Source organism: Achromobacter sp. D7-1, from assembly GCF_059760445.1.
Genome location: NZ_JCBAMT010000007.1, coordinates 56,627 through 113,118, shown reverse-complemented (window position 1 = coordinate 113,118; position 56,492 = coordinate 56,627). Strand labels below are relative to the sequence as shown.

General features: G+C 66.2%; 52 protein-coding genes and 1 pseudogene (2 of these 53 running past the window's edge). 26 read left to right on the top strand and 27 right to left on the bottom strand.

Going from position 1 to position 56,492, the window contains the following annotated elements:
- From AC6LKD_RS05270 to nirD, 3 genes are all read left to right on the top strand, one after another.
- Positions 1–424, top strand: partial view of a LysR family transcriptional regulator gene (locus tag AC6LKD_RS05270; protein ID WP_498115444.1) — the final stretch only. Its footprint begins 464 nt before the window's first position; only the last 424 of its 888 coding nucleotides appear in the window; the start codon falls outside the window, past its left edge; the stop codon is at positions 422–424.
- Between the two features lie 329 nt (positions 425–753).
- Complete coding sequence (gene nirB / locus AC6LKD_RS05265; protein WP_498115442.1) at positions 754–3,303, top strand: nitrite reductase large subunit NirB; 2,550 nt, start codon at positions 754–756, stop codon at positions 3,301–3,303.
- Positions 3,303–3,653, top strand: a complete 351-nt coding sequence (gene nirD, locus AC6LKD_RS05260; protein ID WP_498115440.1) for a nitrite reductase small subunit NirD — start codon at positions 3,303–3,305, stop codon at positions 3,651–3,653. The genes nirB and nirD overlap by 1 nt, the downstream gene beginning before the upstream one ends.
- Positions 3,654–3,670: 17 nt before the next feature.
- Here nirD and AC6LKD_RS05255 read toward each other — a convergent pair whose 3' ends face one another.
- On the bottom strand, positions 3,671–5,731 hold the full coding sequence (locus AC6LKD_RS05255) for a transcriptional regulator (protein ID WP_498115438.1): 2,061 nt from the start codon (positions 5,729–5,731) through the stop codon (positions 3,671–3,673).
- Positions 5,732–5,856: 125 nt separating this feature from the next.
- Here AC6LKD_RS05255 and AC6LKD_RS05250 point away from each other — a divergent pair, with 125 nt between their 5' ends.
- Complete coding sequence (locus AC6LKD_RS05250; protein ID WP_013394492.1) at positions 5,857–6,705, top strand: class I SAM-dependent methyltransferase; 849 nt, start codon at positions 5,857–5,859, stop codon at positions 6,703–6,705.
- A gap of 219 nt (positions 6,706–6,924) precedes the next feature.
- Here the strand turns inward: AC6LKD_RS05250 and AC6LKD_RS05245 are convergent, their stop codons facing one another.
- The 7 genes from AC6LKD_RS05245 to AC6LKD_RS05215 all read right to left on the bottom strand — a co-directional run bounded on the left by AC6LKD_RS05245 (position 6,925) and on the right by AC6LKD_RS05215 (position 13,095).
- The gene (locus tag AC6LKD_RS05245) at positions 6,925–7,785 is read right to left on the bottom strand and encodes a D-amino acid aminotransferase (protein ID WP_498115436.1); all 861 of its coding nucleotides are present in this window, start codon (positions 7,783–7,785) and stop codon (positions 6,925–6,927) included.
- Between the two features lie 24 nt (positions 7,786–7,809).
- Positions 7,810–8,538, bottom strand: a complete 729-nt coding sequence (locus tag AC6LKD_RS05240) for an amino acid ABC transporter ATP-binding protein (protein WP_013394494.1) — start codon at positions 8,536–8,538, stop codon at positions 7,810–7,812.
- A 33-nt stretch (positions 8,539–8,571) separates the two neighbouring features.
- On the bottom strand, positions 8,572–9,255 hold the full coding sequence (locus AC6LKD_RS05235) for an amino acid ABC transporter permease (RefSeq protein WP_013394495.1): 684 nt from the start codon (positions 9,253–9,255) through the stop codon (positions 8,572–8,574).
- On the bottom strand, positions 9,252–10,007 hold the full coding sequence (locus AC6LKD_RS05230) for an amino acid ABC transporter permease (RefSeq protein WP_498115434.1): 756 nt from the start codon (positions 10,005–10,007) through the stop codon (positions 9,252–9,254). Before AC6LKD_RS05230 ends, AC6LKD_RS05235 begins: the two co-directional genes overlap by 4 nt.
- Before the next feature lie 81 nt (positions 10,008–10,088).
- Entirely contained in the window at positions 10,089–10,997 is a 909-nt protein-coding gene (locus tag AC6LKD_RS05225) for a transporter substrate-binding domain-containing protein (protein WP_492276401.1), read from the bottom strand.
- Positions 10,998–11,019: 22 nt separating this feature from the next.
- Positions 11,020–11,919, bottom strand: coding sequence for a LysR family transcriptional regulator (locus AC6LKD_RS05220; RefSeq protein ID WP_498115432.1), 900 nt, complete (start codon positions 11,917–11,919; stop codon positions 11,020–11,022).
- A gap of 114 nt (positions 11,920–12,033) precedes the next feature.
- Positions 12,034–13,095 (bottom strand): LacI family DNA-binding transcriptional regulator, encoded by a 1,062-nt coding sequence (locus AC6LKD_RS05215; protein WP_013394499.1) that lies wholly within the window; start codon positions 13,093–13,095, stop codon positions 12,034–12,036.
- A 112-nt stretch (positions 13,096–13,207) separates the two neighbouring features.
- On the opposite strand from AC6LKD_RS05215, the gene AC6LKD_RS05210 reads away from it, so the two are divergent.
- From AC6LKD_RS05210 to AC6LKD_RS05185, 6 genes are all read left to right on the top strand, one after another.
- Positions 13,208–14,227, top strand: a complete 1,020-nt coding sequence (locus AC6LKD_RS05210) for a TRAP transporter substrate-binding protein (protein WP_013394500.1) — start codon at positions 13,208–13,210, stop codon at positions 14,225–14,227.
- Positions 14,228–14,236: 9 nt separating this feature from the next.
- Positions 14,237–16,117, top strand: a complete 1,881-nt coding sequence (locus AC6LKD_RS05205) for a TRAP transporter large permease (protein WP_013394501.1) — start codon at positions 14,237–14,239, stop codon at positions 16,115–16,117.
- Positions 16,118–16,185: 68 nt separating this feature from the next.
- A complete protein-coding gene (locus tag AC6LKD_RS05200) occupies positions 16,186–16,725 on the top strand; it encodes a VOC family protein (RefSeq protein WP_013394502.1) in 540 nt (179 codons plus the stop codon).
- A 21-nt stretch (positions 16,726–16,746) separates the two neighbouring features.
- A complete protein-coding gene (locus AC6LKD_RS05195) occupies positions 16,747–18,024 on the top strand; it encodes a ribulose-bisphosphate carboxylase large subunit family protein (RefSeq protein WP_498115429.1) in 1,278 nt (425 codons plus the stop codon).
- Positions 18,021–19,394: a four-carbon acid sugar kinase family protein gene (locus AC6LKD_RS05190; RefSeq protein ID WP_498115427.1), complete on the top strand. Its 1,374-nt coding sequence runs from the start codon at positions 18,021–18,023 to the stop codon at positions 19,392–19,394. The genes AC6LKD_RS05195 and AC6LKD_RS05190 overlap by 4 nt, the downstream gene beginning before the upstream one ends.
- Before the next feature lie 75 nt (positions 19,395–19,469).
- Positions 19,470–20,369: a TonB family protein gene (locus tag AC6LKD_RS05185; protein ID WP_498115425.1), complete on the top strand. Its 900-nt coding sequence runs from the start codon at positions 19,470–19,472 to the stop codon at positions 20,367–20,369.
- Between the two features lie 77 nt (positions 20,370–20,446).
- On the opposite strand, the gene AC6LKD_RS05180 is transcribed toward AC6LKD_RS05185, so the two are convergent.
- Positions 20,447–21,169 carry a GntR family transcriptional regulator gene (locus AC6LKD_RS05180; protein WP_207464295.1) on the bottom strand — a complete coding sequence of 241 codons (723 nt, stop codon included), beginning with the start codon at positions 21,167–21,169 and terminating at the stop codon, positions 20,447–20,449.
- Between the two features lie 111 nt (positions 21,170–21,280).
- Between AC6LKD_RS05180 and AC6LKD_RS05175 the strand changes: the two genes are divergently transcribed.
- From AC6LKD_RS05175 to AC6LKD_RS05155, 5 genes are all read left to right on the top strand, one after another.
- On the top strand, positions 21,281–22,294 hold the full coding sequence (locus AC6LKD_RS05175; RefSeq protein WP_498115423.1) for an Ldh family oxidoreductase: 1,014 nt from the start codon (positions 21,281–21,283) through the stop codon (positions 22,292–22,294).
- Between the two features lie 30 nt (positions 22,295–22,324).
- Positions 22,325–23,551 (top strand): iron-containing alcohol dehydrogenase, encoded by a 1,227-nt coding sequence (locus AC6LKD_RS05170; protein ID WP_498115421.1) that lies wholly within the window; start codon positions 22,325–22,327, stop codon positions 23,549–23,551.
- Between the two features lie 31 nt (positions 23,552–23,582).
- Positions 23,583–25,031 (top strand): NAD-dependent succinate-semialdehyde dehydrogenase, encoded by a 1,449-nt coding sequence (locus AC6LKD_RS05165; protein WP_492276393.1) that lies wholly within the window; start codon positions 23,583–23,585, stop codon positions 25,029–25,031.
- A 70-nt stretch (positions 25,032–25,101) separates the two neighbouring features.
- The gene (locus AC6LKD_RS05160; RefSeq protein ID WP_492276392.1) at positions 25,102–26,190 is read left to right on the top strand and encodes an isocitrate/isopropylmalate dehydrogenase family protein; all 1,089 of its coding nucleotides are present in this window, start codon (positions 25,102–25,104) and stop codon (positions 26,188–26,190) included.
- 48 nt (positions 26,191–26,238) lie between these two features.
- Positions 26,239–27,222: a Bug family tripartite tricarboxylate transporter substrate binding protein gene (locus tag AC6LKD_RS05155; protein ID WP_492276391.1), complete on the top strand. Its 984-nt coding sequence runs from the start codon at positions 26,239–26,241 to the stop codon at positions 27,220–27,222.
- A gap of 15 nt (positions 27,223–27,237) precedes the next feature.
- On the opposite strand, the gene AC6LKD_RS05150 is transcribed toward AC6LKD_RS05155, so the two are convergent.
- The 5 genes and pseudogenes from AC6LKD_RS05150 to AC6LKD_RS05130 form a co-directional block, all read right to left on the bottom strand.
- Entirely contained in the window at positions 27,238–29,646 is a 2,409-nt protein-coding gene (locus AC6LKD_RS05150) for a DNA internalization-related competence protein ComEC/Rec2 (protein ID WP_498115419.1), read from the bottom strand.
- Positions 29,647–29,778: 132 nt separating this feature from the next.
- Positions 29,779–30,711: pseudogene (locus tag AC6LKD_RS05145) on the bottom strand (SDR family NAD(P)-dependent oxidoreductase).
- 2 nt (positions 30,712–30,713) lie between these two features.
- A complete protein-coding gene (locus tag AC6LKD_RS05140) occupies positions 30,714–32,372 on the bottom strand; it encodes an AMP-binding protein (protein WP_498115417.1) in 1,659 nt (552 codons plus the stop codon).
- A gap of 87 nt (positions 32,373–32,459) precedes the next feature.
- Positions 32,460–32,879 carry a MaoC/PaaZ C-terminal domain-containing protein gene (locus AC6LKD_RS05135; RefSeq protein WP_013394533.1) on the bottom strand — a complete coding sequence of 140 codons (420 nt, stop codon included), beginning with the start codon at positions 32,877–32,879 and terminating at the stop codon, positions 32,460–32,462.
- A gap of 11 nt (positions 32,880–32,890) precedes the next feature.
- Positions 32,891–33,337 carry a MaoC family dehydratase N-terminal domain-containing protein gene (locus AC6LKD_RS05130; RefSeq protein WP_013394534.1) on the bottom strand — a complete coding sequence of 149 codons (447 nt, stop codon included), beginning with the start codon at positions 33,335–33,337 and terminating at the stop codon, positions 32,891–32,893.
- 205 nt (positions 33,338–33,542) lie between these two features.
- On the opposite strand from AC6LKD_RS05130, the gene AC6LKD_RS05125 reads away from it, so the two are divergent.
- From AC6LKD_RS05125 to AC6LKD_RS05110, 4 genes are all read left to right on the top strand, one after another.
- On the top strand, positions 33,543–33,941 hold the full coding sequence (locus tag AC6LKD_RS05125; protein ID WP_013394535.1) for a Zn-ribbon domain-containing OB-fold protein: 399 nt from the start codon (positions 33,543–33,545) through the stop codon (positions 33,939–33,941).
- 26 nt (positions 33,942–33,967) lie between these two features.
- Positions 33,968–35,101, top strand: coding sequence for a thiolase C-terminal domain-containing protein (locus AC6LKD_RS05120; protein WP_498115415.1), 1,134 nt, complete (start codon positions 33,968–33,970; stop codon positions 35,099–35,101).
- 54 nt (positions 35,102–35,155) lie between these two features.
- Positions 35,156–35,896, top strand: coding sequence for a TetR/AcrR family transcriptional regulator (locus tag AC6LKD_RS05115; RefSeq protein WP_498115413.1), 741 nt, complete (start codon positions 35,156–35,158; stop codon positions 35,894–35,896).
- 64 nt (positions 35,897–35,960) lie between these two features.
- A complete protein-coding gene (locus AC6LKD_RS05110; protein ID WP_013394538.1) occupies positions 35,961–37,166 on the top strand; it encodes a benzoate/H(+) symporter BenE family transporter in 1,206 nt (401 codons plus the stop codon).
- Positions 37,167–37,202: 36 nt separating this feature from the next.
- Here the strand turns inward: AC6LKD_RS05110 and AC6LKD_RS05105 are convergent, their stop codons facing one another.
- The 3 genes from AC6LKD_RS05105 to AC6LKD_RS05095 are packed head-to-tail and all read right to left on the bottom strand — an operon-like array spanning position 37,203 to position 40,628.
- Complete coding sequence (locus tag AC6LKD_RS05105) at positions 37,203–38,765, bottom strand: amidohydrolase family protein (protein ID WP_492276385.1); 1,563 nt, start codon at positions 38,763–38,765, stop codon at positions 37,203–37,205.
- A 20-nt stretch (positions 38,766–38,785) separates the two neighbouring features.
- Positions 38,786–39,760, bottom strand: a complete 975-nt coding sequence (locus tag AC6LKD_RS05100) for an alkaline phosphatase D family protein (RefSeq protein WP_492276384.1) — start codon at positions 39,758–39,760, stop codon at positions 38,786–38,788.
- 10 nt (positions 39,761–39,770) lie between these two features.
- Positions 39,771–40,628 (bottom strand): DUF2272 domain-containing protein, encoded by an 858-nt coding sequence (locus AC6LKD_RS05095; protein ID WP_498115411.1) that lies wholly within the window; start codon positions 40,626–40,628, stop codon positions 39,771–39,773.
- Positions 40,629–41,109: 481 nt separating this feature from the next.
- Between AC6LKD_RS05095 and AC6LKD_RS05090 the strand changes: the two genes are divergently transcribed.
- The 5 genes from AC6LKD_RS05090 to AC6LKD_RS05070 all read left to right on the top strand — a co-directional run bounded on the left by AC6LKD_RS05090 (position 41,110) and on the right by AC6LKD_RS05070 (position 46,412).
- Positions 41,110–42,633: an amidohydrolase family protein gene (locus AC6LKD_RS05090; protein WP_498115409.1), complete on the top strand. Its 1,524-nt coding sequence runs from the start codon at positions 41,110–41,112 to the stop codon at positions 42,631–42,633.
- Positions 42,634–42,750: 117 nt separating this feature from the next.
- Positions 42,751–43,860, top strand: coding sequence for an ABC transporter substrate-binding protein (locus tag AC6LKD_RS05085; protein ID WP_498115407.1), 1,110 nt, complete (start codon positions 42,751–42,753; stop codon positions 43,858–43,860).
- Positions 43,861–43,869: 9 nt separating this feature from the next.
- A complete protein-coding gene (locus AC6LKD_RS05080) occupies positions 43,870–44,721 on the top strand; it encodes an ABC transporter permease (RefSeq protein WP_498115405.1) in 852 nt (283 codons plus the stop codon).
- A complete protein-coding gene (locus tag AC6LKD_RS05075) occupies positions 44,718–45,527 on the top strand; it encodes an ABC transporter permease (RefSeq protein ID WP_498115403.1) in 810 nt (269 codons plus the stop codon). Before AC6LKD_RS05080 ends, AC6LKD_RS05075 begins: the two co-directional genes overlap by 4 nt.
- 15 nt (positions 45,528–45,542) lie before the next feature.
- Positions 45,543–46,412 carry an ABC transporter ATP-binding protein gene (locus AC6LKD_RS05070; RefSeq protein WP_498115401.1) on the top strand — a complete coding sequence of 290 codons (870 nt, stop codon included), beginning with the start codon at positions 45,543–45,545 and terminating at the stop codon, positions 46,410–46,412.
- Between the two features lie 47 nt (positions 46,413–46,459).
- On the opposite strand, the gene AC6LKD_RS05065 is transcribed toward AC6LKD_RS05070, so the two are convergent.
- From AC6LKD_RS05065 to AC6LKD_RS05025, 9 genes are all read right to left on the bottom strand, one after another.
- Positions 46,460–47,413 carry a Bug family tripartite tricarboxylate transporter substrate binding protein gene (locus AC6LKD_RS05065; protein ID WP_013394547.1) on the bottom strand — a complete coding sequence of 318 codons (954 nt, stop codon included), beginning with the start codon at positions 47,411–47,413 and terminating at the stop codon, positions 46,460–46,462.
- Between the two features lie 138 nt (positions 47,414–47,551).
- On the bottom strand, positions 47,552–47,971 hold the full coding sequence (locus AC6LKD_RS05060) for a nuclear transport factor 2 family protein (protein WP_498115399.1): 420 nt from the start codon (positions 47,969–47,971) through the stop codon (positions 47,552–47,554).
- An 8-nt stretch (positions 47,972–47,979) separates the two neighbouring features.
- The gene (locus tag AC6LKD_RS05055; RefSeq protein WP_498115397.1) at positions 47,980–49,203 is read right to left on the bottom strand and encodes an NAD(P)/FAD-dependent oxidoreductase; all 1,224 of its coding nucleotides are present in this window, start codon (positions 49,201–49,203) and stop codon (positions 47,980–47,982) included.
- Positions 49,200–49,520, bottom strand: a complete 321-nt coding sequence (locus tag AC6LKD_RS05050; RefSeq protein ID WP_013394550.1) for a non-heme iron oxygenase ferredoxin subunit — start codon at positions 49,518–49,520, stop codon at positions 49,200–49,202. The genes AC6LKD_RS05055 and AC6LKD_RS05050 overlap by 4 nt, the downstream gene beginning before the upstream one ends.
- Positions 49,521–49,522: 2 nt before the next feature.
- A complete protein-coding gene (locus AC6LKD_RS05045) occupies positions 49,523–50,791 on the bottom strand; it encodes an aromatic ring-hydroxylating dioxygenase subunit alpha (RefSeq protein WP_013394551.1) in 1,269 nt (422 codons plus the stop codon).
- A gap of 22 nt (positions 50,792–50,813) precedes the next feature.
- Positions 50,814–51,305, bottom strand: coding sequence for an aromatic-ring-hydroxylating dioxygenase subunit beta (locus AC6LKD_RS05040; protein ID WP_013394552.1), 492 nt, complete (start codon positions 51,303–51,305; stop codon positions 50,814–50,816).
- 35 nt (positions 51,306–51,340) lie between these two features.
- The gene (locus tag AC6LKD_RS05035) at positions 51,341–52,444 is read right to left on the bottom strand and encodes a cupin domain-containing protein (protein ID WP_013394553.1); all 1,104 of its coding nucleotides are present in this window, start codon (positions 52,442–52,444) and stop codon (positions 51,341–51,343) included.
- Between the two features lie 57 nt (positions 52,445–52,501).
- Entirely contained in the window at positions 52,502–53,500 is a 999-nt protein-coding gene (locus AC6LKD_RS05030; RefSeq protein ID WP_498115396.1) for an ornithine cyclodeaminase family protein, read from the bottom strand.
- On the bottom strand, positions 53,493–54,365 hold the full coding sequence (locus AC6LKD_RS05025) for a fumarylacetoacetate hydrolase family protein (RefSeq protein WP_492276371.1): 873 nt from the start codon (positions 54,363–54,365) through the stop codon (positions 53,493–53,495). The genes AC6LKD_RS05030 and AC6LKD_RS05025 overlap by 8 nt, the downstream gene beginning before the upstream one ends.
- Before the next feature lie 216 nt (positions 54,366–54,581).
- On the opposite strand from AC6LKD_RS05025, the gene AC6LKD_RS05020 reads away from it, so the two are divergent.
- Complete coding sequence (locus AC6LKD_RS05020; protein ID WP_088141226.1) at positions 54,582–55,313, top strand: GntR family transcriptional regulator; 732 nt, start codon at positions 54,582–54,584, stop codon at positions 55,311–55,313.
- A 15-nt stretch (positions 55,314–55,328) separates the two neighbouring features.
- Positions 55,329–56,147 carry a hydroxyethylthiazole kinase gene (thiM, locus tag AC6LKD_RS05015; protein ID WP_498115394.1) on the top strand — a complete coding sequence of 273 codons (819 nt, stop codon included), beginning with the start codon at positions 55,329–55,331 and terminating at the stop codon, positions 56,145–56,147.
- A gap of 3 nt (positions 56,148–56,150) precedes the next feature.
- On the opposite strand, the gene AC6LKD_RS05010 is transcribed toward thiM, so the two are convergent.
- On the bottom strand, positions 56,151–56,492 hold the end of the coding sequence (locus tag AC6LKD_RS05010; protein ID WP_498115392.1) for a TonB-dependent receptor. 1,761 nt of this gene lie beyond the right edge of the window; the window shows 342 of its 2,103 coding nt (coding positions 1,762–2,103); its start codon lies beyond the right edge, outside the window; the stop codon is at positions 56,151–56,153.

Sequence of the window (56,492 nt, the reverse complement as noted above, 5' to 3'; positions counted from 1 at the left end):
GCCCGCCGGACTGCAGGCGCTGCCGCTCGCGTCATTCACCTATTTCGTCGTGGCTCCCAAGGGTTGGGGCGCGCAGGTGGCCGGCCGCGACTGGGCCGCGATCGCCGCCCTGCCCTGGATCTGGACGCCGCCGGACTCGGTCCATCACCGGCTGCTGTCGGAAAAATTCGACACGCTGGGCATTGCGCCCAACGCCGTGGCCGAGGTGGACCAGGAAGCTTCGATGCTGGACCTGGTGCGCTCCGGCGTGGGCCTGTCGCTGGCGCGCGACTCCATCGCGCTGCGCGAGTCCCAGGCCAGCGGGCTGGTGCTGGTCAAGGGCTTGGCCATCCAGGCCGAACTCTCCTTCATCACCCTGGCATCCCGCCGCGACGATCCGCTGGTCGCCGCCGCCTTTGCCGCTGTCCAGACAGCGTTTGCGTAGCGGCGTTTCCCTGTCCGCCCGGCTGCGCCAAACGGGTGCAGATCCGCACAGGGATATGCACCGCCTTGACGCATCGGCGCCGTGGGGCGTCCGCAGGCAGATCGCGCCGCCCGCCCCGCTCCCACTCTGTTTCCCCTATGAATCCGCGGACGGCTCCCGCTCGCGGATGCACTACGGCATCCCTGGCACGGACTTTGCTTGATGGTTCATGCGCGGGCCGCAAGGCCGGCGAGACAACTCGAGCAGCAACGGCAATGGCGCCCCGACCGCAAGGTCCAGGGCGCCTTTGCGTTTTCTGAAAACCGAATACCCAAGCCCGGGGATATCCCATGAACGTAGCGGCCTCATCCGATTCTCTGCAGACTCTCGTTGTCATCGGCAACGGCATGGTGGGCCACCATTGCGTCGAGCAACTCATCGCCCGCGGCGCGCTTGCGCGCTACCGCATCCACGTCTACGGCGAGGAAAGCCGCCGCGCCTACGACCGCGTGCACCTGTCCGAATATCTGAACGGACGCGACGCGGAATCGATGGCGCTGGGCGATGCGGCGCTGTATGAACAGGAAGGCGTGACCCTGCACCTGGGCGCGCCCGTACTGGAGATAGACCGCCGCCATCGCGCGATCGTGACCGCCAGCGGCCGCAGCGCCTACGACAAATTGATACTGGCCACGGGCTCCTACCCCTTCGTGCCGCCGATCGTGGGCGCGGAAGGCGCATCGCGCCTGGTGTACCGCACGCTCGACGACTTGGATCTGATCCGCGAGGCCGCCCACGGCGCGCGCCGCGGCGTGGTGGTGGGCGGCGGCCTGCTGGGGCTGGAAGCCGCCCACGCGCTGAAGTCGCTGAACCTGGAGGCGCACGTGGTGGAGTTCGCGCCGCGCCTGATGCCGGTGCAGCTGGACGAGCAAGGCGGCGCGGCGCTCAAGGCGCGCATCGAGGCGCTGGGCGTGGGCGTGCACCTGTCGCGCGCCACGCAGGACATCAAGCCTGGCACGCAGTACCGCTACCGCATGCGCTTTGCCGAGGGCGCGCCGCTGGAAACCGACCTGATCGTGTTCTCGGCGGGCATCCGGCCGCAAGTAACGCTGGCGCGCAAAGCCGGACTGACGCTGGCCGAACGCGGCGGCGTGGCCATCGACGACCACTGCCGCAGCAGCGACGAACACATCTACGCCATAGGCGAATGCGCGGCTTGGAATGGCAGCGTGTTCGGGCTGGTGGCACCCGGCTACCAGATGGCGCGCACGGTGGCGGCAGCGCTTTGCGACGACGCCGCGCAGGCGTTCAGCGGCGCCGACATGTCGACCAAGCTCAAGCTGCTGGGCGTGGACGTGGGCTCGATCGGCGACGCCCATGGCGCCACGCCCGGTTCGCGCAGCTACCGCTATATCGACGAAGCCGGCGCCGGCTACCGCCGCCTGGTGGTCTCGGCCGACGGCAAGCGCGTGCTGGGTGCGGTGCTGGTGGGCGACAACAGCTACTACGACACGCTGCTGCAATACGTGCAGAACGGCATCGCGCCGCCGGCGGACCCGGCCAGCCTGATCCTGCCGCAGGGCCAGGGCGCGCCGCTGCTGGGCGTGGACGCGCTGCCGGCCGGCGCCACCCTCTGTTCCTGCCACAACGTAAGCAAGGGCGCGGTATGCGCCGCGATCGACGGCGGCTGCGCGGACCTCGCCGCGGTCAAGGTCTGCACCAAGGCGGCCTCCGGCTGCGGCGGCTGCGCCAGCCTGCTCAAGCAGGTGGTCGAACACGAACTGGCCAGCCGCGGCGTGGCGGTCGACAAGAGCCTGTGCGAGCACTTCCCGCACACCCGCCAGGAGCTCTACGCCATCGTGCGCGTCAACGGCATCGAATCCTTCGAAGAGCTCCTGGCCAGCCACGGGCGCGGCCAGCAGGGTTGCGACATCTGCAAGCCCGCCGTGGGCTCCATCCTGGCCTCGTGCTGGAACCGCCCGATCCAGGACCCGCAGCTGGTGCCGCTGCAAGACACCAACGACACCTTCATGGCGAACATGCAGAAGAACGGCACCTACTCGGTGGTGCCGCGCATCCCCGCCGGCGAGATCACGCCCGACGGCCTGATCGCGATCGGCGCCGTGGCCAAGAAGTACCAGCTGTACACCAAGATCACGGGAGGCCAGCGCATCGACCTGTTCGGCGCGCAACTACATGAACTGCCGGAGATCTGGGCGGAACTGATCGCCGCCGGCTTCGAGACCGGCCACGCCTACGGCAAGTCCACCCGCACGGTGAAGTCCTGCGTGGGCAGCACCTGGTGCCGCTACGGCGTGCAGGATAGCGTCAAGATGGCGCTGGACATCGAGCACCGCTACAAGGGCCTGCGCTCGCCCCACAAATTGAAATTCGCCGTATCCGGCTGCACCCGCGAATGCGCCGAGGCGCAAAGCAAGGACATTGGCGTCATCGCCACCGAGAACGGCTGGAACCTCTACGTCTGCGGCAACGGCGGCATGCGCCCGCGCCACGCGGAACTGTTCGCCACCGACCTGGACGACGCCGCCCTCATCCGCACCATAGACCGCCTGCTGATGTTCTACATCCGCACCGCCGACAAGCTGCAGCGGACCTCGGTCTGGCGCGAATCGCTGGAGGGCGGTCTGGACTACCTGAAGCAGGTGGTGCTGGAGGACAGCCTGGGCTTGTGCGCCGAGCTGGAAGCGCAGATGCAGCTGGTGGTGGACCGCTATGAATGCGAATGGGCCAACGCGCTGAACGACCCGGAAAAGCTCAAGCGCTTCCGCACCTTCGTCAACGATCGCGGCGCCGATCCCGACATCCAGTTCGTGCAGGAACGCGGCCAGCCCCGGCCCGCTCCCGCGCGCATCATCCCCATCGCCGAGGAGATTGCCTGATGGACGCCCTGATCCGCGAACCCCAAGACTGGCTACCGGTGTGCCGCCGCCAGGACCTGGTGCCCAACTCCGGCGTGGTGGCGCTGGTGGATGGCGCCCAGATCGCCCTGTTCTACGTGCTGCAGCCCGCGGGCGGCGGCGTCTACGCCCTGGAAAACCGCGACCCCCGATCCGGCGCCAACGTCATCGGCCGCGGCCTCGTCGGCCACGTCGGCGGCGAACTCGTGGTGGCCTCGCCGCTCTACAAGCAATACTTCCGGCTGGAGGACGGCGTGTGCGTGCAGTACCCGGAACAGCGCCTGCGGACCTGGCAGGCGCGCTTGAACGGCGATGCGGTGGAGATCGCCTGAGGCGCGCCGCCGCCGGATCAGCCCAGCCCGATGCGCCGGGCGCCTTGCCGGAACAAAGCCTCGGCGTCGCCGGCCAGGCGGAATGCCCCCAGGAAATCGTCCACGCGGTACGAAGGATGTGTCTTGCGGATCGCGGCCAGCAGGCCGGACGTTTCCTCGCCCTTGCCGGCTATCGCAAGACAGCAGGCCGCGATCGCCAGGATGTGCACATGGGCATTGGGACGCGCCGCGGCCTTCAGGGCCCAGTCGGCGGCCTCCTCGAACCGGCCCAGGCGGACCAGCGCCAGCGCGCGCACGGCCAGCATGCCGAACAGCAGCGGGTCGTAGGGGCTCAGGTCGCGCGAATGGTCGGACGAGCCTATCGCGGCCTCGGCGTCGCCGGACTGGCAGTTGACGAAGCCCAGGGTGTAGTGCGCCAGGGCGAAGTTCGGGCTCAGGTCCACGGCGCGCCTCAACTCCGCCAGCGACTGGTCCTGGCCGCCACGCAGCCATAGCGCCCGGCCCATGGCCCAGTGCGCCGCCGGGTCGCGGTCATCGGCGATCAGGCCCTGCCCGGCGGCTTCGAAGGCCAGGTCGATGGCCGGAGCCGGCTCGCCCCAACGCTGGAACGCGTCCTGCCAATGGGTGAATGACAGGCCCGCGTAGGCGCGTGAAAACGTCGGATCGAGGCGCAAGGCCATCTCGAAGAAATGCCGCGCCTGCGCGTTGTCGGCCCGGTTGAAGCGGTACATATGCCACAGGCCGCGATGATGCGCCTGCCAGGCGTCCAGGGAGTTCGGCGGCCTCAGAATGGCCCGGTTGCGCTCGGCGGATTCGATCTCGATGTCCACGGCGGCCACGATCCGGTTGCCGATCTCGTCCAGGGCCAGGAATGCGTCATCCAGCTCGCGGTCGAAGACGTCCGCCCACACGATGCGGGCGGTTCGCGATTCCACCAGTTCCACGGCCACGCTTATGCGCTTTTCGCGCCGTTGCAGCGCACCGCTGACGACATAGTCCACATTGAGCGTACGGCCAGCCTCGTCCGGCCCCACATTGCGCTGGTCCAACGCAAAAACCGTGCCTTGGGCGATGACGAACAGACTACGCAGCTTGGCCAGCCGGGTGATGATGTCATAGGCCAGGCCGTCCGCCACGCCTCCCCGCACGCCGGCCTGCGCCGAACGGTCCACAAACGGCATCACCGCGATCGAAGCGCGGCCTGCGCGGTCGCTGGCGCCCGCGGCCGGGCTCTCGGTTTCCTCGCTCCGTGCCGCGTCCGGCCGTGGCGTCTGGCTGGCTCGCCCCCTGAGTTCCCGCCATGCGTCGCGCAGGGGCCGCCCGTCCAGGCCATCCGCCTCGAAGGCCCGCATGGCCGCGGCCAGATGCTCCTCGCCTTCACGCCACTGGCCACGCTGCGCCAGCAGATCCAGCAGCAGCTCGTGGGCGCGCCGGTCGAACGGGGCAAGCTGCAGCCACTTGTCCAGGCAGGCGAAGACCTCGCCGGAGCCTGCGGGCAGACCGGCCGCCAGATGCTCCAGGACCGCCGCATGGCAGGCCCTCAAGCGCCGGCGCTGCGCGGTCAGCCAGTTGTTGAAAAAGGGATTGCGATCGATCTCCAGCCCTTCGAGAAAATCGCCCGCAAACAGACCGGCCAGCGCGCGCAGCCGCTCGATGTCCAGCCGGGCGATGCCCTGCTGCATCGCGCTGCCGATCTCGATGGCGTCCACCTGGCAGTCGGCCAGGTCCAGCCTCACCGTGTCCTGCGCCGTCTCGACCCGGCGGCGGCCCGGATCGTCCAGCAGGGTTCTGGCCTTGCTGAGACACCAGCGCAGCTCGCCGCGCGGATCGTTCGGCACGTCCCATAACAACTCGCAGAGATGCGCGCGCTGCACCGGATGCGGGGCCAGCGCCAGATAGGCGATGAGCGCGCGCAGCTTGCGCGATGGCGGTAGCGCCACGGCTGCGCCCGCCCGGCTGATCGCCATGGCTCCGAGCAGCCGCAACTGGAGAGCCGCGCCGGGGACGGAACCAGCCGGCGGATCGCGGTCCGCCGAACCCTCGGCCGATTCCACGCCGGCTACCACGCCCGCCTCCATGGCCGGCTCTTAACTTGGATCTCGGGAAGCACGGTGCGCGCAAACCTGCGCGGCGCCGGTTGCGATTCCCCGGCAGGCTGGCTTCGCCCGCTGCCGCATACACAGCGCTTTAACGGAGACAGACCATGTCCATTTCCTCCCTCGCCACCAGCCCCGTGCGCGACACCGCGCAGCCCGACCTGGCCGCCTTGAAGACACGCCAGCAGGGCACCTGGGCTTCCGGGGACTATGCCGTTGTCGGCACCACGTTGCAGATCGTAGGAGAACAGCTGTGCGAATCGCTGGACGTCCGCGCCGGACAGAAGGTGCTCGATGTGGCCGCCGGCAACGGCAATGCCTCGCTGGCCGCCGCACGCCGCTGGTGCGATGTCGTCTCGACCGACTACGTGCCGGCGCTGCTGGGACGCGCCCGCGAACGCGCCGCCGCCGAACACTTGCAGATCGAGTTCCAGGAGGCCGATGCCGAAGCCCTGCCCTTCCAGGATGGGAGATTCGACGCGGTGGTCTCGACCTTCGGCGTGATGTTCACCCCCGACCAGGACCAGGCGGCAGCCGAAATGGTCCGCGTGTGCCGCTCCGGCGGCAAGATCGGCCTGGCCAATTGGACACCTGACGGCTTCATCGGCCAGGTCTTCAAGACCATCGGCAAGCATCTGCCGCCGCCCGCCGGGATCAAATCGCCCGCGCTGTGGGGCACGCGGGCGCGGATCGATGAAATGTTCGGCCCGCATGCGTCCTCGATCCAGGCCGAACCCCGCCACTTCGTGTTCCGTTACCGCTCGCCGGAGCACTGGCTGCAGGTCTTCAAGACCTACTATGGTCCGCTGCTCAAGGCCTTTGGCGCGCTGGAACCTGCGGCGCAGTCCGCGCTGACCAACGATCTCATGGTGCAGATAGACCGGTACAACCGCTCTGGCGATAGCGCGATGGTCGTACCCAGCGAATACCTGGAGATCGTGGTGACGCGCCGGTGACCGGGTCTTGATGCCAGCCTTGGCGCGGTCCGGGCCATCCACGCGGACAGCGGACAGGAAATGATCCATGGCGCAACGCCTTCACGGTCACCCGCCGATAGGCCCGGGTGACCGAGGTTGAGCAACCCTGCGATGAAGGAGGCAATGGCGTGCTGGCCATTGCCGGACGGGGTGCGAGCCCTTATCGGGAATCATACGCCCGCCGCGGCTCGCGCAGCGCTATAGCGCCGACGCCAGCACGTACTCCATATAGAGTTGCCGCAGCTCCCGGCATACCGGTCCCGGCCGTCCCGTGCCGACGGGCTGGCCGTCCAGCTCGATCACCGGCAGCACGAAGTGCAAGGCGGACATCAACACCAGTTCCGTCGCCCGCCGGCACTCGTCCAGCGTGAACTTGCGCTCCTCCACGGCCACCCCGCGTTTGGCGGCCAGCGCCAGCACGGCGGCGCGGGTGCAGCCCGGCAGTATCTCGCGCGACAAGGGCCGCACCACGATCCGCCCCTGCGCGTCGACCAGCAGCGCGCTCGACGACGCTCCTTCCGTCACCACGCCGTCGGGGTCGACCATCAGAGCCTCGAACGCGCCCGATGCCTGCGCGGCCTGCTTGGCCAGCACCTGGGCGATCAGCGACACGCTCTTGATGTCGCGCCGCTGCCAGCGCATGTCCGGCACGCTTGCCACTCGCACGCCAGATTCAGCCAGCGGATTCACCCGCAAGGACTTCTCGCTGACGTACATCATCACGGTCGGCTCGACCTCAGCCGGAAAGGCGAAATCGCGCTTGCTGTCCGCGCCGCGCGTGACCTGCACATAGACAGAGCCTTCGCGCAGGCCGTTGCGCCGCACCAGTTCGCGGCAACGCTCCAGCAGCGTGTCGCGCGGCAGCGGATTGCGGATGCCGACCTCGGTCAGGCTGCGCGCCAGGCGGGCGGCATGCCGTTCGAACTCCAGCAGCAGGCCGTCGATCACCGCGATCACTTCGTAGACGCCGTCGCCGAATAGAAACCCCCGGTCCAACGCCGGGATGACGGCCTGTTCGGCCGGAACGAGATTGCCGTTGATATGAAAAATGGAGGACATGGAAGCTTATGAAGGTGAGAGAAATCAGTGGCTGATGATGCGGGACAGGAAAGCGCGCGAGCGCGCCGAGGCGGCGTTGCCGAAGAATGCCTCGGCACTGGCGTCGTCGACGATCTCTCCGGACTCCATGAACACGACGCGGTCGGCCACGCGGCGCGCGAATCCCATCTCGTGCGTGACGACCATCATGGTCATGCCGTCGCGCGCCAGCCCCGTCATCACATCCAGCACTTCGCCGATCATTTCCGGGTCGAGCGCCGAGGTCGGCTCGTCGAACAGCATCACCACCGGGTCCATGGCCAGCGCCCGCGCAATCGCGACCCGCTGCTGCTGGCCGCCTGAAAGCTGCCCCGGGTGCTTGTCGCCATGCGCCGCCACGCCGACCCGTTCCAGCAGCGCGGCGGCCTTCTCCATCGCCTGCGCGCGGCTACGACCCAGCACGCTGACCTGTCCCAGGCAGACGTTCTCCCGCACCGTCAAATGGGGAAACAACTCGAAGTGCTGGAACACCATGCCGACGCGGGCGCGCAGCTTCGGCAGGTCCGTGCCCGGCGCGCCGACGTCGGTGCCATCCACCACAATGCGCCCGGCGTCGAACGGTTCCAGCCGATTCACGCATTTGATCAGCGTCGACTTGCCCGACCCGGACGGCCCGCAGACCACCACCACTTCGCCGCGCTGCACGCGCAGCGAGCACTGCTTGAGTACCGGCAAGTCGCCGTAGCGCTTGCCGACCTGTTGAATTTCGATCATGAATGTAGACTCCGAATGGAAACGCCCGGGCGCTCAGGCGCCGATCCGGGCGCGCAGCGCCCGCACCCCGCGCGAGGCGGTGAACGAGATCACGAAGAACACCAGCGCCACCAGCATGTACATCTCGACCAGCCGGTTGTCGCGTTGCGCGATCTTGGTCGCCGCCCCCAGGAAATCCGTGAGCGACAGGACATAGACCAGCGCGGTTTCCTGGAAGATGACGATCACCTGGGTCAGCAGCACCGGCAGCATGTTGCGAAACGCCTGCGGCAGGATCACCTTGCGCAGCACCTGGCCGTGTCGCAGGCCCAGGGCGCTGCCCGCGGCATACTGGCCAGGCCCGACGCTGCCTACCCCCGCCCGGATGATTTCCGAAAAGTACGCGGCCTCGAACAGAATGAAGGTAATGAAGGCCGACCCCATGGCGCCCAGCACGATGGGCCGCTCGGATCCCGTGATCGCTTGCAAGGCATAGGGCAGGATGAAATAGATCAGGAAGATCACCAGCACCAGCGGCAAGGAACGGAACAGGTTCACATATACCGTCGCGGGCCAGGCCGCCAGGCGTCCGCCATAAAGCCGGGCAACGGCCAGCAAGGTGCCCAGCAGCACGCCGCCCACGGTCGACGTCAAGGTCAACAGCAGGGTGAAGCGCAAGCCGGACAGGATCAGGTACGGCAAGGCGTCAATAATCGATTGCAGATCGAAATCGGTCATGCCCGGCTCCCTTTCGCCATGCGCCCGCCAGCGGCCCGGCCCGGAATCCGCAACTTGTATTCCAGCGCGCGCATCACCACGATGACGATGAGATTGAGCGCCAGGTAGGCCATGGTGGCGGTCAAAAAGGCCTCGAACACCTGGAACGAGAATTCCTGCATCGCATGGGCTTGGGCAGTCAGCTCCGCCAGCCCGATGGTCAGCGCCACCGAGGTGTTCTTGATGGTGTTCAGGCAGTCAGACGTCATGGTCGGCAGGACCGTGCGCAATGCGTTGGGCAAGAGCACGTGCCGGTACAGCTGCGGCAAGGTCAGGCCCAGCGCCAGGCCCGCGTTGCGTTGGCCCTGCGGCAAGGCCTCGATTCCGGCGCGCAGTTGTTCCCCGATGCGCGCCGACATGTACATGCCGATAGCCAGCGCCGCCGTATAGAAGGACGCGTCGGGCAATTGCTTGATCCAGTCGCCGGCCGCCGTCGGCAGCAGCTCCGGCAAGACGAAGTACCACAGGAACATCTGCACGATCAGCGGGATGTTCCTGAACACTTCCACATAAACGGCTGCCGCCGCGCGCACTCCGCGGGACGGCAGCGTGCGCGCCACGCCCACTGCCAGGCCCAGCGCCAGCGCGATCAGCCACGCCAGCGCCGCCGTTTTCACGGTCACGCTCAGCCCGTCCAGCAGGGTTTGCAGATACGTCTGCCCGCCGTCGGGCGACGGGGCGAACAACACGCCCCAGTTCCATTGATATGCCATGCTTTTCTCGATGATCTGGCCGCGCGCGGTCCCGGCCCCTCGCCGGAGCCGCGCGTCGGCGTATTGCGGCTAAGCCTGGGCCTAGCGGTAGGCGGCGGGATCGCCCGAATCCGTGGGCGTGGCGACCACGCGCTTGAGCGCCTCGCTCATGGCCACGTTCAGGTTGATGCCCTTGGGCGGCAGCGGGCTGCGGTACCAGCGGTCGTACAGCGCCTGGAACTCGCCGCTGGCGTAGAGGGCCTTGATGGCGTCATCCACCAGCGCCTTGAACTGCGGGTCGTCGCGGCGCAGCATGATGGCGTAGGGCTCGATCGACAGAGACGCGTCGGAGACCTCGTAGCGGTCGGGCTGCTTGGCGTTGGCGATCAGGCCGTACAGCAGGATATCGTCCATGACGAAGGCGGCGGCGCGGCCGGTCTCGACCATCAGGAAGCCTTCCGCGTGCTCCTTCACGGGCACGATACGCATGCCCAGTCCGCGCGTTTCGTTCAGTTCATTGATCTGGCGGATGTTCGCGGTGCCGGAGGTCGAGGCCACGACCTTGCCCTTCAGGTCGTCGACGGTGCGCAACTTGGACGACTTCTGGCTGAGAAACCGATTGCCGGTCACGAAGGTGGTGACCGAGAACGCCACCTGCTGCTGGCGGTCCAGGGTGTTGGAGGTCGAGGCGCATTCCAGGTCGATGGTGCCGTTGCCCATCAGGGGAATGCGCGTCGCGGAGGTGACGGGCAGGTACTTCACCTGGATATCGCTGCGCTTGAGCCGGGTCTGCACCGCGCGGACGATGCGCTCGCAGATGTCGATCGAGTAGCCCACCGGCTTCTGGTTGCCGTCATAGTAGGAAAACGGGATCGAGGTCTCGCGATGGCCGATGGTGATGGTGCCGGTGTCGGCGACCTTCTTCAGCGTGCCGTCCAGTTGCTGGGCCGAGGCGGCGCCCGCCATAAAGATCGCCAACGCCGCGACCGATGCCTTGATGCAAAGTGCCATGCTTTTCTCCTTGGGGTTTATGTCAGCGCTTGGTATAGAGGTTGAATACGCGTTCCACGGGCTCCTGGGCCGGCCCCTGGCGGCGGGCATACATGCAGATCTGCATCGGGATCGCGCAGCGGCGGTCCTTGATCGCGACGATCTCTCCGGCGTCCACCGACACCCGGGCGCTGGATTCGGGCAACCATGCCAGCCCGACGCCGGCACTGACCAGCGTGCGTGCGCCATCCACGAAATCGGTTTCGCAAACGCGTTGCAGGACGGGACGCTGCAACAGGTCGCCGCAAGACAGGTCGACCAGCCGCCGGAAGTAGGCGCCCTGGGCGTGCGACACATAGGGATAGCGCGCCACGGAATCGGCGGCGTACAGCGCGGTCTCGTCCACCGGCATGGCGGCGGGACGGAACAGGCGCAAGAAGTCCGGCTCCATGCCGGTCCGCATATAGGCTTGCGGATCCAGTTGTATGTCTTCGGCGGCGTGGCGGAAGCACACCAGCAGGTCGACCACGCCGGCGGCCAGCCACTCGACCGAGTCGTGCACATTGCCTACATGCAGCCGCAGCGACTCGACGCCGCTCTCGTCCTTCCACCGGACGCACCAACCCGGAAAGTGCGAGGTCGCCAGGCAATGCGGCATTGCGACTCTGAGGACCGCGCCGTCATGGCCGGTGACGCCGGCCTCGCCGCGCGCATCCACCACCTTGCGCACGATCTCGGCGGCATTGGATCGGAATTGCTCGCCCGCCGCGGTCAGACGCAAGGGGAAACAGCCCCGGTCGATCAGCGCCGCGCCAGCCCAGGTTTCCAGGGACTGGATGCGCCGGCTGAACGCCGACTGCGAGACATGCCGCAATTCGGCGGCCGTGGTGAACTGCCCGCATTCCGCCAGGGTCAGAAAATCCTGGAACCAACGTAGATCCATAACAACCGCCGCGCCGTCAGATTGAATGCGAGGCAGTATAGGGACCGCGTCCGGGGGCCTTATGCATAGTTTGCATAACGCCCCCACAGTCAGGGTTACTCCGGACCCGCCCGTCTACGGCAGGTTTTCGCGGAAGATCACCTGGCTGCGCGCCAGTTCCACCCCGTTCATCGGACTGCGCTTGTCGCGCAGGTTGCAGAAGATGCGCACGCAGCTCATCAGCGCTTCCATCGGGCTTTGCGTGATGACCGCGTCCATGGTGCCGTCTATCAGCAGCGCGCGGGTGTCGGGCGTGAGGCCGTGGCCGATGAAGACTACGCGGTGCTGCAGGCCGGCTTCCTTCAAGGCGCGCGCCACGCCGTCCGAAGCGCCGCCGATGTTGTAGATGCCGGCAAGCTGCGGGTACTGCTCCAGCAACTGGCGGGCCTGCTCGTAGTTGCGCTGCGCATCGTCATAGCCCTCGCGCAGATCCACCACCTGCATGGCCTGGAACTGTTCGGCGTACAGCTGCAGGAAGCCGCCTTCGCGCTCTTCATGGGCGCGGTAGTGACGCGATCCGGCGATCAGCGCCACATGCGCCGCGCGCGAGCCGATGAAACGGGCAATCAGGTAGCCCGCGGTGCGTCCGGCCGCGCGGTTGTCCAGGCCCACGTAGGCCACGCGGGCGCTATTGGCCAGGTCAGAAATCAGCGTCACCGCCGGCACGCCCTGCTGCGCCAGCAGGTTGACGGCCTCGCGCACGGCGGGATGCTCCAGCGCCATGAACGCGATGCCGTCGGCGCGCTTGCCGTGCCTGGCCAGCGCCTGCGCGAGCGCGTCGGGATTGAAGCTTTCCACATACTCGACCTGGCACTTGGCGTTGAGCGGCGCGAAGTGCTCCTGGGCGTAGCTGACGGTGTCGCCCAGCATGCGCAGGTAGCGGTTGCTGCCGCGCGGCAGCAGGAACACCAGCCGCAGGGGCTCGGGCGCGGCGGCCGCAAGCACCTCCTGTTCCGGCAGATAGTCCAGTTCGATGGCCGCCTTGAAGACTTTCTGGGCGGTGCTGGCGCGCACGCCGGGCCGGCGATTCAGGACCCGGTCGGCCGTGGCGGTGGACACTCCGGCGCGCTCCGCCACATCGGCCAGGCGCGCCAGCTTGCGTTCGGGAGGCGTTCGATTCACATCAAAATCCATCATTAATCAGGTTTGACGATGATAGCGTTGATTCACTATTGTCCATTCTGCCGCATGGTACTGGCGCTGTTGTGGCACATCAAAAAACATCATAACCAGAATTATGGAGACAACCATGAAGCTGCTGACACGCCGCAGTGCCCTACGCCGCCTTTGCGCGGTTCCCGCCGTCGCCCTGAGCTCGGGCTTCCCGCTGATCGCCCGCGCGGCCGACTACACGCTCAAGTACGGCAACAACCTGCCGGTCACGCACCCGCTGAATATCCGCGCCCAGGAAGCCGCCGAACGCATCCTCAAGGAAAGCAACGGCCGCGTGGACATCAAGATCTTCCCGAACAACCAGTTGGGCGGCGACACCGACATGCTGGCCCAGGTGCGCTCGGGCGGCATCGACTTCTTCACCCCGTCCGCCCTGGTCATCGCCACCCTGGTGCCGGTTGCGGCCATCAACGCCGTGGGCTTCGCCTTCAAGGACTACAACCAGGTCTGGAGCGCCATGGACGGCGCGCTCGGCGCCCACGTGCGCGCCGCCATCGCGCAGCGCCGCCTCTACGCCTTCGAGAAAATGTGGGACAACGGCTTTCGCCAGACCACCAGCAGCAAGGCGCCGGTCAAGTCCGCCGCCGACATGGACGGCCTGAAGATCCGGGTGCCGGTCAGCTCGCTGCCGATCTCCATGTTCAAGGGCCTGGGCGCCGCGCCCGCCAGCCTGCAGTTCAGCGAGGTGTATTCCTCGCTGCAGACCAAGGTGGTGGACGCCCAGGAAAATCCCCTGCCCATCATCCAGGTGGCCAAGCTGTATGAAGTGCAAAAGTACTGCTCGCTCACCAACCACATCTGGGACGGCTACTGGTTCATCGCGAACGGCCGCATGTGGGAAGGCCTGCCGCAGGATCTGAAGGCCATCGTGGCGCGCGGCATCAACGAGGCCGGCCTGGCCCAGCGCGAAGACATCAAGAAGCTCAATGCCTCGGTGCAATCGGATCTGGAAGGCAAGGGTCTGCTGTTCAACCAGCCGTCGGCCGACAGCTTCCGCGAACAATTGCGCACCGCCGGCTTCTACAAGGAATGGCAGGGCCGCTTCGGCAACGAGGCCTGGACCCTGCTGGAGCAGGCCGTCGGCAAGCTGGTCTGAGGACGCGCCATGTCCTCCTTGTCCGCTCCCCATCCCGCGCCGCAAGCGCTGCCGGCCCATCCCCTGCGCCGTGCCGCCGGGGCCTTCGACGCGCTGCTGGGCAGCGTGGTCGAACACGTGGCGGCGGCCCTCGTGCTGGTCGAGATCGCCGTGCTGTTCGCGGGCGTGGTGGCGCGCTACGCCTTCCACAGCCCGCTGGTCTGGTCCGACGAACTCGCCTCCATCCTGTTCCTGTGGCTGTCGATGCTGGGCGCGGTGGTCGCCCTGCGGCGCGGCGAGCACATGCGGATGACAGCCTTGGTTAACAACGTCAGCCCGGCGCGCCGCGCCCAGCTGGAAACGCTGGCGCTGGCCGCGTCGCTGGCCTTCCTGGCGCTGATCCTGGCGCCCGCCGTGGAATACGCGCATGAAGAACACTTCATCGTCACGCCCGCGCTGGAACTGAGCAACGCCTGGCGCGCCGCCGCGATTCCGGTGGGCATGGGGCTGATGGCGGTGGTGGCCCTGCTGCGGCTCTTGCGCACGCAAACCGCGCCGCAGATGCTGGCGGCGCTGGCCGGGGCGGCCGCGGTGGTCGCGCTGTTCTGGCTGGCGCAGCCGCTGTTTTCCACGTTGGGCAAGCTGAACTTGCTGATCTTCTTCGTGGGCATCGTGGCCGCCACGGTGTTCTCGGGCGTGCCCATCGCGTTCTCGTTCGCCCTGGCCACATTCTCCTACCTGGCCTTGACCACCAACACCCCGATGGTGGTGATGGTCGGCCGGCTGGACGAAGGCATGTCGCACCTGATGCTGCTGGCGGTGCCGCTCTTCATCTTCCTGGGCTCGCTGATCGAGATGACCGGCATGGCGCGCGCCATGATCCAGTTCCTGGCCAGCCTGCTGGGACACGTGCGCGGCGGGCTGTCCTATGTGCTGATCGGCGCCATGTACCTGGTGTCCGGCATATCGGGGTCCAAGATCGCCGACATGGCGGCCATTGCGCCCGTGCTGTTCCCGGAAATGCAGAAGCGCGGCGCCAAGCCGGGCGATCTGGTGGCCTTGCTATCGGCCACTGGCGCGCAGACCGAAACCATTCCACCGTCCATCGTGCTCATCACCATCGGCTCGGTCACGGGCGTGTCCATCGCCGCGCTCTTCACGGGCGGGCTGCTGCCGGCCGTGGTGCTGGGCCTGGCGCTGTGCTCGGTGGTGTGGTGGCGCTACCGCAAGGAAGACCTGAGCCTGGCGCAGCGCTTCAGCGCCCGCGAAATCGGACGCTTCTTCGTCATCGCCCTGCCCGCCGTGGCCCTGCCCTTCGTGATCCGCGCCGCGGTGGTCGAAGGCGTGGCCACCGCCACCGAGGTCTCGACCATCGGCATCGTGTATTCGGCCGTGGTCGGCCTGCTGATCTACCGGCGCTTCGACTGGGCCCGGCTCAAGCCCATGCTGATCGAGACCGCCTCGCTGTCGGGCGCCATCATGCTGATCGTGGGCTGCGCCACCGCCATGGCCTGGGCGCTGACTCAGTCCGGCTTCTCGGGCGACCTGGCCAAGCTGATGGCCGGCATGCCCGGCGGCAGCTACGGTTTCTTGGCCGTGTCCATCGTCGCCTTCATCATCCTGGGCAGCGTGCTGGAAGGCATACCCGCCATCGTGCTGTTCGGCCCGCTGCTGTTCCCGATCGCGGCGCAGGCCGGCGTGCACGAGGTGCACTACGCCATGGTGGTGATCTTCGCCATGGGCATAGGCCTGTTCGCGCCGCCCTTCGGCGTGGGCTACTACGGCGCCTGCGCCATCAGCCGCGTCGATCCCAACGAAGGCATCGGCCCGATCTGGGGCTACATCGCCGCGCTGCTGGTGGGCCTGGTCATCGTCGCCGCCTTCCCCTGGTTCTCCATCGGTTTCCTGTGAGGCCTGCGGCCCGGGTCCGGGCCGCGTCCTCCCGACATCCTCAAACCTCTTCCCGCAAAGAATCCATCATGAGTCGTTTCCTGGGCGAAATCCGCCAACTCGGTTATGTGGTGCACGACATCGAAGCCGCCATGGACTACTGGAGCGCCACGCTGGGCGTCGGCCCCTGGTACTACAACCCGCGCGTGCCCATCGTGAACTATCAATACGACGGCGCTAGCCACCAACCGCACAACTCGGTGGCGCTGGCCAACTCCGGCTTCGTGCAGGTCGAGCTGATCCAGACCCGCAACGACGTGCCCTCCATGTACCGCGACTTCCTGCAGGCCGGCCGCACCGGGCTGCAGCACGTGGCCTACTGGACCGAAAGCTACGACGCCGACCTGGAGCGCCTGCTGGCCCAGGGCTTCAAGCCCAAGATGAGCGGCGAAGTCGGCGAGAAAGGCCGCTTCATCTACTTCGACACCGAGTACCACCCCGGCACCGTGATCGAGCTGTCCGAAGTCGCCGGCCCCAAGGGCCGCCTGTTCGACCTGATCCGCGACAGCGCCCGCGACTGGGACGGCAAGGATCCCGTGCGCCCCTTCCCCGACCTGAACCGGATCTGACCTTTTTCTGCCACCGCCGCCATGAATTCCCAATCGTTTACCGCCACCTACCTGATCGAAACCCCGCTGGACCCCACCCAGGTCGCGGAGGTCATGGCCGGCGAGCAATCCTGCGGCACCTTCACGCGGGTGCAGGGCGAAACCGACGAACTGCGCGCCCGCGCCCGCGCGCGCATCGAATCGATCGAAACGCTGGAATCCGCTGCCGCGCCCAGCCTGCCCAACGCCTGGCTGGCGCGGCAGCCCGGCGGCATGCCGGGCCTCTACCGGCGCGCCCGGGTGCGCATCGCCTTTCCTGTCGCCAACGTCGGCGCCAACCTGCCTACGCTGGCCGCCACCGTAGGCGGCAATCTGTACGATCTGGGCGAAGTCACCGGGCTGCGCCTGGAAAGCATGGAACTGCCGGCCAATTACCGCGCCCAGTTCGACATGCCGCGCGTGGGCATCGCCGGCACGCGGCAACTGACTGGCGTGGCGCACGGTCCGCTCGTAGGCACCATCATCAAGCCCAACGTCGGCCTGTCGCCCGAACAGACCGCGCATCTGGCAGCGCAGCTGTGCGCGGCAGGCGTGGACTTCATCAAGGACGACGAAGTCTGCGCCAACCCCGCCCACGCGCCGCTGGCGCAGCGCGTCGCCGCCGTCATGGCGGTAGTGCGCGCGCACCGCGAACGTACCGGACGGCAGGTCATGGTGGCCTTCAACATCAGCGACGAGACCGACGCCATGCGCCGCCACGCCGACCTGATCGAACGCGAAGGCGGCACCTGCGTCATGGCCAGCCTGAACCATTGCGGCTACTCGGCCATCCAGACCCTGCGCCGCAGCACCCCGCTGGCGCTGCACGGCCACCGCAACGGCTACGGCGCGCTGTCGCGCCACCCCTTGCTGGGCCTGGGCTTCCAGGCCTACCAAACACTGTGGCGGCTGGCCGGCGTGGACCATATGCACGTGCACGGCCTGCAAGGCAAATTTTCCCAGGAAGACGCCGAGGTGGTCGAATCCGCGCGCGACTGCCTGGCCTCGCTGACCCTGGGCATCGATGACCCCGTCATGCCCGCGTTTTCATCGGGTCAATGGGCTGGCACCGTGCCCGCTACCTGGGCGGCGGTGCGCAGCGACGACCTGCTGTTCATGTCCGGCGGCGGCATCCTGGCCCACCCCGACGGCCCCGCCGCAGGCGTGCTCAGCATCCGTCAGGCCTGGCAGGCCATGCGCGACGGCGAGCGCCTGGAAGACTATGCCCGCAATGCGCCCGAACTGCGGCGCGCCATCGAATGCTTCGGCCACCGCGCATGAGCGCAACCGCGCACACAGACATGCCGCTGGAACCGCGGCAAGAAACGCGGCCGCGGCTGGGCTGGTATGGCGACGACTTCACCGGCGCCACCGACACGCTGGCGGAAACCGCCCGCGCCGGCCTGCGCAGCCTGCTGTTCCTGGGCGTGCCGACCCAGGAACAGCTGCGCCGCGCCGGCCCGCTGGACGCCATCGGCATCGCCGGCGCGGCGCGCGGCATGGCGCCGGCGGAAATGCAGGCCGAGCTGCGCGTCGTGGGCCGCTACATGGCGGGCGCGGGCGTGCGCGTGCTGCACTACAAGTGCTGCTCCACTTTCGACAGCGCGCCGCAGGTGGGCAGCATCGGCGCCGCCGTGCGCGAGCTGCGCCGCCACATGCCCAACCCGCTGGTGCCCATCGTCGGCGGACAGCCCAGCATCGGCCGCTATTGCAGCTTCGCCCAGCTGTTCGCGCGCGCGGGCTCCTCGCCCGAGATCCACCGCATCGACCGCCATCCGGTCATGCGTGCGCATCCCGTCACCCCGATGCACGAGGCCGACCTGCGCCTGCATCTGGCGGCCCAAGGCCTGCCGGACATCCGCTCCTTGCCGCACACGGCCTACCCGCGCCTGCGCCGGGCAGCCGACGCGCCGCTGCTGGACGACTGGGTAGACCAGGTCATCGAGACCACCGACGGGCCGCTGCTGCTGGACCTGGTCGACGAGGAACAACTGGCCGTCATCGGCCGCCTGATCTGGCGCGCGGCGTCCTGCCTGCCCTTGCTGGCCGTGGGTCCCAGCAGCGTGCAGCAAGCGCTGGCCCGCGCCACCCCGGCAGGCGGCGCAAGCGCCACGGCCGCGCCGCTGCGTGTCGCCGGCGGCCCCGTGCTGGTGGTGGCCGGCAGCCTGTCACCCGTCACCGCCAGACAGATCGACGCTTGCCGCCAGTACCAGCGCCAGCCGCTGCAAGCGGAACGGCTGCAGCGGGATCCGGCCTATGCGGCGGAGCAGGTCCGGCAAGCCGCGGCCATGCTGGCCCAGGGGCGCAACGTGCTGGCGCACACCGACCGGCCGGCGCAGGCGCTCGGCGCGCATCAGACCGCCGCCACCGCGCGCGCCACCGGCAAACTGGTGGCGGACATCGTGCACGCCAGCGCGCAAGCCGGCACGCGCCTGTCGCGCATCGGCATTGCCGGAGGCGACACCTCCAGCCAGGCCACCCTGGCCCTGGGCCTGTGGGGCCTGGCGTTCCGCTGCGTGCTGGCGCCCGGTGTCACCGTCAGCCTGACGCGCAGCGACGACCCAGTGACCGACGGCATCGAGCTGATGCTCAAGGGCGGGCAGATGGGCGGCGATCTGCTGTTCGACGAGCTGGCGCTAGGGCAGGACTAAGGCGGAACGCGCCCGGGTTATGCTGCGCCCTTGCGCCCGGCCGCCAGGCGCCGCTTACCCAGGAGACTTGCCGACATGAACTGGCCGCTGCGCGCTTGGACAAGCGCCGCCATCACGCTGTGCGCATTCACCACCGTCCTGGCCGCCGCCCCGGCCGATCGGGCCGAATGGACCAGCGGCGTCATGCGCAAGCTGCATCGCAACCTGTCGATGCCCAAGGAAGCGCAAGGTCTGGATGGCTCGCTGAGCCTGCGCCTGCGGCTGACGGTGATGCGGGACGGCAGGATCGCTGCGGTGGAACTGGCCAGGTCCTCGGGTCATGTCGCCGTGGACATAGCGGTCACCCGCATGATCCAACGCGCCAGTCCGCTGCCGGCCTTTTCCGCCGACATGCCGGCCGACAAGGAAATCTTGATGGTGCCGGTGCGTTTCGAGATCGAAGACCAGCCCTCGCGGCCCACACGCGATGTGCAGCTCCGCTACGCCGACCCGGCGCGCGGCTTCGGCGTGACCGTGCCCGCCCCCTACGAGATCGCGCGGGTCGGCAAGTCCGAGGAATTCGACGTGCTGGTGCAGATCGCCAGCACCGCCAGTACTCCGCAAGCAGCGGGTGCGGCGGGCTATCTGTGCGGGGTCGGCTTCAGCACACCGCGCAAGGCGCTGAAGACCCACCCCGGCGCCGAAGCCCCGCTCTCGGCCGCTTCCCGGCTGGCGGCCGCCGTAGCCATCCTGGCCGCGCAAGGCGAATCGCCTGGACAACGGAGCGGCTTTGAATTGCAGGGCGTCAAGGGCATCGACTACCTCGCCCCGGCCGGCAGCAGAGCGGATGGCGTGCCCCTGCTGGAGTACAACGCGTTGCTGGACAGCCCCACGCTGCGTGTCGCCATGCGCTGCACCACGACGAGCCGCGACATGCCAGGCGCCCTGTCCGCATTCCGCCAGATACGGGACGGAATCAGCCTGGGCAAGCAATAGGGCGGGCTCCCCGCCCCGCCCTGGCCGAGGGACTCCCGCAGCGCACGGCGGCGGGAATCGAAACCCGACGCCTCGACTCAGTCCAGCATTTCAAAGAACGGCGCCATGCGCTCGCGCGATCTCAGGATGTGGTCGCGCATGGCGGCCTGCGCGCCGTCGGCGTCACGCGCCTCCAGCGCCTGCACGATGCGCGCGTGTTCAGTCACGGCTTCCTCGGTGACCCGCGAGTGGAAGCGCAGCCGGAACAGATGGGTATGCGCATACAGCCGCGCCAGCGCTTCGGCCAGCAGCTCGTTGCCGCTCTGCTGCGCAATCCAGGAATGGAACTGCGCGTCCAGCACGGCGAACTTGCCGTAGGCCACGCGCGCGTCGTCGGCGCTTGGGGCGCTCATCGCAGCAGACAGCGCGGCCAATTCCTGGCGCGCCGCGTCCGTCATGTGCTGCGCGGCCAGGCTCGCCCCGAACGGCTCCAGTTGCAGGCGCAGTTCATACATCTGCTCGAAGCGCCGGCGCGTGGGCATGGGCGCCGCACTGTATCCCACGTGGTGGGTCTTGACGACGAGGCCTTCCGTTTCAAGCCGGATCAGCGCAGCGCGTATTGGCGTCTGCGACACGCCCAATTCGCGCACCAGCGCATCGACCGCGATACGCATGCCGGGCGCGATCTTCAAGGAAATGAGCTGCGACAGCAGCGTCTCATAGACCTCATCGCCCAAGGAGCGCACGCGCTCGCCCAGGCGCTGGCCGCTCGCCGACGCGTTTGATGGCGCGGCTCCGGAACCGAGAGAGAGAGTCGTCATCGTTGTTTCACCCAGGTTTGCCAACAATGTGTTGACGTCCAATTTGTTACGAGGTTAGCATAAATCAGATCGTATTTCGGATCCGATCGGATTTAACAACTTAACGAGACTATGACGACAACGATAAAAACGGGGGAGGCAAGGCTGGCTTGCATGCGCGCGCTGGAACTGGCGGGGACCCCCACGAGCCACGCCGCGACACAGACCAACCTGCTGCTTGAAGCCGAATTGCGAGGCCGGGCTTCCCACGGCCTGCTACGGCTTCCGCGCATCATCGAACGGATCCACAACGGCGTGGCCGACCCGAAAACCCGCGGCGCCGCCGTTTGGCGCTCCCCCGCCTTCCTGGACATGGATGGCGAACGAGGCCTGGGCCCGGTCATCGCGTTGGCGGCCCTTGACCAGATCTGCGACCGCGCCCGCGACACGGGTATCGCGATCGCGGCGGTCAGCAACAACAACCACATCGGCATGCTGGCGTTGTATGCGGAACAGGTGGCCCGTGCAGGCCAGATCCTGCTGGCCCTGTCGACCAGCGAAGCCCTGGTACATCCCTGGGGCGGCCGCCGCGCCCTGATCGGCACCAATCCCATCGCGATCGGCGTGCCTACCGAGGACGAACCCTTCGTGCTGGACATGGCCACCAGCCAGGTCGCCATGGGCAAAATCCACGACTACGCCAACCATGGCCGGCCGCTGGACCCGGGATGGGCGCTGGACGGCGCGGGCAATCCCACCACGGACGCCACGGCCGCCAAGGCAGGCGCACTGGCGCCCTTTGGCGAAGCCAAGGGCTACGCGCTGGGGCTGGCGTTTGAACTGCTGGTGGCCAGCCTGACCACATCCGCGCTCGGCACGGCGGTCAAGGGCACGCTGGATTCCACCGAGGTTTGCAACAAGGGCGACGTCTTCATTGTGGTCGAGGCGGGGTCGGGCGCGGTCGCCGACCGCATCACCCGCTACCTGGATGAAATCCGCGCATGCCCCGCCCTGCAGCCTGAGCGGCCCGTCGCGGTACCGGGAGACCGGGCTCGCGCAGAACGCCGGCAACGCCTGGACACCGGCATCGAGCTGGCCGACGAGGTCTGGCACCGCATTCTCGATCTGGCGCAATGCGCCGCCTGAACGCACTACGACTTCCCTCAAGGATCCACAATGACTGATTTGTTTGGAATCATGCGCGCGCCGCGCGCTGTCTTGTTCGGCAACGGCCAGCGCCTGGCATTGGGCCGCGTCGCGGCCGCCCTGGGCCAACGCGTGCTGATTTGCACCGACGAGCGTTTTGCCGGCACGGCCGAAATGTCCGCACTGCTGGCGTCGCTGGAAACCGCGGGCGTGCGCGTCCAGGTGTACGACCGCACCCAGCCCGACCTGCCGGTCGAAGGCGTCTACGAATGCGTGGCCGCGCACCGCGCCTTCCAGCCTGATGCCATTGTCGGGCTGGGCGGCGGCAGTTGCCTGGATATGGCCAAACTCGTCAGCCTGCTGCTGGCGCACGGCGGACAAGCGTCCGACTATTACGGCGAGTACAAGGTACCCGGCCCAACCATCCCAGTGATCGCGCTGCCCACCACCTCGGGCACGGGCTCCGAGGTCACGCCCGTGGCCGTGCTGGCCGACAGCGCCCGCGACCTGAAGGTCGGCGTATCCAGTCCGCACCTGATACCCCACACCGCCATCTGCGATCCCGAGTTGACCCTGACTTGTCCCAAGGGGCTGACCGCCATCGCCGGGGCCGACGCATTGACCCATGCCATCGAGGCCTTGACCGCCGTCCGGCGCAGCCCCGACGCCGACATCGCGCAGACGCGCGTGTTCGTCGGCAAGAACGCCTTCAGCGACCAGCAGGCGCTGGTCGCCATCCGCGCGCTCGCGTCGTATCTGCCTCGGGCGGTCGAGAACGGCGCCGACCTGCACGCCAGAGGGCAGGTCATGGCCGCGGCGCTGGCCGCGGGCCTGGCTTTCGGCGTGGCCGGCACCGCCGCCGCTCACGCCATCCAGTACCCCATCGGCGCCCTGACCCACACGGCGCACGGCGCGGGCGTGGCCACGCTGATGCCCTACGTCATGGACTTCAACGCGCCGGCCTGCGCCGCCGACTACGCAGCCATCTCGCAGGCGATGGGGGATACGGAAACCGATCCCGGACGCCTCGCTGCCAACGCGCCCCGCCATGTCTACGAACTGTTCGCGGGCATCGGCATCCCTGCAACGCTGGAAGGATTGGGCGTGCACGCCGACCAGTTGGACTGGATCGCCGAGCAATCCATGCTGGCCGCGCGCCTGGTCACGAACAATCCCCGCCCGCTGGACCAGACCGGCATCTCGGCCATCGTGGCCGCTGCCCACGCAGGCCGCGGCTCGTTTCGCCCATCCCGATAACCCCTTCCCCATCCCTATCCGGAGCTGACACATGACCATCGAGGCCAGCAAGCTGTCCACTGACCTTTACATCGACGGCGCCTGGCGCGCCGCCACCTCGGGACGTCGCATCGACGTGTTCGACCCGTCCACCGAGCAGGTGATCGCAAGCGTGGCCGACGCCACGCTGGAAGACGCCGCCGCCGCCGTGGATGCCGCCGCGCGCGCCGCCGCCGGCTGGGCTGCAACCCCCGCCCGCCAGCGCGGCGAAATCCTGCGCAAATGCTATGAACTGATGGTGCGCGACGCCGACGACCTGGCCCGCCTGATCTCGATGGAGAACGGCAAGGCGCTGGCCGACGCGCGCGGCGAGGTCGCCTATGCCGCCGAGTTCTTCCGCTGGTTCTCCGAGGAAGCGGTGCGCATCAACGGCGACATCAGCGTGTCGCCTGGCGGCGCCAGCCGCATCATCGTCCAATACCAGCCCATAGGCATCGCCCTGCTGGTCACGCCGTGGAACTTCCCCGCCGCCATGGCCACCCGCAAGATCGCGCCCGCACTCGCGGCAGGCTGCACCTGCATCCTCAAGCCCGCCACCGAAACGCCCTTGACCGCGTATGCCGTCATGCGACTGCTCGAGGAAGCCGGCGTGCCTCCGGGCGTGGTCAACGTGTTGACGACGTCGTCGGCGGGCAAGTTCGCCAATGCCGTGCTGGACGATCCGCGCGTGCGCAAGCTCTCCTTCACGGGGTCGACGGAAGTGGGCCGCGTGTTGCTGCGCAAGGCCGCGGACTCGGTCATCAGCTGCTCGATGGAGCTGGGCGGCAACGCGCCGTTCCTGGTCTTCGACGACGCGGACATCGACGCCGCCGTGGAAGGCGCCATGATCGCCAAGATGCGCAACGGCGGCGAGGCCTGCACGGCGGCCAATCGCTTCTACGTGCAGCGTGGCGTCGTCGAGACGTTCAGCGCCAGGTTCGCCGCCCGCATGGCGGCGCTGAAAACCGGCGACGGCGTCAATCCGGACACGCAATGCGGCCCCCTGGTCAATGCCGGCGCGGTGGACAAGGTGGCCTCGCTGGTGGACGACGCCGTGGCCAAGGGCGCGCGCGTCAAGGCCGGCGGCAAGCGGCTGGACCGTTCCGGCTATTTCTATGAGCCCACCGTGCTGGTGGACGTGCCGGCCGACGCCGACCTGCTGACCGAAGAGATCTTCGGCCCCGTGGCGCCCATCGTGGCCTTCGATACCGAAGACGAAGCAGTGGCATTGGCCAACGCCACCGAGTACGGCCTGGTGGCCTACGTCTACACCCGTGACCTGGCCCGCGGCCTGCGGGTATCCGAGAGCATCGAAAGCGGCATGATCGCCCTGAACCGGGGCCTGGTGTCGGATCCGGCAGCGCCCTTCGGCGGCGTCAAGCAAAGCGGCCTGGGCCGCGAAGGCGCGCACCACGGCCTGCTGGAATTCATGGAAGCGAAATACATCTCGACCAACTGGTAACTCCGAGCGGCCGCGTCGCGCGCGCGGCCGCCCCTCCCATTTCGAACCCCAAACGAGGAGATAGCCAGACATGGCTAAATATGAAATTGCGACCATCGACGGCGATGGCATCGGTCCGGAGGTCTGCCAGTCGGCGATCACCGTGCTGAAGGAAGCCTGCGGCTCCGGCCTGCTCGCGTTCAGCAGCTACGACGGCGGCGCCGACCACTACGTCAGGTCGGGCCACGTGCTGCCCGACGACACCTATGCGGCCTGCAAGGCGGCCGACGCCATCTTGCACGGCGCGGCAGGCATGCCCGGCGTGACCTATCCCGACGGCACCGAGGTCGGCAACGACCTCCACTTGCGCCTGCGCTTCCGGCTGGACCTGTACGCCAACGTGCGTCCCATCCGGCTGTACCAGGGCGTCGACTCGCCGCTCAAGCATTTCCAGCCGGGACAGATCGACTACGTGATCGTGCGCGAGAACACCGAGGGTCTCTACGCCAGCCGTGGCGGCGGCATCGTGCTGCGCGACGAAGTGGCCACCGACACCATCGTCGTCACCCGCAAGGGCATCGAACGCGTGGCGCGTTTTTCATTTGAACTCGCCCGCCAGCGCAAGGGCGCGCCGCGCGACGGCAAGCGCCGCGTCACGGTATGCGACAAGGCCAACATCCTGCGCACCTACGCCTTTTTCCGCGCCGTCTGCGACGAGGTCGCGACGTCCTACCCCGACGTCGACATCGACTACGCCTATGCCGACGCCATCACTGTGCACATGCTCAAACGGCCGGACTTCTATGACGTGATCGTGGCCGAAAACATGTTCGGCGACATCATCTCCGACCTGGGCGCCGCCACCATCGGCGGCATGGGCCTGTCCGCCTCGGCCGAACTGGGCGACACGCACGGCCTGTTCCAGGGCGCCCACGGTTCCGCCCCAGACATCGCCGGCCAGAATGCTGCCAGCCCGCTGGCCACCATCCTGTCGGGCGCGCTCATGTTGCGCTGGCTGGGCGACAAGCATGCCGATGGCGCGTTGACCGACGCCGCGCAGCGCATCGAGCTCGCCGTCGAACAGGTGCTTGCCAAGGGAGACCACGTGCCGCGCGACCTGGGCGGCACCGCAAGCTGCACCGACATGACCCAGGCCGTCTGCCGCGCGCTGTCCCGCTGAGCGGCGTACGCATCCACACACACAAAAGCAATGACGAGGAGACACCCCATGCTACGCATCACCCCCATCCTGTGCGCCGCGCTGACCGCGGTATCGCTTGCCGCCCCCGCGGCGGCCCAGGACTATCCCAGCCGTTCCATCACGGTCATCGTGCCCTTCGCGCCGGGCGGCACCAGCGATACGCTGGGCCGTCTGGTGGCTACCTCCCTTTCCAAGCAGCTGGGCCAGACCGTGGTGGTCGAGAACTCCGGCGGAGCCGGTGGCCTTATCGGCATGCAGAAGCTGCAAAAGAGTTCGCCTGACGGCTACACCCTGGCCTTCAACAACATGTCGCTGGCGATCCTGCCGCACCTGCATCCCAAGGCCAATTACGATCCGCAAAAGGAACTGGCGCCCATCGGCATCGTCGCTACCGTGCCGATGGTGCTGTCGGTCAGCAACAAGAGCGGCATCCAGGACCTGCCCGCCATGCTCAAGCGCATCCGCGACACGAACGCCGTCAAGCTCAACCTGGGTTCCAGCGGTCCCGGCAGCACCGCGCATCTGGCAGAGGCCATGTTCCTGCACTTCGCCAATGCGCGCGGCGAACTCATTCCCTATCGCGGCACGGGTCCCGCATTGACCGACCTGATGAGCGGGATGATAGACGGCGTCATCGACCAGACCGTGACCATGCTGCCCCTGCACCAGGACAAGCGCGTCAAGGCCATCGCCGTCACCGGATCCGCCCGTCTGGCGCAGAGTCCGGACATTCCCACCTTTGCCGAGGGCGGCCTGCCCGAGTTCGACCTGGCGATCTGGAACGGCCTGGTCGCGCCCGCAGGCACTCCCCAGCCCGTCGTCGACAAGCTGTCCGCCGCCCTGTCCCAGGCCATCGACACGCCCGAGTTCAAGACGCGTCTGGAACAACTGGCGGCGCAGGCTCCGGCTACGCAAGAACGCGGCCCCCTTGCTTTCGCCGATCTGCTCAAGCGCGACTCGGAACGGGTGTCCTCGCTGGTCAAGAGCGCGAACTTGCTCGGCGCCAACTAAGCGTCGCGGGCGGCCTCAGGGGCCATGCCAGTACCGCCGCCCGCGCTCCCGCTCAGCCCAAACCTCCAGGCCCTCGGGACCTGAGCTCGCCATCACCGCGCCATCGCGGTCGCTGCGCCAAAAGGCGGCGCCAGTCCGTGTCCATCGCAGCTCCACCGCGCGGGCCGGATGGCGGAAGCGGTTCAGGTGTCCCGCCTGCGCGATCGCATGGCCGGCGGCCGCGGCGGCCACCAGGTCCCTGCCCGAGGACGACGCCGAGCCATGATGCGGCGCCATCACCACGTCCACCGGCGGCAAAGCCTGGACCAGCGCGCTTTCCTGCGCCACGCTCACATCGCCCGTCAGCAACATCGCATGAGACTTCCCCTGCACCAACAGCACGCAGCTATCGGCATTGCGGCCCTGCCCGCCCTTGCCGCCGGCATCCACCGGATTCAGGAAGGTGAACGCCACGCTGTCCGCCTCCCAGCCCTGGCCGCGCCGGCAGCGCCCCATGTCGTCAGGCAAGGGCGGTGCAATGCTGCCCGCGTCCGGCCACAACCCGATGTCGCGGCGCAGGAACGCGGCCACATCGAACGAGGCAAAGCCGCGTAATGCCGGAACCGCCGCCAGCACAGCGCGCAAGCCACCCACGTGATCCAGGTCGGCGTGCGACAGGACCAGCACGTCCAGCTGCCGGATACCGCGCGCCAGCAGGAATGGCGCCACCACGCGCTCGCCCGCGTCGCTGCCGCCGTAGTGGCGTGGGCCCGCGTCGAACAGCAGGGTTTGGTTGGCGGTCTCCACCAGGATGGCGCTGCCCTGCCCCACGTCCATCGCGCTCATGCGCCAATGGCCCGGCTCGGGCCGGTCGGGCCGCCAGAACAGCAGCGGCAGCATGCAGATCCACCCCAAATGCCTGCCCAGCCATCCGCGTACCTGCAGCGCCCATGCCATCCCAGCCACCGCCAGCAGCAGCCAGGGCCATGGCGCCGCCGCGACCGGCACGCTGGCCCAGGCGGCGTTGCCCACCCAGGACACGGGCGCCATGATCAGGTCGAACGCCAGCAAGCCCCATTGACCCGCGAACGCGGCCAGCGCCTGTGCGCCCGGCAGCACCGACAAGGCTGCGCACAGCAAGGCCAGCGGCGTCACGACGAAGGTCACGACGGGAATGGCCACCGCATTGGCCAGCGGCGAACCCAGCGACACCTGGTGCACCAGGAAGGCCAACAGCGGCGTCAGGCCTACGGTCACCATCAACTGCAAGCGCGTCGCCTGCGCCAATCTGGCCACGCAGCGCCGGCGCCAGCCGGCCTCGTGGTCCACCGGCGCATCCGCGATACGCAACAGCACCGCCACCGCGCCGAACGACAGCCAGAATCCCGCCGAGACCGGCGCCCAAGGATCCAGCGCCACCACCACAGCGGCGGCGCACGCCAGTACCCGGCCGGCCGACAGCGGCAGGCGCGACACCGCCGCCGCCAGCACCACCGACAGCATGAAAAAAGTGCGCCGCGCCGGCACACCCCAACCGGCCAGCAGGCAATACAGCAACGCGACCAGCGCGGCCGCCGCCCCGCCCGCCACGCGCGCGGGCACGTGCTCGGCCAACCCCGCGCCGCGCCAACGTCCCCGCCGCCACAGTGCCGCCACCAGCATCCCGGCGATGCCCGCTATCGAGGTCACGTGCATGCCGCTGATCGACACCAGATGCGTGATGCCGCTGCGGTTGAACAATCGCCAGTCGTCGCGCGCCACGCCGGCCTGATCGCCGATGGCCAGGGCGATCATCACCGGCGCGTAGCGATGCTCGCCCAGGGCCGCGCGCAAACCCTCCCGCACACGATGGCGCGCCCGCTCTATCGCGATGCCCGGTGTCGCCCAAGGCCGGTCCGCCAGCAGCCTGGGCTGCCCGCGCACCGTGCCCACCGCGCGTATCCCCTGCGCGAACATGCGCCCTTCCGCATCGGGCCCGGCGGGATTCAGCAGACCGTGGGGACGCCGCAGCACCAGCGCCATGCGCCAGACCTGGCCGGGCTTGAGTTCAGGTAGCGCGGCCTGCGGGCCGGGCGGCGCCTGCCAGCTGACCTGGATGCGCGACGGAATCCCTGGCGGCGCCGGCTCGTCCAGTTCGGCCAGAAAGCGCTGGCTGCGCACATCGCCGTCCGGCAACTCCGCGACGCGCAGCGCCAGGCGCGACACGGCGTCCTGGTGCGCATCCGACAGCCTATCGTCAAGCCTGGATTGCGCTTGCAGGCTGGCATTGAGCAGGCCCGCGCATAGGCCCAGCATCAGGGCCGCGAGCAAGCGCCCGGCGCGGTGCCGCAGCCGCATGCCGACGGCGGGCGCGAGCAGGCACGCCCCCGCCAACAACCATGTGGCCCCAGCTCCTGGAAGCCGGGGGCACAACTGGATCAACCCCGCGCCCGCCACGAACGCCATGCAGAAAATTCGGCCTGTGATGTGCGACTCCCGAAACGGGACAGCGTAGGCCGAGGCGCGGCGTTGCGGCGGATAGTGTGTATGTTTTCAGCCAGCTCGGCTGAACGCAGATCAGAAGAATCGGCGCTGCTTTTAGCCCACTGACGCGTTGGCAAGCTGTGCCGCGAACACGCTGGGCGGCAGACCATCGGCAACCTGCTTGAAGGACTTTTCCAGCATGGAAGACAATTGATCGAACTGCCAGGGACTCGAGGAACTGATCTGGCGTATCTCTTCCGGATTGCTGTACAGCCCCACATCGAAACCGCCAGCGGACAGCGTGCGGCCAGTCAGCCAGCTCGATCGTTCGCTGGCAAGATACAGCACGATGGGCGCGATGTTCTCCGGCATGAGCGCGGCTATTCCGGGACTGTCCACATCGCCCACCTTCTTGTCGCTGGGAATCGTGCCGGTCAGCCGGGTCGCGGCCACCGGCGCAATGGCGTTCGCCGTAACTCCATATCGCGCCAATCCTTGCGCCAACGAATACGTCAGGCCCACCACCCCCATCTTGGCTGCGGCGTAGTTCGCTTGCCCGGGAGACCCTTGCAAGCCCGAAGCCGAGGTGAAGTTGATGATGCGATAGTTCCCGTTCGGGTTGCGCTGCTGGCGGAAATAGGCCGCCGCCGGCTGGACGGTGCTGAAATGCCCCTTCAGGTGTACGCGGACGACGGCATCCCAATCCGCCTCGGTCATGTTGAAGATCATTCGATCGCGCAAGATGCCCGCAACGTTGACGACGATATCGAGCTTGCCGAATTTCGCCACCGCCGTCTCGACCAGCCGCCGCCCGGTTGCCACGTCGGCAATGTCACCGGCGTCGGCAACGGCGCTGCCTTTCAGATCGTTGATCTACTCGGCGACGCGATGCACCGGGCCGTTGTCGCCGCCAGTGCCGTCCGGGCCGGTACCCAAATCGTTAATGACCAGATTCGCGCCCTCTCGCGCGAAGGCGAGCGCGATGGCAGCGCCAATTCCCTGTCCTGCTCCCGTGATGATCGCGGTACGGCCTTTCAGGATACCCATGCTCAAATCTCCATTTTGGATGTGTTGTAACGATCCCTGAGAACATTCCTCTGCAGCTTCCCCGCTTCCGTGCGGGGTAGCTCATCAAGAAATTCATACCTGCCCGGGCACTTGTAGCCGGCCAGGGTTTCGGCCGCGTAGGCCCGGAGTTCTTGAACCAAGGCTGCCCGGTCGCTGCCTGCGTCGGCAGGCTGTATCACCGCCAGGACGCTCTGCCCCCATTCGGGGTCGCTGACTCCAATGACCGCAACATCCTTCACCGATCCGTGGGTAATCAGGCGGCCTTCGATTTCAGCGGGATAAATGTTCACACCGCCTGACAGGATCAGATCGTTGCGGCGGTCGAGAATGAACAAGAAGCCATCCTCATCGATGGTGCCGATGTCGCCAGCGGTCGCGTAGCCATCGTCAAGACGGGTCGACCGGGTCTTTTCTTCGTCGTTGTGATAGGAATAATCGGTCATCGCGCTACGCGCATAGATCATGCCTACTTCGCCCGCGGGCAGTTCCTGCCCATTCTCATCGACGATCCTGAGCACCGTTCCAGGTGCGGCCCGGCCCACCGTTCCTGGCTTGCTCAGCCATTCCTCCGGGCCCACCATCGAGTACATGCCAGCCTCGGTCGAACCGAGGTATTCCCAGATTTTTGGCCCGAGCCATTCCATCATCTTGAACTTGACATCGATCGGGCAAGGCGCGCCGGCATGCACCACGCACTTCAAGCTTGAAACATCGTATTTCTTGCGGTTTTCCAGCCGCAGCAATCTGACAAAATGGGTCGGCACCATGTGCACGGTAGATACCCGATATTTTTCGATATCCCGCAATGCCAGTTCGGCATCGAACTTGTTGCGGCAAACTATCGTATGGCCGCGATGCAGGGACATCATCGCCCATGCGGCAGGCGCCGAATGATAGAGGGGCGAGAACACCAGGTGACAACCAGGGTCATGAGAAACGCCAAAGAGATCGAGCGCGTCCGGGAGGTTGTCGATGACATCCTCGGGGCTCTTGTCCGCGAGCTTGCGCTTCACGCCCTTGGGCCTGCCGGTAGTCCCGGATGTGTAGCCCATCCACGAGCCCGCGCTGCGTTGATCGGGGACGCGGCTGTCCGCCTTCAATTCGTCGAATCCGCCCCAGCCACCCTCTGCTCCCTCGATGCTGAAGCGCATCGCTGGCAATTCGGCGGAGGCAAGACCGGGCGCGAACTCATTTGACGCGATCAGCATCTTTGAGTCGCTATCGCGCAAGATGTAGACGATCTCCTCGGCAGTGAGGTGCCAATTGATCGGCACCATGTACAGCCCGAGCTGCCCCGTGGCCAATGCAAGCTCGAAATAAGCTTGACAGTTCTTTAGAAGCACGGCGACCGCGTCCCCCCTACGCAGACCTCGCGCGCGAAGTCCATTCGACAGTCTGTTGACCTCGTCCAGCAACTTGCCAAAGGTCGTCGTCGTTCCGTCCGCCTCGATGTACGCAATGCGCTCGGGATGCCTGCTGGCGAGGCTGTAGAAACCTTTCGATTCGGGTCCTTTGCCGTGCATGGGTCTTCCTCCAATGATTTGCTGTGCAAACTCGGTCTCTTTCATCCGGAATTTGGCGCATTTTTTTACGGACGTTTTTTGTCCGTAAATAATAATATTGCGGTTCTTTGAGGTCAAGCGGCTAGGCAAATTGTCCGGTTTCGAGAGACGGGCGAACGAGTTCGCACGCGAGCGGCGCGTTGCCTTGGGGACGACATTGTGGCGTCAATAGGCCGCCACTACCGCCTCGCCAATCACCTTCTGCGCACCGTTCTGGTCCGCGCAGCCCAGGCTTAGCTTGACGAGCTTATCCCCCTGCGCGGTGGACTTTTCAATCACGCGCCCGACGCAATGAGGCTTGTCGCCCACGTTCGTAATTCCCGTAAATCTCACTGACATGCTGCGGATGTCTTCCTGCGGTACCAGCTTGGTCAGCAACCTTCCCAGATATGCGGCCGAAAGCATGCCGTGCGCGAATACGTCCTGCATTTTTGCCTTTCTGGCGAAATCGATATCCACATGAATCGGGTTATGGTCGCCGGATGCGCCGCAGTACAGCGCCAAGGTGGTCCGGGTGATGGCCGGTATATCCGTCAGCGCGATCTCATCTCCGACCGAGATGGCAGAAAAATCAATTCTTTGCATGGGTATTCTCCTTATCCGTTTCTACGCTCGACGATTGTGCTGCGAAGCTGCGCCACCGCGTCCCCATTGACGTCGCTCACGGCAGTTTCCAAGACGACAAAATGAAGCTGGCCGTCTTTCTTGTCGTATACGTCGGCCACCTTGGTTTCAAACTGCAGGACGTCTCCGGCATAGGCCATTTTTTTATAGGTGAAAGCCTGCTCGGCATGCAGAACGCGCGCCAGATCGAGTTGCAAGCGCGACATGGTATTGCTGGAGGCCGCGGCCTCTCCATTTAGGCAAAACAGGAAGGTCGGCGGAATCGGAATACCTCTGTAGCCGGCGGCAAGCGCCGCGGACTCTTCAAAGTAGATCGGATTGTTCTCTCCGATTGCTTTTGAGAAAAATTTCAACCGCCCCATCTCCGCCGTCGCAGTTCCCCGCGACAGGATCGTCCCGATATCAGTCGGCTCAGCCATAGCGCATCTCCGTGGAAAAAGTTTTCGCTCTGGTACGGGCGGACGCCGCAGACCGCCAATCCCCTGCCTTCAGGACTGTTGACACGCCCGTACGCCAGCACTATTATTTTCAGACTTATTTCGTCCGTAAATCGTAGCACGGAAATTGCAGAGATCAATAGCAAGTCAACGCAACGCCATCGTCAATCAAACCGAAACGACATTCATGAAGCCCATACCTACACCAGACACCCTTCCATACTGGAACGCGGCAAAACAAGGCCGGCTCGAAATTCAGCATTGCAATGATTGCGGCCAGTTCTACTTCTATCCGGGGATTTTCTGCCGGCATTGCCTTTCCGATCAGGTCAGGTGGAAGCAGGTTTCCGGAAAAGCAAAGCTGATCTCCTATGTGATCAACCACCGGCCCATCCCGGGCAATGAGGGCGCATCGCCCGTCATCGCCCTGGTCCAGCTGGCCGAAGGCCCTCGCATGATGACCAACATCGTGGGCATCGCGCCCACACCGGAAAACCTGGCATTGGACATGGACCTGATCGTCGACTTTGTGCAGCGCGATGGCATATCGCTGCCCGTGTTTCAGCCCGAGGGAATCAGCAAATGAGCGAAAAAAACATGCATGGCGGCAACGTGGTCATCGTGGGCGCCGCCGAAACCGATGAGATTGGCATCGTTCCCTCCAAATCCGTGATCGCGCTTCACGCCGAAGCCGCCAGAAACGCCCTGCGCGATGCTGGCTTGTCACCCTCGGACGTAGACGGCATCGCCACCGCAGGGCTGATGCCGATGGAGGTTTCGCACTATTTGGGGATCACCCCCAGATGGATCGATGGCACGATGGTCGGCGGATGCAGCTTCCTTTCCCATGTGCGACACGCCGCGGCCGCCATCGCTTCGGGCGCCGCGAACGTGGTCCTCATCACGCATGGCGAGTCCGGCCGTTCACGAGTCGGGGCGCCCGCCTGGACCATCAACGCGGCGGCAGCGGAAGGACAATTCGAAGCGCCATACGGCGCCGTGGCGCCATACTCGACCTTTACCGTGCCCGCCTTGCGGTTCTTGCATGACCGGGACATGGGGCCGCGGGATCTCGCGGAAGTCGTGGTCGCGCAGCGAAAATGGGCCAGCCGCAACTCCCGCGCCTTGCGCCGAGAAATCGTCACGGCCGATGAAGTGTTGTCCGCGCCTGTCATCGCTTACCCGTTCACGCGCGACATGTGTTGCGTCGTCACGGACGGCGGCGGCGCCCTGGTATTGACCAGCGCCGAGCGGGCCGCGGACCTGCCTTCGGCGGACCGCGCGGTCTTCTTGCTGGGCTCCGGCGAATCCGCCGAATCACGGCTGGTATCGCAAATGGAAGACGTCAGTTCGTTCCAGTCCTTCCGCCGATCTTCCAAAGAGGCGTTCGAAACCAGCGGAATCAGCCATGACGATGTGGACCATCTGATGTGCTACGACGCGTTCGCGCACTTGCCGCTATACATGCTCGAAGATATCGGATTCGTGGGCAAAGGCGAGTCCGGCGCCTTCATTGCCGAGGGCAATACGCTGCCGTCCGGCAGGCTGCCCATGAACACCAATGGAGGGGGGCTCTGCTACACTCACACGGGCATGTACGGCATGTTTGCCATTCAGGAAGCAGTACGCCAGTTGCGGGGCTGCGCCGATGCTCAAGTCGAAGACGCGCAGCTTAGTTTCGTTCAGGGCGTGGGGCTGTTTTTTGCGGCATCGACCAGTCTGGTGCTATCCGCCAACCGGCCCTGATCCCCGCACGCGGATTTACGCCAGGCATCTGAGCGGTCAGTCCCCCGAAGGAGCATGCGCGATGGCGACATGCTCCGTTTTGCTTTATGGCGAGCCCTGCTCGCCATCCGCTTCGTCTCCGAGGGCAGAATTCTGAATCCGTCTACACCTGGCCGCGGCCGTCCGATAGATCCCACGCTCGAGCCCCGGGTCTTTGCCGCAACGCGCGCGCTCTATACAGAGCTAGGCTGGGCCGGGCTGACCATAGATGGCGTTGCGCGCGCGGCTAAAGTCGGTAAAGCCGCGATCTACAAGCGCTGGCCCAACAAGGAAGCCTTGATCGCGGACACCTTGCAAGACCTGTCCACCCCGTTTCCGGATTTCGGCAATACCGGATCCCTGCGCGGAGATCTGGTCCACCTGGCGGTCGCCATCCTGCGATTCTATGCGCAGGGCTACGGGCTCATCGTCGCCCGGGTCCATATCGAGGCAAAGCTCTTTCCGGAAGTACTGGGCAGATCGCTGGCAGGCTGGGAACGCCATAGCCGGGAACACGGACGCAAGATCATCGTGCAGGCGATGGCGCGCAATGAAATCCCGAAAGACGTCTCCCCTGCCCTGGTGCTCGATCTGGTCGCCGGCGCGCTGCTGAATCACTTCCTGTACACCCCAGACGACAAAATGGAATTGCTTCAGAAAAACTGCGCGAGCTATGCCGAAACGGTGGTCGACTTCGTGCTGCGCGGCGTGGGCTACCAACCCATCCCGCCTGACAGCCCGCCGGCCACTCCGGCCCGGCCAGCCCGCGGCTCATAGGGCGACATTTCCTGTATTGTGTCGGTGCCCGGCAAGATGCTTCACTCATTAATGAGATAAGTCCATGGCCCACCCAGACACGATTCCAGCCGCTCCATCGTCATTCCCGGCAACCGAGCTGACGAACGCTTTCGTCGCCTTCCTGTTCTCCGCATCCGCGCCGGTGGCCATCATCCTGAGCGCGGGCGTGAAGGGAGGCCTCAGCCAGGCGACCCTGGCTTCGTGGATCTTTGCCGCATTCGTGCTCAATGGCATCCTCACCATCGTGATGTCCGCCATCTACCGGCAGCCGCTCGCCTTCCTCTGGACCATCCCCGGCGCGGTGCTGGTCGCCAGCGCCCTGCAACATCTGCCCTTTGCCGAGGTCATCGGCGCCTATCTGCTGACCGCCGCGCTGATGCTGGTGCTGGGATTGACGGGCTGGGTCGGCGCCATCATGGACCGCATCCCCATGCCCATCGTCATGGGCATGGTCGCCGGCGTCTTCCTCAGCTTCGCGCTGGACTGGATCAAGTCGTTCGCGTCCGATCCCTGGCTCGCGGGCGTCATGACCGCCACCTTCTTCCTGGTCTCGGTCTTCCCTGCCGTGCAAAAGCGGCTATCGCCCATTATCGGCGCGCTGATCGCGGGAATAGGCGTGCTGATGTTCATGGGACGAGCGCCACAGCTGGAGCACGTCACGCTGGCGACCTCGGTGGCCAGCCCGCAGTTCTACGCGCCGGTATTCTCCTGGGCCGCGGCATTCGAGCTGGTGCTGCCTCTGGCCGTGACCGTGATCGCGGTGCAGAACGCGCAAGGGATTGCGGTGCTGAGGAATTCGCTGCATCGTCCGCCGGTCAATGCGATCACCAACGCCTGCGGCGTGTTCTCGGCGCTGACCGCCTGCCTGGGCTGCGTCTCGACCTGTCTGGCCGGCCCATCGAACGCCATCATCGCCTCCGGCGCCGACGCGTCGCGGCACTGGCTTGCCGCGATCTTCCTGGGTGTGATGGTGATCGTGTTCGGACTCTTTTCGCCGCTGGTCACGCAGGCGCTGCTGGCCACGCCCGCCGCCTTCGTGGCCACGCTGGCGGGGCTGGCGCTCTTGCGCATCCTGCAAGGCGCGTTCCATACCGCCTTCCGCCAGCACTTCACGCTGGGCGCCCTGGTCGCCTTCCTGGTGACCCTCGGCGGCCTGCCCCTGCTTGGCATTGGCGCGCCGTTCTGGGGCGTGGTGTTCGGCGTGGCGACCAGCTTCATCCTGGAGCGCGCGGATTTTTCGAAGACCTGATGGCCAAAACCGTGCGGACGGCGCACAAGTACTGACTCAAGAAGCCGGAGGCGGTTGTGCTGCTTTGCCAAAACAGCCAATCGCATTGCCTCCAAAGAGCGATTCAGGATTTATGAAATCTCTCGTCGCTCGCAAGATTTCCGACGGATACCGGGCCCATGCGCGCTCTTGAGAGAGCATGTGCCAATCGCTGCCATACATGAGCCTGGCACTCAGCACTGCATGAGTTTCGAAGATCCTCTTCAATTGATCGCGCGCGATGCAACTCTCCAACTTTCCACATCTCAGATTTTCCCAGTAACCCGTATCGCCATAGAGGTTCTTCCCCGCGCCAGCCTCCATCAGTGCGGCAAACCCGGCTGACCAACCCTCAAGATCGTCTCCCCCAAAGTGGCCGATGTTCACACGGGGCGAGTCCAGTTTCATCAGCGCTTGCGTCCATCCCTGCGGGCTTGCGTACTCGTCATGCAGGTCATCCAACCCCATTGTTGATGCGCCGTGAGCCATCACCGGTACGTCCAGACGCTGGGCAATGTTCCACATCGCCGTCAGCTCACGTTCCAGGGCTGCGCCCGAGGGTATCCCCGGGCGCATCGGGTGAACGTCAGGGTTTACAAGCGGCCTGAATCCGTTCGGCGGGTAAATCTTGATACCGACAAACCCCCGCCTTTCTATCGCGTCGGCCACCCGCAAGCGCACCCGCTTGGGGTCCAGCACCGCACTCCAGGGGTTGTACGCAACCAAGGGGCGCATGTATCCATTCGACAGCACTGAAAGCAACTGATGCAGCGCTATCTGGCTCTCTTGCGATGAAAGGGCTGCGGGAGCCAACCAATAATCAAAGTCGACCAAGGAAGCAAACACGCGATCCACCCCGAAAGCCTGGTCACCGGTGGTGAACGACTGCTGGTACGCGAGCAGGTTCATCCATCGATAAGACAGCATGTATCCCACAAAACCCACAACACCTTCGCGATATGCTCCACCTCCCTGGGCCTCGCCATCGCTCATGGGTTCTACCAGTCCTCCGGTCTCGGTGGCTTGAAAAACCATTGCCATCGTGTCCGGTCCCAAGTTTCCGTCCACCCCTCCCTGTGTAAAGCTCGCTGGCGCCGCATCGTTGTAGATCGTCTCAAATTCGGTTCCTCGTACCACCTCGAAGAAGAAGGCTGACTGTCTTTTCAAGAACTCTGCTCGCCGCTGGTGCAGGACAGTTTCGCTTGCCTCTGGCGGCAGGCCCATTACCGCATGGTTGCGGGCCATCCCGACAAGCTCTTTGATTTCTTCATCGGCGGTCGGCGCCAGGGATGCAATCCGGCCGGCAAGTGGGGCCAATGCCCTAATCAGCGTCCTGGATACTCCGGACCTGCTATGCGCAACCGGTCCCGCCAGGAATCCTTCCACCGGCACATCGCTGGCATTAAAGAAGTGCGCGTGGGTATCGACCACCCAAGCCGGAGCGCCCTCGGCCTTCCGCCCAGGACGCGGTGTGAGGATAGGGCTGAGGCCCTCGGGCGGAGCGCTGCCTTGAGCGTTTTCCGAAGCTCGGCGCGGCCATCGGCAGCCCCCAACAAAGGGCAGCACGGCGAGCGCGCTCAAGAGTTCGCGACGCCGGGGTTTCATACAGGGAGCCAGCTCGCGCGGCTTAGTTTGCGCGAATGGCGCGGCTCAGGCTGGTTCTCCGCGAAAAAAGAAAATGAAACGTGCGTCTCGTCGATATCGACGAGACCATAGTTCCTGTACGTCTCTCCTACCGTCACGGCGTATTTCACTGCCGCGCCCGATGAGGTCGCCTCATGCAGGGGCCAACCCGTGGTGTAAAAAGCATCAGACTCGTTACGGTGGATATCGCCGCTGAGCACCAGGATCTTGCTGATGGCTGCCCGACCAAGCAGCCACTCCCAGTCACCGGCATACCCAACCTTGTAATCAGCACAGGTTGAGCCACTGGCGAAGAGGTGAATGGCATCAGGCGCGCGCTCCATAGCAGCGTCGAAGCCGGCTCTTTGTCGGGCGCCCAATATCGTGCGCGCGTCGTCTGGAATCAGCCAGGTTCCCGTACGCCAGCTACGCACATCGGCAAGATGCAACATCACGTCATTCGACAGCTTGATACTTGGCGATTCCAGAGGCGGCTGATTCTCCTTCCAAAGGGACGGAGCATTGTAGGCATTGGGAAATGAGCCCGCCGCCATGCCTTTCTTCAGAGTCCTACGAAACGCCTCATGCAGGGCAGTGCTGATACGCAGTTTCGGCGCCTGAGCGGGGCTTTCCCTGGCAACCGCTCCCAGCACATCATTCCATAGGCAGTCGTGATCGTCCCAAGTCGTCCAGACACGACCTGTTGGCAAGGACTTCACAAGTCTTGAGAACTGCGCCTGCTGAAGCAGCTCGCTGTACCGAGAAAACGCATGCTTGGCAAAGTCGTCCACGCCCATATCTTTTGGATGCCCTGCTTCCTCGACATGTATGTCCAGGTACATGCTGTCGCCGAGCAAGATCAGATGATCTGGCGCTTGCGCCCTGATCCAGTCCCAAACGGGTTGGTCATTGAATACATTGGTGGCGATGCAGGACGCAAATGCGATGCGCATAAGAGTTCCCTCAAGCGATTCGATTTTTCATCAGGACAATTGCTTCTCCAACCAACTTTCCCTTATCGAACCGCTGGTTCTTTCCGAGTTTTCCGTCGGCGGTCAGCTGGTATCCGGTGACGAAGACGGATTGCCTGACGTTGCCGCCCACGGCCAATGCAACCTCGGAACCTACCGCCACGACAATGTCAGAATGGCTAGGAGCCTCCGGATTTTTCGTCGCGGCGAGATATTGGTCGAACGTGAAGGGAGTTCCCCGCCAACTGCCGATGATGTCGCCGACCTGCGGCTTGTCTTCCGTTAAGGGAACACCCCAGAACGGCGCGGACGCATCCTTGCTCGCCCCCTTCTTGATGGCATCCCACATGAACCTCGCGTGGCCGATGGACTGCTTGAAGGCCTGGTACTCCGGGATAACCTTCGCCGCGTTCCTTACCATGAGGGAAATGGCAACGGCAGACCAGGGGTAAGCAGTATCTTTCCCGGTCAGGTTCTTACCCAGCGCCTTCCACATTTCGTGGATGTAGCTGCTATAGGGTTCAGCGTTCTCTTTACCCTGCCCTTTGTCGAATCGAAGCCACTGCTCCACCGCGGCCGCCACAAGCGCTTCGCGAGCGCGCGTAGCGGGTGACCGCAACGTTGGCTGTTTGGCCTTGGCCCACTTGAACTTCGAGTCCGCCAGGCCGTCAACCGAGTATCCCTGGAGCGGCACCCCGCCAATTTCCGTTTGAACGTGATGCCACCCACCGGGCGCATCCCCCAGATCGAAGATTTCCTCGCCTAGCGTGAGACTGCCGATCGGTGAGTTCTTCACAGTACTGGGCGTGGCCCGCAGGTTGACAGCCTCGACATTGACGAAACGTTTCATGGGACGCTCCCTGACCGCACCCGGGCGTTGGCCGCTGTGCACGCCAAACCGAGACAACGATCTCTATCAACTCAATATGCAAAAGCCGGCACCTTTTCCAAGGTGCAGTGCAAGCCAAAGTACGTGAAAAGATCCGCATCATCTCTCCGCCAATTGCATGAAACACAATGGCGCAGATACCATCCGCACACACAAAAATCCTGGGCAAGAAGTGCTCCCCTCAAGTTATTGCCATAGGAGCGAGGTGCGCGGCCTTGGCCGCAACCATGTTAGGAGTGTCTTTTTGTCGGCGCATACCCAAATTTGAGTATGCGGACCGCAAGACCCGTCCATTGCCACACCCAAGCCATAAGCACATCACTCAGTTAGAAATTGCGTATCGGTCGTTTGGTCTGACGACCATCTCCCGTACTGTGATCAGTCCGCGCCAGCCTTGCCGAATCCGCAAGGCGCCGCGTTCGTTTCACTCTCGGAGACCCGCATGAACGACCGGCTGCACCGTACCCAGGCTTCCCGCTCCGCCGCCATCAAGGCGAAGCTGGACTATCCCGTGATCGATACCGACGTACACGTCAACGACTATGCGCCTGTGCTGGAGGACTACATCCAGCACTATGGCGGCTCCAAGCTGGTGGATGTGCTGCGCAAGACGCAGGGCTCGCGCTTCGCCACCAAGTCCCAGGGCAAGGACTGGTATCAGCAGACGCCCGCGGAACGACAACGCAATCGCACGCTGCGTTCGCCCTGGTGGGCGCGCGTCACGCGCAATACCCTGGACCTGGCCACGGTCACGCTGCCGGAGCTGCTATATGAACGCCTGGAGGAGCAAGGCTCCGACTACTCCATCCTGTTTCCCAACGACGTGCTGGCGCCGCTGGGCGCAGGCGACGAATACCGTCAGCCCTTGCATCGCGCGATCAACCATTTCCATGCGGACCAGTACCGCAAGTACAGCGACCGGCTGACGCCCGTGGCGGGCATTCCCCTGAACACGCCGCAGGAAGCCATTGAAGAACTCGAATTCGCCGTCAAGACGCTGGGGCTGAAGGTGGCGAACATTCCGGGCGGCGTGCGCCGGCCGATCAAGGCCATCGCCGACAAGTACCCGCCGGCGGAGTACCCGGAGATCGCGCGGCATGCGTCCTACGTCGACTTCTTCGGGCTGGACAGCGAGTACGACTACGACCCGTTCTGGGCCAAGGCGGTGGAACTGGGCGTGCCGCTCGCCACCCATTACGGCAGCCAGGGCTGGACTGGCCGACATTCCATCAGCAACTACATGTTCAACCATATCGGCCATTTCGCCGACGGCTCCCAGGCCTTCGCCAAGGCGCTGTTCTTCGGCGGCGTGACCCGGCGCTTTCCGGATCTGCGCGTGGCCTTGCTGGAGGGCGGCGCGGATTGGGGCGCACATGTGTATGCGCACCTGGTGGACCGCTGGGAAAAGCGCAACCGCAACGCCGTGCAGCAGTACAACCCGGCCAATGCGGACGTAGAACTGCTGGCGGACCTGTTCGAGCGATACGGCGCCGAACTGCTGAAGGGACGCGAAGTGAACAAGGACACCCTGCTGCGCGACAGCCTGGGCCTGTCGGCGCTGCATCACAGCCGCGAGCCCCAGGGCGATGAGCTCGACGACTTCGCAGCGGCCGGCATCGAAAGCGTGGAGGACATCCGCAAGCGCTGGGTCGACAGCTTCTACTTCGGCTCGGAAGCCGACGACCGGACCATAGGCGCCGCCTTCAACGACCGCGCCAACCCGCTGAACACCAAGCTCAATGCGATCTGGTCGTCCGACGTCGGCCACTGGGACGTGCCCGACCTGACCGAACCGCTGGCCGAAAGCTGGGACCTGGTCGAGGACGGCGTGATCAGCGCGGCGGACTTCAAGGCCCTGGTGTTCGACAACCCCTACCGCTTCTATACCCAGGCGCACCCCGAATTCTTCAAGGGCACGCGCATCGAGCAGAAGCTGCAGGCGCGCTCCCAGAAGCGCGCGGCCTGACCCTCACCGCAAACCGCACTGCCACCCGCCGGTTCGCGCCGGCGGATGGACAGTCCTGCCCGCGGCTGGCGCGCGCCGGCCCGGGCCTGTCTTTCATCATCATCTTACGGAACGACCATGCGCACCCTGCCCTCTCTCCACAGCCTGATTTCACGCCTGATGCTGGGCGCTGCCCTGTGCGCCGTCAGCCTGGCCTCCCTGGCCGCCCCCGACGTGGTCCGCATCGGCGTGGCCACCGCCGGCGGCGGCGACCCGATCACCTGGGGCGGATCCCCGGGCGGCGTGGCGCGCGCCAACAACTGGCTGGAGGAAGCCTTCCAGGGCACCGGCACCCAGGTGCAATGGCTGTTCTTCAAGGGCGCCGGCCCCGCGGTCAACGAAGCGCTCTCGAACAAGCAGATCGATTTCGCCTACCAGGGCGACCTGCCTTCAGTGGTGGGCCGATCCAACGGGTTGAAGACCCGCATCCTGCTGGGCAGCGGCGTGCGCAACAACCTGTACGTCTCCACGCCCAAGGACTCCGCGCTGCAATCGCTGGACGATTTGAAGGACCGCAAGGTGTCGATCTTCCGCGGCACCAATGGCCATCTGGTTGCGATCAATGTGCTGGCCTCGCGTCAGCTGACCGAGCGCGACATCAAGGGCGTCAACCTGGACACGGGCAGCGCGCAGGCGGCGCTGGTCTCCAATGGCGTGGACGCCGCCTTTGGCGGCTATGAGTACTTCAAGCTGCGCGACCAAGGCCTGGCGCGCATCATCTACTCGACCAAGGGCCAGGATCCCTCGTTCACCCGCCAGGCGTCGTTGTTGGTGCGCGAGGACTTCGAGAAGGAGAACCCCGAAGCCGTGCAGCGCGTGGTCGACGTGTTCGTGCGCGCGGCGCAATGGTCCTCCGACGAACAGAACCGCGACGCGCTCTTCAAGGTCTGGGCGCGCAGCGGCACGCCTTACGCGTCCTGGCAGGCGGAGTTCGAAGGCGAAGTGCTGGCCGTGCGCAACTCGCCGCTGCTGGACCAGTTCCTCGCCGCGCGCTACCAGGCCGTGGCGGACGATGCGCTGAAACTGAAGCTGATCCGCCGTCCCGTGAGCGTGGACGGCTGGTTCGAGCCGCGCTACCTCGACGCCGCGCTGCGGAAGGCCAATCTTGCCACCCGCTGGACCGCGTTCAATGCGCAGGGCCAGCCGGCATCCGGCGAGCGCCAGGCCAACGCCGCCGCGGCGCGATAAGGAGTTGTCATGTCCGCGAATACTCTGAGCGCGCCGCTGCCGTCCGCGCGCCATGCGCCCCTTGATCTGCTGCGCAACGCCGGCGGCCGCCTGCTGCCCTGGTTGCTGCCGCTGGCGTTGCTCGCGCTCTGGCAGCTGGGCGCGGCGCAGGGCTGGATCTCCCCGCAAGTGCTGCCTTCGCCCCACTTCGTCTGGCTGACCTTGCAGGACCTCTACAGCAGCGGCGACCTCTGGCTGCACGTGCAGGCCAGCATGCAGCGCGTGCTGGTGGGCTTCGCGGCCGGCAGCGCGTTGGGCCTGGCGCTGGGCGCGGCGATGGGATTGTGGCGTCCGCTGGAAGCCTACATCCTGCCCACCTTCAACGCGCTGGTGCAGATTCCGGTACTGGCCTGGCTGCCCTTCGTGCTGCTGCTGGTAGGCATAGGCGAACCGCTGAAATACATCCTGATCGCCAAGGCCGCGCTGGTGCCGGTGACGCTGAACACCTTGCAGGGATTCCGGCAGACCCCGAGCAACTTGCTGGAAGTGGCCCGCGTCTATGGCTACACGCGCCGCCAGCAGGTGCTGGAAGTGGTGCTGCCGCATGCGCTGCCCACGCTCTTCACCGGCCTGCGCCTGGGCTTCACCAAGGCCTGGCTGTCGCTGGTCGTGGTGGAGCTGGTCGCGTCCAGCGAAGGGCTGGGCTACCTGATCGTCTATGGCCGCCAGCTGTTCCAGCTGGACCTGGTGATGGCGGCGGTGCTCGTGGTGGGCGCCATCGGCTATGCCATCGACAAGTTGTTGGACCTGGCCGAAGTCCGCGCGGGCGGCGGCCAGGCCGCTACCCGCCTGGGTACGACGTCCACGGGAGCCCACGCATGATGGCGGCATTTATCTCCTCGCCTCCCGCCGCCCGCCGCGCAAGCCGTTGGCTGCAAGCACGCTGGCGCGGCCTGGTGCTGCCCGTTGCCGCGATCCTGGTCTGGTGGGCGCTGGCGCGGCTGGACTGGGTCTCCACACCCTTGCTGGTGTCGCCGGGCAAGGTGCTGGACACCGCGGCCAGCCAGATCTCCTCGGGCCGGCTGTGGCGCGCGCTGAGCGCGAGCCTTGCGCGTGAATTTACCGGCTTCGCAATAGGCACCGTGCTCGGTCTGATACTCGGCGCGCTGCTGGGCCTGCTGCCGCTGTTCAACCGCATCGTGGGCCCCAGCTTCAATACCTTCAAGCAGATCTCGCTGTTCGCCTGGATTCCGCTGATCTCGGTTTGGTTCGGCCTGGGCGACGTGGCCAAAGTGACGTTCCTGTCGCTTGCGGCCCTGGTGCCCGTGGTCGTCAATACCTGCGACGGCATACGCAGCACGCCCACGGCCCTGCTGGAGGTAGCACGCGTGTTCGGCTATTCCCACTGGCAGACCTTGCTGCACGTGGTGCTGCCGTCGGCGGCGCCTTCGATCTTCACCGGCGTGTACCTGGCGCTGATCTACTCCTGGCTGGCGACCATAGGCGCGGAGTACCTGTTGGTGGCCGGCCACGGCATCGGCAACACCCTGATCGAAGGCAGCGAACACTTTCAGATGGATCTGGTGATCTTCGGCATGTTCGTGATCGGCCTGGTGGGATGGACCATGAATGCATGGGCCCGCGCGCTGGAGCGCCGGCTGACGCGGCACCGCCCGGGCGCCGCCTGATAAAGAAGGAAAGGAATGACGAGCATCTTCGGCAAGGAATTGAGTATCCGCGGCGTGGGCAAGCGGTATGCCGGCCCCGGCGACGGCGCGCAGGCGCTGCAAGTGCTGCACGACATCAACCTCGACGTGTCCGCCGGGCGCTTCGTCAGCATTGTGGGCGCCAGCGGCTGCGGCAAATCCACGCTGCTGCGCCTGATCCTGGGGCTGGACGGCGACTACTCCGGCCAGATCCTGCTGGATGGCAAGCCAGTGCAAGGCGCGGGCCTGGACCGCGGCATCGTGTTCCAGGACCATCGCCTTTTCCCATGGCTGAACGTGGAACGCAATATCGCGACGGCGCTACGCAACGCGCCCTTGTCGAAGGCGGAAAAGCGCGAGCTGGTGGCCGAGCATATCGCGCTGGTCGGATTGCAGGGCTTCGAGCAGTCCTACCCGCACCAGATTTCGGGCGGCATGGCTCAGCGCGTGGCGATCGCGCGCGGCCTGGTCAACCGGCCGCGGGTGCTACTGCTGGACGAGCCGCTGGGCGCCCTGGACGCGTTGACGCGGTCGCGGTTGCAGAACGAGTTGCAGCGCATCTGGCAACACGAAAAGATCACCATGGTGCTGGTCACCCACGACGTGGAGGAAGCCGTATTCCTGGGCGACCGCGTGGTGGTGATGCAGCCGCGTCCGGGCCGCATACGCCGCATCGTCGACATCGATCTGCCGCATCCGCGCCACCGCAGCGATCCGCGCTTCATCCGGCTGCGCGATGACGTGCTGAGCGATTTTCTCGATCCGGACGGGCGCGTGGCCGACAACGAACCGCTGCCGCCTCCCGGAGGACTGGCGGCCACGGTGGGAGCCTTGCCCGCATTGGGACGCTTGCGCATGGCTTGGTAGGAAGCCGGCGGCTCACGCCGCCGGCTTCCACTGCGAGGGTCCGCCGCTCAGTCGATCGACGCGCCCGCCACCTTCACCACCTTGCCCAGCCGCGCGTACTCTTCCGCGCCGAACTCCGCCAGCGACTGGCGCGAGGTGGCCGACGGAATGGCGCCGCGAGACTCCAGCATCTTGCGCACTTCGGGCTGCTGCAACGCGCGGTTGACGGCGGCGTTGAGCTTGTCCAGCACCGCCACCGGCGTACCCTTGGGCGCGTACAGGCCGTCCCAGGCGAAGAACTCATAACCCTTCAGGCCCGCCTCGTTGATCGTGGGAATGTCCGGGTTGGACGCCACCCGCTCCGGCGTCGTCACGCCCAGCGCGCGCAGCTTGCCTGCCGCGATCTGCCCCGACACATTGGGCATCACGTCGATCATGAACGAAATGCGGCCGCCCAGCAGATCGGTCATGGCCGCGCCACCGCCCTTGTAGGGGATGTGCATGACCTTGGTCCCCGCCATCTGGTTCAGCAGCTCACAGGCCAGGTGCGAGGACGTGCCGTTGCCCGCCGAACCGCAGGTCAGTTCGCCCGGGTTGGCCTTGGCATAGGCCAGCAGCTGCGCCAGGGTCTTGAAGCGCTCGTCCGTGGCGTTGACCACCAGCGCCGCGGCGATGACCGTGAAGCGCGAGATCGGCTCGAAGTCGGAAGGCGCGTAGCCCGGCGACTTGTACAGCCAGTGGTTGGTGGCCTGGGTGCCGTTGGTGCCGTAGGCCAGCGTGTAGCCGTCGGGCTTGGCGCGCGCGGCGATCGAGGTGCCGATATTGCCGCCCGCGCCGGGGCGGTTCTCGACGATGATGGATTGGCCGAGTTCGCGCGACAGCGGTTCCGCGACCAGGCGCGCCAGCGTGTCGCCGCCGCCCCCGGCCGCGAACGGCACCACCAGCGTGATCGGGTGTGTCGGCCAGTCGGCCTGTTGCGCCTGGACGCCGGACACGACGGCCGCACAGGCGGCCGCCAACATGCATTGCAAGATTCTTGAAGGTTTCACGGTTTGTCTCCTGAGGAATTTTAGTTTCGCGTCCACTGCTTTTTGAATAGTCCGGACGCGCGAGCTTGTATCGGTTCGGGGCAGGCGGGGATCTCGGTGATGCTCATGCCGTCATTCCGGCGGAAGATGGCGGCGGCTGCTCTTGTCGGCCAGGCGCCAGCCGCCGTCCGTCTCCACCAGCACGTCCTGGCATTCGCGGATGGCCACCAGGCGCGGCGCGCCGCCTTGTTCATGCGGCACGCTGTCGTAGGCGGTCAGGAAGTAGCCGACCGTCGCTCGCGCGCCGGCCAGTTCGATCAGCCGCAAGTTGGTGATGACATGGCAGGTGCTGCGCTCCGGCGCGCGGGCATTCAGGGCTTCCAGGATTTCCTGGCGGCCGGCAAGCCGGCGTCCCTGCCGCTGCCAGACGCCGTCCTGGGTCATGAGCGCGGCGGCGGCTTCATGACGTCGCGTGTCCAGCGCGTGGAAGAATTCCAGCACCACGGATTCGCAGGCCGTCTTGGCAAGCATGGGCAAAATCGGGTTTTCCATTGCGATCCTCATTCGATCTGGGCGCTGGCCAGCGGCACATCCGGCCGCTGCAACAACGCCGGGTCCAGGGCCGCGCGCTGCGCGATCCATTTGCGCAGCTGGCGGAAATCGCGCGCCGCATCCACCGATACGCCGGCCACGGCGCGGCCACCGGCGTCCAGCGCCACCGACAGCAAGGCGCGGTCCCCCGCCTGGGGCCGCAGCACTTCGCTGCAGGCCAGGCCCGGAAATCCGACGATCTGCACCATGGCGTCGTATTGCTCCGACCAGACGGCGCCGGTCGGCGCATAAGGGGCGCCCTGACCCAGGGCCGACAGCGCGGCGGCCGCGCCCTGGTCCTGCGCGTTCTGCCAGGACTCCATGCGCGCGTGGCCGTGCTCGGCCGCCAGCACCGCGACGTCGCCCGCCGCGTAGACGTCGGGCGCCGAGGTCCTGCAATATGCGTCCACCAGCACGCCACGTTCGCAGGCGATGCCGGCCTCGCGCGCCAGTTCGTCATTGGCCCGCAGGCCCACGCCCAGCACGATGGCGTCGGCATCCAGGCGGGTGCCGTCGGACAGTTCCGCCACCGGACGGCCGTCCGCCTGCGCCAGCACCGCGCGCAGACCGGTGTTCAGCCGCAAGTCCACGCCATGCGCGGCATGTAGCGCGGCCAGGTGCGCCGAGACGCCGGGCTGCACGCTGCGGGCGCACAGCCGCGGCCCTTGCTCCAGCACGGTCACGGCGCTGCCTGACTGGCGCGCCGTCGCCGTCACCTCCAGCCCGATCCACCCGCCGCCGACCACGACCAGGCGGCGGCCCGGTCCCAGGCTGGCGCGCAGGCGCAAGGCGTCGCCCCGGGTGCGCAGCACGTGCACGCCCGGGCCGTCGATGCCCGGCAGCGCGGGCACTATCGGTCTGCCGCCCATGCACAGGATCAGCTTGTCGTAGGCAATGGCGCCGCCGTCCGAGGTATCCACCTGCCTGTCAGCCAGGCGCAGGCGCGTGGCTGCCACGCCCGGCTGGAACTCGATGCGCAGCGCGCGCAGCCGATCGGCCGAAAACAGCTCGGTGCTTTCAGGCACGGCCTGGCCGCCCAGCACCGCCTTGCTCAAGGGCGGGCGCTCGTACGGCGCGTGAGGTTCATCGCCCAGCAGCACGATGCGGCCTTCGTAGCCGCGCTCGCGCAAGGTCGCCGCGGCCCAGCCGCCCGCCTGGCCCGCGCCGACCACCACTATGGCGGCCGAGCTCATGCGGCCTCCGCCTTCAGGTAGACCGTGCCCGCCTCCACCCGCACCTCGTAGCGGCGCAGGTCCGTCGTAACCGGCGGGCATTGCGGCTTGCCGGTGCGGATGTCGAAAACGCCCTGGTGCAACGGGCATTCGATGGTGCCGTCCTCCAGGTAGCCATCGGCCAGGCTGGCGTTGCCGTGCGGGCAGCGGTCCTGCGTGGCGCAAATATCGCCCTGCAGATCGTAGAGGCAGACGCCCTCGCCTTCGTGCACCACGCGCAGGGTGCCGGTGTCGGGCGAAATGTCCGACACCATCGCCACAGGTTTCCAGGTATCCATGCTCACAGCCCCATCGCCTGGCGGTAGTAGTCGTAGAAGGACCGGATCAAGACCTCGGTCACCATGTAGTCGGCGGGCTCGGTATCGCGGCCGCCCATCTCGACGATGCCGCGCGCTTCCGGATAGCCGGTAACGCCGATCTGCACCTGGTTCAGCATTTCGCTGTCGTCCATCGACACGAAGCCGGCGGGACCCAGCAGGTTGGCGTGCTTCAGGCGCAGGCGGGTCATTTCCTCGTCGTCGTCCTCGTAGCCGTAATAGGTGAACACCAGCTCATGCTCGGTGGGGCTGCGCGGGATGACGTGGCGGGTCTTGAGCGAATTGGCCTGGATGCCGAACTGGGCGGCGGGAAACACCCAGGCGCCGCCTACGCGGCCACGGTTGAACTCGGCGCGCGGCGTCACCGTCTCCAGGTCCAGCAGTTCGAGGTCGTCGCGGAAGCGGCTCATCTCCGTGGTGGCCTCGGTCTTCTTCTTGCCCTCGTTGTGCGACACCATCACGCTGTGCGCGCCGCCGCCCGTGGGGATGCACTCGGACTTGGAATCCGCGCGCCACAGGCCGAAGGTGATGTAGAAGGTGTGCAGCAGCGTGGCGTGGTACGGATCCTTCAGGTTCTCGAGGTACATCTTCCAGTTGCTGGGGATCAGCTGACGGCTGTAGCCCAGCAGCTTGAGCGGCTTGCCCGGCAGCATGTGGTCGATCTCGGCCAGCACTTCCGGGCCGCAGTAATCCTCGAAGCTGGGCGCATCCTCAGCGAAGGTGGCCCAGATCGAGCCGCCGCGGTTCACGCTGCGCAGCTTGCGGATGCCGTTCTGCTTGGGATCGAAATCGCGCGGCATGCCCCCCTTGCCCATGGCGCCGCGGCGGAACGGCACGCCCTGCAGATTGCCGTTCAGGTCATAGTTCCATTGGTGGTACGGGCAGGTGAAATCCTCGACCTTGCCGGTGTTCTGCCAACAGATCTGCGCGCCGCGGTGGGCGCAGCGGTTCTCCAGCACGTTGATCTCGCCTTCCGCGTTGCGGACCATGACCACGGGGCGGTTGCCGATCCAGTTGCGCTTGTAGCAGCCCACTTCGGGCACTTCGCATTCCAGACCCACGTAGTTCCAGGTCTTGCCGCCGAAGAACACGTCCATTTCCTTCTGGAAGATGGCGGGATCGGTGTAGACCCAGTTGGGGATGCGCGTGTAGCCCTCCTTGGGCCAGCGGCGTTCGATATGGATGGGGGCCGCCGCCGGAGCCTCCGGCGCGGTGGTGTGGGAACAGGTCATGAGAAGTATCCTCGGGGCGGATTCAGATGGGAACGATGAGCGAGGTGCGCACGCGGTAGTTGTCGTACACGCAGTCGCGGCGGCTGAAGGCCAAGCCCTCGGGCGTCACGCGCACCACGTCCAGGTAGCGGCCCACCATGTTCAAGGTGGGCTCCCGGTCGGACAGGGACTCCATCACCGCGAAGTTGGCCTGCGCCACGATGTGGTCGCCCTGCACTTCCAGCACGCGTACGCCGCTGACGAAGTGGCGCAGCGAGCGCGGCTCGAACATGGTGGTTTCGCGCAGGGCCGTGACGCGGTCGCGCACCATGTTCTTGTTCATGCAGTAGATCAGGCCCAGCGGCAGGCCGGCGTCATGGTTCTCGCGCGACAGCACGCGGTAATGGCAGTCTTCGGTGAAGAAGCCAGGCCAGTCCTCCAGCCGGTCTTCGTCCAGGCAGTAGGCGTAGTCGTCGTAGAAGTCCCGCAGGCGCGCGCGCAGCGCCGGGGTGTCGGAAAGCTCGGTCATGGTCATTGCGGATCCAGGTATCGGTTCTAGGAAATCGCGTGCTAGCGCGGCGTGGCGGCCAGTTGCGCGCGGTTGCTTTCGAAGCCGCTCTGGCTGCCCAGCGCCAGGATCGGCTCCTGCATGCGCTCCTGCCAGATCAGCGACTCCATGGCGATCTGCAGCGGATGGTCCTGCACCGTCAGCGCGGAGGTGGTCTCCGTGCCCGAGTGATGCGAGTGCATGGCCCAGCCCGGCGCCGACAGGATCAGGTCGCCCGCCTTCCAGTCCAGCCGCGTGCCGTTGACCTTGCTGTAGCCGTTGCCGCGCAGGTAATAATTGATGGCCGACGAGCTGTGACGGTGCGGCACGTGATGGTTGTCCGGCGGCGACGAGGAAATGGTGGCGAAGAAGCTGTGCGTGGTGCCGATGCGGCGTTCGGTCGCCGGGTTGTACAGCACGAACAGGCGGCGGCCGTTGTAGCCGCGCGCCATGTCCTCGACGCTGGGCAGCTGGCGCGAGACCGCGGCCCAGGGCCAGTGCAAGGCCTTGGATTCCAGCACCTCGATGTCGATCAGCCATTCGTAGCCCAGCAGCCAGGCGCCTTCAGGCGTGATCTGCTCGCGCAGCGCCAGGTCGCGCGAACGGGCCGCATCCGGCGCGCGCGGCGGCACCGGCTTGGTGTTGGCGTCGGCCGGCGGCACGCCGCCCTCGAATTCCTCGACGTAGTGGATCTCCAGCTTTTCCAGCAACGGCGCGTTGGAGTACGACAGCCGCACCCACGGCGTCTTGCCCTCGTTACGGTAGGAATGCACCTGCATGGCGGGGGTGTTCCATACGTCCCAGTGCCCCACGCGGATGTCGCGCCCGGCCACCGTGGCCACGCCCTCACCGCTGATACAGATCTCCAGCATGTTGGAGTTCTTGCGCAGGTTGTAGGTGCTCTCGCCCGGATTGACCACATTGACGGTGACGTCCGTTCCCGGGGCCAGGCCCAGACCCGGCGCCGTGGCTTCAGGGTGCACGATGAGGGACGCGCGGCGGCCGTTGTCCGGCCGGGGCGCGTCCGTCAGGCGCGCGATCTCAAGATCGATATCCTCTTTGGGGATGACGATGGACTGCCATTTGTTTTGTTCCCGCGGACTGGCGCCGCTGACATCGACGAACATGGGGTCTCCTCTTGCCGCCGGCGCCTCGCGCCGGCTGTCTGGTGATGCGGATTCGGTTCAGGGCTGCGACAGCAGCAGGTTCTCGCGGGTCTGCGGCGGCAGCGCCACGCCCAGGCCATGGTCGCGGGCATGCTCGTACACCACCCGCGCCATCGCCAGGTCGGACAAGCCCATGCCCATGCCCTTGAAGATCGTCAGCCGGGCGTCCTGCGGGCGGCCTGCGTCGGCGGCGAGCAGATCGCTCAGCACCGTAACGCCCTGCCACGGCGCGCCGTCGGCGCCGTAGCGCTCGCGCAATTCACGCGAGCTGCGGCGCGCGTTCTCCATATCGTCCACCACCACTCGGTCCGCGCGCTCGAACACGTCCTGCGCGAATTCGGCCTTGGCCGGCAGGATCGCGCCCACGGCGTTCAGGTGCCTGCAGTCGGCCAGCATGGCCGCGTCGACGAAAGGTTCGACGGCGCGCGTGATCAAGGTGACGATTTCCGCGCCGGCCAGCGCCTGCTCCAGGCTGGATGCTTCCTCGACCTCGAATCGATACTTGCCTTGCACGCTGGCGATAAAGGCGCGGCGCTTTTCCGGCGTGGGGCTGTAGACGCGCACGCGGCGCAGATCGCGCACGGCGGCCAGCGCGGCCAGCTGGGTCACGGCCTGCGGACCCGTGCCGATCAGCGCGGCACAGGATGCGTCGGCCGGCGCCAGCGCCCGCGTGGCGACGCCGCTGATCGCGGCGGTGCGCAGCATGCCCAGCGCGCGCGCCTCGATCACGGCGCGCAGAAAGCCCGACTCGGCATCGAACAGGCTGAACAGCGAGCCGCCGCCGTTCTTGGTATGGACCCAAGTCTTGAATCCCGCATAGCCGCCGGCGCCGGTCTGCACCGAACCCAATGCATGCATCGAACTGCCGTCGCCCCAGGTCGCCAGCGCCTTGGGCAGGTTGCGCGCCTGCTCGCGCCCTTGCGCGACCAGCATGGCATGCAGGGCTTCGATCGCCTTGGGAATGTCCAGCACCGAGACCACGTCCCGTTCCGTCAGGTACCGCAGCGCATCAGTCATGCGCGTCTCCTTGTTGGTCGGCGGCGGGCTCGTCCGTCACCGTGTTGACCAGCGTCCCGATGCCGGGGATCTCGACTTCCAGCGTGTCGCCGGCGTTCATGAAGCGCGGCGGCTTGCGGCTGGAACCCACGCCCTCCGGCGTGCCGGTGGCGATCACGTCGCCGGGCGACAGGCGGGTGAAGCTGCTGATGTAGGCAATCAGCTCGGGAATGGGGAAGATCAGGTCGGACACCTGCCCGTGCTGCATGACCTCGCCGTTCAGGCGCGAGATGACTTCCAGGCGCGCCGGATCGCCGATCTCGTCGGCGGTGACCAGACAGGGGCCGAGCGCGCCGCTGCGCTCGAAGTTCTTGCCCGGCGTCACTTGCGCGTTGTGCTTCTGGAAATCACGCACGGAGTTCTCGGCCATGCAGGTGTAGCCAGCCACGTGAGCGAGGGCGTCCTTGGCAGCGATGTGGCGGCCGCCGCGGCCGATCACCACGGCCAATTCGGCCTCGTAGTCGAACCGGTCAGAAGCTTGCGGTTTCCACACCGGGTCGCCATGGCCGACGAAACTGTCCGCAAAGCGCGCAAACAGCGAGGGATGCGCGGGCAGCTCACGCCCGGCCTCGGCCACATGGCGGCCATAGTTCAGCCCTACGCAGAGGATCTTGCGCGGTGCCACGACCGGCGGCAGCAGACGCAACCCGGCCAAGGGCAGACAGGCCGCTGGGTCTTGCGCCTCGGCGGCGCGCGCGATCTGCTCCACCCCTGCCTCCAACGCCGCGACCATGTCCGGCCAGATCTGCGTCAGCGCCACGACCTCGGTGCCGCGCAACACGCCCCAGGCGCTGCGGCCTGCCTGAACGAAGCTGATGAGCCTCATGTTGTCTCCTGTGCTTGCGGCGGCTTATCGCATGCATTGAGAGATTTCTTTGCATGCATTCGTCGCCTTATTCGTACTTGAACCGCTGTTTTTCCGAATTATTGCATGCAATTTTGATAAATCGCAAGGCGGAGAGGGTTTTTTTATTGACTATTGCATGCAATTTTGACGGTACACTGAAAGCCTTCAAAGACCGGGATCCGCCCACATCTCTCTATGGCCGCACAAATCGATAAAGTCATTTCGGAACTCCGGGACATGGTGCTTTCAGGCGTGCTGCAGCCCGGGGAACGCGTGGTCGAATTGCAGTTCTCGGCGCGCCTGGGCGTGTCGCGCACCCCGCTGCGCATAGCGCTGACCGAGCTGGAAAAGGAAGGTTTGCTGGAACGGCTGCCGTCGCGCGGCTTCCGCGTGCGAGCTTTTACCGTGGACGAGATCGGCGATGCGGTGGACGTGCGCGGCGTGCTCGAAGGCATGGCGGCCCGCCTGCTGGCCGAGCGCGGCGCCTCGCAGGACGTGCTGGACCGACTGTCGCAAGCGGTGGAAGAAGGACGCGCCCTGCTGGCGCCCGCCCGCCGCGATCCCAACACCACGGTGGATGCGCGCGCCTGGGGGCAGATCAACCGGCGCTTTCACGAGATCCTGTGCGAAGCCGCGGGCAACCGCGCGCTCTTGTCGGCGCTGGAACACAACAACAAGACGCCCCTGGCCGGCCCGGCCGCGCTGACCCTGCCGTCCACGCCGTCGTTGCTGGAAACACCGTTCGTGCTGCGCGCGCAGGCGGACCACGAAGACCTGCTGCGCGCCATCACGCGCCGCGAGGCCGTGCGCGCCGAAAACCTGATGCGCGAACACGCCTACCGCAGCCGCGAAAACAAGCGCGTGCTGCTGGAATCGCTGCGCGGCGCCCTGCCCGCGCAGCCCGGGCTGTCGGACGTCAGCGCTTAATCAGAGCCCCTACGCATGCAACACACCCCAGACCTTTCCGCCCAGGCGCTCATTTCGCGCGAGCTTTTCACCGCCGTGCGCCGCGATGCGCCGCTGGTGCAGTGCCTGACCAATTTCGTATCCATGAACACCGCGGCCAACGTGCTGCTGGCCATGGGCGCCTCGCCCGCCATGGTGCATGCCCAGGAAGAAGCGCCCGAGTTCGCGCGCCTCTGCGGCGCGGTCGTGATCAATATCGGCACCCTGTCCTCGCCCTGGCTGGACAGCATGCTGCTGACCGCCGCCTCGGCCAACGAAGCCGGCATCCCCTGGGTGCTGGATCCGGTGGCCCATCACGCCACCGCCTTCCGCCGCGACGCGGTGCGGCGCCTGCTGGACCTGCGGCCCGCCATCATCCGCGGCAATGCCTCGGAGATCATCGCGCTGGCTGGCGGACAAAGCGCGGGCAAGGGGGTGGATGCGGGCGACGCAGTCGCGCAGGCGGAAGCATCGGCGCACGCCCTGGCCGCAAGCCTAGGCACGGTGGTGGCGGTCACCGGCGAAACCGACTATGTCACGGATGGAACGCGCGCCGTGCGCATCACGGGCGGCTCGCCCCTGATGCCGCGCGTCACGGCCACCGGCTGCGCGCTGACGGCGCTGGTCGGCGCCTGCGCCGCAGTGTCCAAGGAAGACCCCTACTCGGCGGCTGTTGTCGCCTTGTCGTGCTTCGCCATCGCCGGCCAGCGCGCCGGTGAACTGGCGCAAGGACCTGGATCGTTCGCGTGGCGCTTCCTGGATGCGCTGGCGGCGTTGGAAGCGGACGACCTTGGCCGGGAATCGCCGCTGCGCTAGCCCTTACATGCGGTACTGCAGGCTCAGCATCGCATTGCGCGGCGCGCCCGGCATGTTCAGGTTGGGGCTGCTGCCGTGGGCCGACACGATATAGCCGGCGTCGAACAGGTTGTACACGTTCAACTGCACCGAATACGGTCCCTGACGCCACCACGCCGCGGCGTCGGCCGTCACATAGCCCGGCAGCCTGACGGTATTGCCCGGATTGGCGTAGCGCGCGCCCACCAGGTTCAGGCCGGCGCCCACGCCAAAGCCCTCTCCCAGGTCCTTGGTGACCCAGACGTTGCCGGCGTGGCGCGGCGTCAGCGTGGCGCGTTTGCCTTCCACGTTCTTGCCGCCGTCCCG

Coding starts and splice junctions, on each gene's coding strand:
- nirB (WP_498115442.1), top strand. CDS start 754: ATGAACGTAGCGGCCTCATCCGATTCTCTGCAGACTCTCGTTGTCATC.
- nirD (WP_498115440.1), top strand. CDS start 3,303: ATGGACGCCCTGATCCGCGAACCCCAAGACTGGCTACCGGTGTGCCGC.
- AC6LKD_RS05255 (WP_498115438.1), bottom strand. CDS start 5,731: ATGGAGGCGGGCGTGGTAGCCGGCGTGGAATCGGCCGAGGGTTCGGCG.
- AC6LKD_RS05250 (WP_013394492.1), top strand. CDS start 5,857: ATGTCCATTTCCTCCCTCGCCACCAGCCCCGTGCGCGACACCGCGCAG.
- AC6LKD_RS05245 (WP_498115436.1), bottom strand. CDS start 7,785: ATGTCCTCCATTTTTCATATCAACGGCAATCTCGTTCCGGCCGAACAG.
- AC6LKD_RS05240 (WP_013394494.1), bottom strand. CDS start 8,538: ATGATCGAAATTCAACAGGTCGGCAAGCGCTACGGCGACTTGCCGGTA.
- AC6LKD_RS05235 (WP_013394495.1), bottom strand. CDS start 9,255: ATGACCGATTTCGATCTGCAATCGATTATTGACGCCTTGCCGTACCTG.
- AC6LKD_RS05230 (WP_498115434.1), bottom strand. CDS start 10,007: ATGGCATATCAATGGAACTGGGGCGTGTTGTTCGCCCCGTCGCCCGAC.
- AC6LKD_RS05225 (WP_492276401.1), bottom strand. CDS start 10,997: ATGGCACTTTGCATCAAGGCATCGGTCGCGGCGTTGGCGATCTTTATG.
- AC6LKD_RS05220 (WP_498115432.1), bottom strand. CDS start 11,919: ATGGATCTACGTTGGTTCCAGGATTTTCTGACCCTGGCGGAATGCGGG.
- AC6LKD_RS05215 (WP_013394499.1), bottom strand. CDS start 13,095: ATGATGGATTTTGATGTGAATCGAACGCCTCCCGAACGCAAGCTGGCG.
- AC6LKD_RS05210 (WP_013394500.1), top strand. CDS start 13,208: ATGAAGCTGCTGACACGCCGCAGTGCCCTACGCCGCCTTTGCGCGGTT.
- AC6LKD_RS05205 (WP_013394501.1), top strand. CDS start 14,237: ATGTCCTCCTTGTCCGCTCCCCATCCCGCGCCGCAAGCGCTGCCGGCC.
- AC6LKD_RS05200 (WP_013394502.1), top strand. CDS start 16,186: ATGAGTCGTTTCCTGGGCGAAATCCGCCAACTCGGTTATGTGGTGCAC.
- AC6LKD_RS05195 (WP_498115429.1), top strand. CDS start 16,747: ATGAATTCCCAATCGTTTACCGCCACCTACCTGATCGAAACCCCGCTG.
- AC6LKD_RS05190 (WP_498115427.1), top strand. CDS start 18,021: ATGAGCGCAACCGCGCACACAGACATGCCGCTGGAACCGCGGCAAGAA.
- AC6LKD_RS05185 (WP_498115425.1), top strand. CDS start 19,470: ATGAACTGGCCGCTGCGCGCTTGGACAAGCGCCGCCATCACGCTGTGC.
- AC6LKD_RS05180 (WP_207464295.1), bottom strand. CDS start 21,169: ATGACGACTCTCTCTCTCGGTTCCGGAGCCGCGCCATCAAACGCGTCG.
- AC6LKD_RS05175 (WP_498115423.1), top strand. CDS start 21,281: ATGACGACAACGATAAAAACGGGGGAGGCAAGGCTGGCTTGCATGCGC.
- AC6LKD_RS05170 (WP_498115421.1), top strand. CDS start 22,325: ATGACTGATTTGTTTGGAATCATGCGCGCGCCGCGCGCTGTCTTGTTC.
- AC6LKD_RS05165 (WP_492276393.1), top strand. CDS start 23,583: ATGACCATCGAGGCCAGCAAGCTGTCCACTGACCTTTACATCGACGGC.
- AC6LKD_RS05160 (WP_492276392.1), top strand. CDS start 25,102: ATGGCTAAATATGAAATTGCGACCATCGACGGCGATGGCATCGGTCCG.
- AC6LKD_RS05155 (WP_492276391.1), top strand. CDS start 26,239: ATGCTACGCATCACCCCCATCCTGTGCGCCGCGCTGACCGCGGTATCG.
- AC6LKD_RS05150 (WP_498115419.1), bottom strand. CDS start 29,646: ATGGCGTTCGTGGCGGGCGCGGGGTTGATCCAGTTGTGCCCCCGGCTT.
- AC6LKD_RS05135 (WP_013394533.1), bottom strand. CDS start 32,879: ATGCAAAGAATTGATTTTTCTGCCATCTCGGTCGGAGATGAGATCGCG.
- AC6LKD_RS05130 (WP_013394534.1), bottom strand. CDS start 33,337: ATGGCTGAGCCGACTGATATCGGGACGATCCTGTCGCGGGGAACTGCG.
- AC6LKD_RS05125 (WP_013394535.1), top strand. CDS start 33,543: ATGAAGCCCATACCTACACCAGACACCCTTCCATACTGGAACGCGGCA.
- AC6LKD_RS05115 (WP_498115413.1), top strand. CDS start 35,156: ATGCGCGATGGCGACATGCTCCGTTTTGCTTTATGGCGAGCCCTGCTC.
- AC6LKD_RS05110 (WP_013394538.1), top strand. CDS start 35,961: ATGGCCCACCCAGACACGATTCCAGCCGCTCCATCGTCATTCCCGGCA.
- AC6LKD_RS05100 (WP_492276384.1), bottom strand. CDS start 39,760: ATGCGCATCGCATTTGCGTCCTGCATCGCCACCAATGTATTCAATGAC.
- AC6LKD_RS05095 (WP_498115411.1), bottom strand. CDS start 40,628: ATGAAACGTTTCGTCAATGTCGAGGCTGTCAACCTGCGGGCCACGCCC.
- AC6LKD_RS05090 (WP_498115409.1), top strand. CDS start 41,110: ATGAACGACCGGCTGCACCGTACCCAGGCTTCCCGCTCCGCCGCCATC.
- AC6LKD_RS05085 (WP_498115407.1), top strand. CDS start 42,751: ATGCGCACCCTGCCCTCTCTCCACAGCCTGATTTCACGCCTGATGCTG.
- AC6LKD_RS05080 (WP_498115405.1), top strand. CDS start 43,870: ATGTCCGCGAATACTCTGAGCGCGCCGCTGCCGTCCGCGCGCCATGCG.
- AC6LKD_RS05075 (WP_498115403.1), top strand. CDS start 44,718: ATGATGGCGGCATTTATCTCCTCGCCTCCCGCCGCCCGCCGCGCAAGC.
- AC6LKD_RS05070 (WP_498115401.1), top strand. CDS start 45,543: ATGACGAGCATCTTCGGCAAGGAATTGAGTATCCGCGGCGTGGGCAAG.
- AC6LKD_RS05065 (WP_013394547.1), bottom strand. CDS start 47,413: ATGTTGGCGGCCGCCTGTGCGGCCGTCGTGTCCGGCGTCCAGGCGCAA.
- AC6LKD_RS05060 (WP_498115399.1), bottom strand. CDS start 47,971: ATGGAAAACCCGATTTTGCCCATGCTTGCCAAGACGGCCTGCGAATCC.
- AC6LKD_RS05055 (WP_498115397.1), bottom strand. CDS start 49,203: ATGAGCTCGGCCGCCATAGTGGTGGTCGGCGCGGGCCAGGCGGGCGGC.
- AC6LKD_RS05050 (WP_013394550.1), bottom strand. CDS start 49,520: ATGGATACCTGGAAACCTGTGGCGATGGTGTCGGACATTTCGCCCGAC.
- AC6LKD_RS05045 (WP_013394551.1), bottom strand. CDS start 50,791: ATGACCTGTTCCCACACCACCGCGCCGGAGGCTCCGGCGGCGGCCCCC.
- AC6LKD_RS05040 (WP_013394552.1), bottom strand. CDS start 51,305: ATGACCATGACCGAGCTTTCCGACACCCCGGCGCTGCGCGCGCGCCTG.
- AC6LKD_RS05035 (WP_013394553.1), bottom strand. CDS start 52,444: ATGTTCGTCGATGTCAGCGGCGCCAGTCCGCGGGAACAAAACAAATGG.
- AC6LKD_RS05030 (WP_498115396.1), bottom strand. CDS start 53,500: ATGACTGATGCGCTGCGGTACCTGACGGAACGGGACGTGGTCTCGGTG.
- AC6LKD_RS05025 (WP_492276371.1), bottom strand. CDS start 54,365: ATGAGGCTCATCAGCTTCGTTCAGGCAGGCCGCAGCGCCTGGGGCGTG.
- AC6LKD_RS05020 (WP_088141226.1), top strand. CDS start 54,582: ATGGCCGCACAAATCGATAAAGTCATTTCGGAACTCCGGGACATGGTG.
- thiM (WP_498115394.1), top strand. CDS start 55,329: ATGCAACACACCCCAGACCTTTCCGCCCAGGCGCTCATTTCGCGCGAG.